This window comes from Polaromonas sp. P1_G1, assembly GCF_056405595.1.
Window position 1 is genome coordinate 1 of record NZ_JBFUBU010000024.1, and the last position, 56,081, is coordinate 56,081.

Genomic DNA, 56,081 nt, shown 5'->3' on the forward strand with positions numbered 1-56,081 from the left:
CGAGTTTAGCCAGACCCCGCTTGGCTCGAGCACCGCAGGTTGCCCGAAGCGAAGCGTAGGGACCCAGACTGCGGGTCGCCTTTCTTTTGCTTACTTTTCTTTGGCGAAGCAAAGAAAAGTGAGTCGCCGCCGGGCGACCCCGGCCAGCAACCCTCAGCAGCGAGCGCACCGCCGGAGCAAGACGGCTAAGAAACGATATAAGCCCCAGCCCCAGTCGAAAACAGCTTCCCGTCCGAACCCAGAAACTCCATCCGCGTACTCGCCACCCGCGAACCAAGCCTCATCACCTCAGCCCGAAGCTCAAAATAATCACTAATCCCCGGCCGCAGATAGTCGATCCGCAAATCTATAGTCCCCAGCTTGGCGAAACGTTGCAGCCGCTGCACCGGCGTCTCATCCATATGGCGCGCGCCTATCGCCGCCATCACCGCCAGCCCACCCATGGCGTCCAGCCCGGCGCTGATCACACCGCCGTGAATGCGGTTGTGCGCATAGTGGCCTATCAACTCATTGCGCATGTCGATACGCGCCGTGACCCTTTCAGCCGTCACCGAGGTGATCTTCAGCCCCAGCAGCTTGTTGAAGACGATTTTTTCCTCGAACAAGTTCTTGAGTGAGGCGACGAATTCCGGCTCGAATTGAATTGCGCCTTGAGAGATGAGCTGTGCTTTGGTCATAGGCCTAATTGTCGTGCAGCGAGGTCCTTCATGATTTCCTCGGCACCGCCGCCTATCATCATGACCTTGACCTCGCGGTAAATGCGTTCGCTCTTGGTGCCGCGCATATAGCCCATGCCGCCCAGTATCTGCACCGCCTGGTCGGCGCAGAACTGCATGGTTTGGGTGGCGTGGTTCTTCAGCAAACAGACCTCGGCCACCCAGCCGGCATTGCCTGATGCCTCCTCGCCGGCATCGGCGCGCGCGGCCAGCGCGTCCGCCCAGGCTCGCGTGGAGGCGATGCGCATCTGCATGTCGACCAGCTTGTGGCGCACCACCTGGCGCTCGACCAGCGCCGCGCCGAAAGTCTTTCGCTGGCGCGCCCAGTCCAGCGCCTCGTCGTAGCAGGCTTCGGCAAAACCCAGCGCGGCCACGGCCAGTGCCATGCGCTCGCCGTTGAAGTTTCCCATGACCATGCGAAAGCCCGTACCCTCCTCGCCGATCAGGTAACGGGCCGGCACGCGCACCTTGTCAAAGCGCAGATGCGCCGTGTCCGAACACCACCAGCCCATCTTCTGCAAAGGGCTGCGCGACAGGCCCACCACATCGCCCGGCACAACCAGCAAGGAGATGCCTGCGGGGCCCTTGGCCTCACCGGTGCGCACGGCTACGGTCAGGAAATCGGCGCGCATGCCCGAGGTGATAAACACCTTCTCGCCATCGATGACATAGTCGCCGCCGTCGCGCCGCGCGGTGCTGCGCAGCGCGGCCACGTCGGAACCGCCGCCGGGTTCGGTGACGGCCAGCGCCGCGTTTTTTTCGCCGCGCAGCACGGGTGTGATGACCTCTTGCTGCAGGTCAGGGCTGCCGTGGTGCAGCACGGGCGGTAGCGCGATGTTGTGGGAAAAGAGGCTGGCCATCACGCCGCCGCTGCCGCCGTAACGGCACAGGGCCAGCGTGACCGCGTTGCGCAGCCGCCAGGAAGCCGGTGTGCCGCCCAGCGCCTCGGGATAGCCCAGGCCCAGCAAACCCAGTTCGGCCGCCTGCGTATAAAGCGCACGAGGAAACTCGCCGGCATCGTCCCACGCCGTGGCATGGGGCGCGATCTCGCGCTCGGCAAAACGTTGAACAGTTTCGGCCATCGCGGCGATGGCCTCCTGGTCCTCGCCATGGGCCGGGTGTGGCGCCTTCATGCCTCAAACCTCAGCAGCWCCTGGCCGGGCGCGGCCTGCTGGCCAGGCTCCACCATCACGGCCGCCAGCACCGCATCGTGCGGGGCATTGACCGCGTGTTCGAGCTTCATGGACTCGATCACCAGCAGGGTATCGCCGCGCCGCACGGCCTGGCCGGGGACTGCATGCACCGCGATGACCTTGCCGTTAAACGCTGCGCGCAACTCGCGCGATGCGGCTGCAGCGCCGGCAGCCGCGGCGTCAAAGCTCGCGTCTTCGATGAAAAGGTCGACGCCGTCCGCCTGCACATGCCAGCGCGAGGCGGCCTGTCCCACAGCGTCCTGAAGGCGCATGGCCACCACGCGCCGCTGCGTGCCACCGATCTGCACCGTGGTGGCGCCCTCTCCCGCAGCCATCGCCGCCGGCGAGGTCCGACCGCCGGCCTCGATCTCCAGGCGTCCCCGGCCCGCTTCGCGCACGCGCAGGTCCAGCACCTGGTCGCCGTGCCGCAACCTCAGTGGCTTGGGGAAGGGGCACGGCAGGTCGGTTCCGGCCCCGGGGAAAAGCGCCGCAAGTCCCAGAGGAGCAAACGCATCTTCCTGCGCTTTCCGCAGTCCTGTTCTCAAAGCAGCGCCGTGCTTCGCCAGGAAAGGAATCAGCGCATCACCGGCACGAAACACCGGATGGCCCAGGCAGGCGGCCAGAAATGCCCGGTTGGTCGGCAGGCCCAGCACCTCGGTACGGCCCAGCGCCGCGAGGAGGCTGTCGACCGCCTTCTCGCGCGTAGCCGCATGCACCACCAGCTTGCCCAGCATGGAGTCGTAATGCGGCGGCACCACCAGGCCTTCGAACAGCGCATGGTCGAAGCGAACGCCGCCCGGCTCGCGAAAGCGCCGGACCGTGCCGGCGTGCGGCCTGAAGTCTTCGTCTTCCGCACACAGTCGCACTTCGATGGCATGGCCCGTAAACACCACGTCCTCCTGGGCCAGCGGCAAGGCCTCGCCCTGGGCGATGCGCAGCTGCCATTCGACCAAGTCCAGTCCGGTGACCGCTTCGGTCACAGGGTGCTCGACCTGCAGGCGCGTGTTCATCTCCATCAAAAAGAAACTAGCCCCCACGCTTGCCACTTCGTGTGCTGCGCGAGGCCTTGCAGGCCGCGGCTCGCGAGACGCTTCGCCTCTCTCGCCTGTCCAAACCTGCTCAAGCAGGTTTGGAGCCGCAGGCTCCAGCCCCTCGGGGGCCCTCGCGCCTTGGGGCGGCCCGGCGGCGCTCAAGTCACCACCTTCCACGAGGAACTCCACCGTGCCCGCGCCCACATAACCCGCCGCCTGCGCGAGCGCCACGGCGGCGGCGCACATGCGCGCGCGCAATGCTGCATCGACGGCGGGACTCGGCGTTTCTTCAATGAGCTTCTGGTGGCGCCGCTGCACCGAGCAGTCGCGCTCGCCAAGATGGATGCAAGCGCCATGGCCATCGGCAAACACCTGCACCTCGACATGGCGTGGGTTCATCAAGGCTTTTTCGATCAGCAGTTCTTCACTGCCGAAGGCCGACGCAGCCTCAGAGCGTGCGCTGCGCAGGGCCGACGGCAAATCCTCGGCTGACAACACCAGCCGCATGCCACGCCCGCCGCCGCCCGCCACGGCCTTGACCATCAGCGGGTAGCCGATGCGGCCGGCCTCGGTTTCAAAGCTTGCGTCCGACTGCTCATCACCCTGGTAGCCCGGCAGACAGGGCACGCCTCGCACCTGCGCCAGCTGTTTGGCGGCGGCTTTGCTGCCCAGCTGCCGCATCGCGGCCGGCGGCGGCCCCACCCACACCAGCCCCGCCGCGATCACCGCCTCGGCAAAGGCCGCGTTCTCGCTGAGGAAGCCGTAGCCGGGATGCACCGCGTCGGCACCGCTGTCCTGCGCCGCGGCGATCAGCTTGTCGATCCGCAAATAGGAATCGGCCGAGGCATCGCCGCCCAGGGCACACGCCATGCCGGCCTCGCGCACGTGCAGCGCACCGGCATCGGCGTCTGAATACACCGCCACCGTCTGCATGCCCATGGCGTGGGCGGTGCGCAGAATGCGGCGGGCGATCTCGCCGCGATTCGCCACCAGCAGGCGACGGATTTTTGTCATGCGGCCCATTCCGGCTCGGCTTTGCGCGCAAAAGCCCGCAGCCCTTCGGCCGCCTCGGCGCCGCGCAGGCCGCCGGCAAACAGGGCGGCCGCCTGGTCCAGCACGTCCGGCTGGCCCTGCGATGCCGACAGCAATTCCTTGGTGGCGGCCAGCGCGCGCGGCCCGGCCTGGCCGAGGCGCGCCAGCAAGGCCTGCAAGGCAGCCGGCAATTCATCGCCGGCATGCACTTCATCCACCAGGCCCAGTTGCAGGGCTTCCCATGCCGTCCACCGGCGGCCTGTCAGCAGGCATTGCCGCGCGGCGCGGTCGCCCAGGCGCTTGAGCACAAAGGGCGCGATCTGCGCGGGGGCAATGCCCAGCGTCACCTCGGGCGCCGCCAGCACCGCGCGATAGCCGGCCAGCACAAAGTCGGCGCAGCACACCAGGCCCAGGCCGCCGCCCATGGCCGGGCCGTTGACCACGGCCACCAGCACTTGCGGCAGCTTGCTCAAGGATTGCAGCAGCGTGCCGAAGCGGCGGTTCATCGCGACCAGCGGGTCCGCCGCGCCCGGTGGCAGGGCCTGGCCTATGGCCTCGGAAAAACCACCCAGGCTGCCGCCCGTGCAAAAAGCGCCGCCGGCTCCGGCCAGCACCACAAAGCGCAGCGAAAGGTCTTTTGCCGCGCGCTCGCAGGCGGCCTGCAGGGCTTCCACCATCGCATCGCTCAAGGCGTTACGCGTGGCCGGGTCGTTCAATATCCAGGTCTCGGTTGCGCCTTCGCGCACCACATCCAGCAGCTTGTTCATGGCGGTCACGCAGGCTTCCTGGAGGACTTGGCCACGCCCATCATCTTGGCGATGATGCCCATCATGACTTCGTCGGCGCCGCCGCCTATGGAGGCCAGCCGGCCGTCGCGGAACATGCGCGCGACCTTGTTCTCCCAGGTGTAGCCCATGCCGCCCCAGAACTGCAGGCAGGTGTCGGGCACCAGGCGGTTGAGCCGCCCGGCCTTGAGCTTGGCCATGGAAGCGAGTTCGGTCACGTCCTGGCCCTGCACATAAAGCTCGCAAGCGCGGTAAGTCATGGCGCGCAGGCTTTCGACCTCGGTTTTCATCTCGGCCAGCTTGAACTGCACCCATTGCTGGTCGGCCAGCGCGGCGCCGAAGAGCTTGCGTTCATGCGCCCATTCGACCGTCCATTCGATGCAGTTGGAGAGCGACTGTATGCAGCTGGCCGCGCACCAGAGGCGCTCCTCCTGGAACTGCATCATCTGGTAGGCAAAACCCGAGCCCTCGCTGCCGATGAGGTAGCGCTGCGGCACACGCACTTCGTCAAAATAAATCAGGCCGGTGTCTGATGAGTTCATGCCGATTTTTTTGATTTTCTTCGCCGCTTCAATGCCTTTGCGAAGCTTGCCGCCTTCACGCATGGGCACCATCACCAGGCTTTTGTTTTTGTGCGCCGGCCCTTCGCCGGTGTTGACCAGCATGCACATCCAGTCGGCCTGCAGGCTGTTGGTGATCCACATCTTCTGGCCGCTGATGACGTAGTCGCCGCCGTCCTTGCGCGCGTGGCTTTTGATGGAGGCCACGTCGCTGCCCGCGCCGGGCTCGCTTACGCCTATGCAGCCCACAGTGTCGCCGGCAATCGCGGGCGCCAGGAACTCGCGCTTGAGCTCGTCGCTGCCGAAGCGCGCCAGCGCCGGTGTGCACATATCGGTCTGCACGCCGATGGCCATGGGTACGCCACCGCAGTCAATGTGGCCCAGCGCTTCGGCCATGGCTACGCCATAGGAATAATCAAGGCCGGCGCCGCCGTACGCTTCGGGTTTGGTCAGGCCCAGCAGGCCCAGCTTGCCGAGTTTCTTGAAGACCTCGTGCGCCGGGAATATTTCGGCCGCCTCCCAGTCGTCGACATGCGGGTTGATCTCGGCGTCTATGAAACGTTTGAGGGTTTTCTGGATTTCCAGATGTTCGTGGCTGTATTGCATATTTGTCTCCGTTTCTTTTTTATTGCGGGGTGGCCTACATGCGCGCCACGCCGAACTGCAAGGGCCTGAGCCGCCGCGCCTCGGCCTGGGCACAGATGTCCAGACATAAGGCCAGCACGGCGCGTGTGTCGCGCGGGTCTATCACGCCGTCGTCCAGCACCAGGCCCGAGGTGTAGAACACATCGGCCTGGGCCTCGAACATCGCGACGATCTTGTCGTACTGGGCCTGCGACTGGACCGGGTCAGGCGCTATGCCTTTGCGCGCCAACGCCGCCTCGCCGACGATTTGCATGGTGCGCGCGGCCTGCTCGCCGYCCATGACGGCCGTTCTGGCGCTGGGCCAGCTGAAGAGAAAACGCGGCGCATAAGCGCGGCCGCACATGCCGTAGTTGCCGGCGCCGAAGGACGCGCCGCACTGGATGGTGATCTGCGGCACCGTGGCGTTGGTGACGGCCTGGATCATCTTGGAGCCGTGCTTGATCATGCCGGCCTGCTCGCTCTCCTTGCCCACCATATAACCGGTGGTGTTCTGCAGGTAGATGATGGGATGGCCCAGCTGGCACATCAGCTGGATGAAATGGGTGGCCTTGTTGGCCCCGGCCACATCGATGGGGCCGTTGTTGCCGAGAATGCCGACAGCATGGCCGCCCAGGGACGCCTGAACGCAGACAGTGGCCGCGCCATACAAGGCCTTGAAGGGCAGGAAGTCCGAGCCATCCACCAGCCGCGCGATCAGTTCCTGCATATCCAGCGGCTGGCGCAGGTCGTCCGGCACCAAGCCCAACAGCTCTTGCGCCGGGTACAGCGGTTCACGCGCCAGGCTTGCGGAGGCTGCCTGCGCCCACGCCGTGCGCGCCACCACCTCACGCGCCAGGCCCAGCGCCTCGCGGTCGTCTTCAGCCAGTTGCTCGCCCAGGCCGGATACGGTGGTGTGCATGAGCGCGCCGCCCAGTTCCTCTTCGGTCGCCACTTCGCCGGTGGCGGCCATCAGCAGCGGCGGCCCGGCCAGGAAGGCGCGCGAGCGGTCGCGCACCATGATGACGACGTCGCTCAGGCCCGGCATGTAGGCTCCGCCCGCCGTGCCCGAGCCGTGCTGCACGGTGATCACGGGAATGCCGGCCGCCGACAGGCGCGCCAGGTTGCGGAACAGCGCGCCGCCCTGCACAAAACCCTCGACCCGGTAGCGCATGAGGTTGGCGCCCGCGCTTTCCACCAGGTGGATGAAGGGCAGCTTGCCCTGCAGCGCGATCTCCTGCACGCGCAGGATTTTTTCCAGTCCCATGGCTTGCACGGCACCGGCTTCTATGCCCGAATCGCTGGCCACCACCATGCAGCGCACCCCGCTGACAAAACCGATGCCGGCCACTACGCCGCCGCCTGGCACCGAGTTGGCAGCCTCCTTGCTGTCCTGCAGGTAGCCCGCCAGCGAACACAGCGGCAGCCAGGGCGCACCGGCGTCCAGCAGCAGCGCCACACGTTCGCGCGGCAGCAGCTGGCCGCGCTTGTCAAAGGCGGGTCGCGACTTCGCCGAAGCGGCGGCGCTGCGTTCTTCTAGCGCGCGCAGCGCCGCGATGCGCGCGAGCATGGCGTCCCGCCGCTGCACGGCCTGCGGCGACTGCGCATTCCACGCGGACTGGAACAGTGTCATGACTGGAAGACTTTCGGTGTTTCGGCGAGGTGGAAACCGTCGAAGGGCTTGACGGCCTCACGCTGCAGCACTTGGTCATCGGGCCGCTGCTGGGGCCAGCCCATGCGCACCTGGGGCCKGGCGCCGTCCAYRCGCAGCGTGCTGCCGCTGATGAAATTGGCCGCCTTGCTGAGCAGGAACACCACGGCTGCCGAGGTCTCGCTTTCGGTGCCGAAACGGCCCAGCGGCACGGTGTGGCGCATCTCGCGCAGCATGGGGCCGGCCTCGGGCGGGTAATGGTCCATGCCGCTGGAGGCGATGTAGCCGGGCGCCACCGCGTTCACGCGCACGCCGCTTCTGGCCCATTCGGCCGCCGCGGTTTCGGTGAAGCTCACCATGCCGGCGCGCGCCGCGCCGCTGTGGCCCATGCTGGGCATGGAGCCCCACATGTCGGCCACGATGTTGACGATGCTGCCGCCCTTGTCCCGCATGGCCTGCAGGTAGCACTCGCGCGACATCAGGAAGCCTCCGGTCAGGTTGGTGTTGATGACGGCCTCCCAGCCCTTGGCGCTGATGGCCTCCAGCGGCGTGATGTACTGGCCGCCGGCGTTGTTGACCAGTCCGTCGATGCGGCCCTGGGCCACCACGATGGCGGTGATGGTGGTCCTGACGGCTTCCTCCTGGCGTATGTCGCAGGGGTGGAAGCTGACACGGCCGCCTTGCGCCGCGATCTCGCCGGTCACGTCGTGAAGCTTGACGACCTGCCGGCCTATCAGCACCACGTGGGCGCCGAGCGCGGCGAGCTCGTGCGCGATGCAACGGCCTATGCCGGAACCGCCGCCGGTGACGACGATGACCTGGCCGGCAAACAGGCCGGGCTGGAAAACCGATTGGTAGCTCATGGCAAAGCCTTTGATGAGGCGGTTTTGCCCGGCGCCGGGGCGTGAATGAAAAGCGCCATGGCCGCGTCGGTCAGGTCGTCCAGTGTGGCGGCCTGCCTGGCGTCAAACCACTGCACCGACCAGTTGAGCGCGCCGAACATCAGCAGACGCGCCAGCTTCACGGGCCCCTTGAGCTGCCCTGCCCCGGCCAGGGCCTGCAGCACGGGCTCCCAGACGGCTTCGTAGTCGCTTTGCAGCTTGGTCAACAGCGCGCGCTGCCGGGTGGTGATGGAGCGCGACTCGTAGAGCATGACCGGGATGAAATCGCTGCCGGGACCCAGCAGCACACCGAAGTGGCTGCGTATCAACAGCCGCAGCAAAGCCGGTGCGTCATCGGCGGGCAAGCCGGCCGCTTCCAGGGCCGCGGCCTGTCGCTGCAGGGCCGAGCGCATGCCCTCCTCCATCACCGCGTAGAGCAGCGCGCCCTTGCTTTTGAAGTGGTAGAAGGGCGAGCCGCTGTGCATGCCGACCGCCGCCGCGATGTCGCGCGTGCTGGTGGCGTTGAAGCCTTTCTTCCGGAACAACCGGGCGGCGGCGTTGACGAGTTCGATGCGGCGGTTGCCGTCGTCGCGCTCGTCCAGGGTTTTGCGCGGGCGGCCGCGCGGGCGTTTTTCAGCGCCTGCGGCCGCGGTTTTCGGGGGTGAATGGGCACGTTTGGCGAGGCGCGAACGCGCGGCGGGTTTTTCCATAAGGACGGACCATAGCAAAACCCGGTATTTTTAGCAAGCAAGCGCTTTGTAAAAATACCGCGCCCCGGGTCGGGTCACTTGGGCACTCGGCCCGCCTTGCCGGCGGCGGGCCCGGCGCCGCCTTCTTTGCCGGGCGCGCCCACCTGCGGGTGCGCGCCGTGGATGTGCGCCGCATGGCCGCGCTCCACAACAGGTGTACGGTTCTGGCTTTGCCGCAAGGCGGCTTTTTCCAGGCCGCTGAGGATGCCGCAGTCATCGGCGCCCTGGTCGCTGGCGCACTGCTCACGCAGCATCTTGAGGTCTTTTTCCAGCGCCTTGAGCTCGCGTATGCGCGTGGCGACATGGCTGATGTGTTCGTCCAGCAAGGTGTTGACGTCGGCGCAGCTGCCGGCGGGCGCGTCCTTGAAGTTCAGCAGGGTGCGGATCTCGGCCAGCGTCATGTCCAGCGAGCGGCAGTGGCGTATGAAGGCCAGGCGCTGCACATGGCTTTCGTCGTAGATGCGGTAATTGGCCTCGGTGCGCGCCGCTTCAGGCAGCAAGCCCTCGCGCTCGTAGTAACGTATGGTTTCCGTCTGGGTCTGGGCGGTTTTGGCCAGCTCTCCGATTTTCATGGCGACCTCCTTGAACATCGTCCCGACATCGCGGCAGGGTCACTCGCCAATCGCGCTTGACTCTAAGGCCGCTACAGGGTTTCCAATTAAGCCATGAAACCTGAAAAAACCCCAGTTTCCGGCCTCAAAGGCCCTACCGGCGACTGCTGCGGCAGCGCCCATGCCGCGCACGCAAGCCTGCCCGCGGCAGCCGTCCCGGCCGGCGCCGCGGGGCGCTTGTTCCGCATCGCGACCATGGACTGCAGCGCCGAGGAATCCGACATACGCCGCGCCCTGGAACCCGTTACCGGCATACGCTCGCTGGGCTTCCAGCTGGGGGCGCGCACGCTCAGGATAGACGCCAGCGAAGAAGCCTATGCGCCGGCCCTGGATGCGATACGCCGGGCCGGGTTTGACCCGCAGCCGGCCCAGGCCACCAGCCCGAAAGCGGAAGGCCATGAAGGGCACGGACACGATCACAGCCATGACAGCGGCTTTGGCGGCGGCGCCGCACGCCTCGTCGCCGCGCTGGTGCTGGCGGTTGGCGCGGAAACTGTTTCATTTTTTGCACCCGAACTGATGGCCTGGAAAATCGCCGGCATGGCGGTCGCGGCCGCGGCGATTGCCCTGGCCGGCCTCGATACCTATAAAAAAGGCTTGGCCGCCCTGCTGCGCGGCAGGCTCAACATCAACGCGCTGATGTCGGTGGCCGTCACCGGCGCCTTCCTGATCGGCCAATGGCCGGAAGCCGCCATGGTGATGGCGCTGTATGCAATTGCCGAGTTGATCGAAGCCCGCGCCGTGGATCGCGCCCGCAATGCGATCAAAGGCCTGCTGGACATGGCGCCCGAACAGGCGCTGATGCAAGGTGAAGACGGCGCCTGGACCATCACGCCGGTGACCGCCGTGCCGCTGCAAGCTCTGGTGCGCATACGCCCCGGCGAGCGCGTGCCGCTGGACGGCCTCGTCACCCGGGGCAGCAGCGCCGTCAACCAGGCACCCATCACCGGCGAAAGCATTCCCGTCGACAAAGAGGCCGGCGACGCCGTCTTCGCCGGCACCATCAATGAAACCGGCGAGATCGAAATGCGCGTCACCGCGGCGGCCGGCAACACCACGCTGGCCCGCATCATCCATGCGGTGGAGCAGGCCCAGGGCAGCCGCGCACCCACGCAGCGTTTTGTCGACCGCTTTGCCGCGGTCTATACACCGGCCGTGTTCGTGATCGCCGTCGCAGTGGCGCTGCTGATGCCGCTGCTCGCCGGAATCACCTGGCAGGATTCGCTCTACAAAGCACTGGTACTGCTGGTGATCGCCTGCCCCTGCGCGCTGGTGATTTCCACGCCGGTCACCGTCGTCAGCGGCCTGTCGGCCGCCGCGCGGCGCGGCATCCTCATCAAGGGCGGCACTTATCTTGAGCAGGCACGCCTGCTCAAGGCCGTCGCGCTCGACAAGACCGGCACCATCACCGAAGGCAAACCGCAGCTCGTGGACTGGCGCGCCTGGGGCGATGCCGGAGAAGCATCCCTCACGCAGCTGGCTGCCGACATGGCCGCGCGCTCCGACCATCCGGTGTCCAAAGCCATCGCCGTGGGCTTGAACACCGAGCCTGCCGAAGTACAGAACTTCAAGGCCCTGCCTGGGCGCGGCACGGAAGGCGCCATCGCGGGCCGGCACCTGGTACTGGGCAACCACCGCCTCGTGCATGAGCTGGGGCTGTGCAGCACAGAGCTTGAGGCCGAGTTGTCACGGCATGAACAACAGGGCCGCACCGTGACCCTGCTCGCCGATGACTCCCGCGTACTGGCGCTGTTCGCCGTGGCCGACACCATCAAGGAAAGCTCGCGCCAAGCCATCACCGACCTCAAGGCGCTGGGTGTCACGCCCGTGATGCTGACCGGCGACAACAACGCCACGGCGTGCGCCATCGCGGCCCAGGCCGGCATAGAAGACGCTCGCGGCGACCTGCTGCCCGAGGCCAAGCTGGATGCGATCCGCGAGATGCAGCAACGCTACGGCGCCACCGGCATGACGGGCGACGGCATCAACGACGCGCCCGCGCTGGCCCAGGCCGACATCGGCTTCGCCATGGGCGCGGCGGGTTCCGACACTGCCATGGAAGCGGCCGACGTGGTCATCATGAACGACAACCTGGAGCGCGTCGCCGAGACCGTGCGCCTGTCACAACGCACGCACGCCATCCTGTGGCAGAACATCAGCCTGGCCCTGGGCATCAAAAGCGTCTTCCTGGTCCTCGCCGTGTTCGGCACGGCCACCATGTGGATGGCGGTGTTCGCCGACATGGGCGCCAGCCTGTTGGTGGTGGGCAACGGCTTGCGCCTGCTGCGCCAGCGGCGTTAAAAGGCGGCGCCAAAGAAAAACCCGAAGCGGGCAAGCCGGCTTCGGGTTCTGGGGCCTCCGCGCAGATGCGCAGATCCGCGGAAAAAATCAGCGCTCGACCGTCTTGTTCCAGCGCGCGTTCCAGGCCGGGCGGTTTTCGTTGATCACGTCCCAATCCACGGCGATGGCGGTTTTCATGTATTCGTTCATCTGGGTCACCAGCGCGGCGGCCTTGCCGCTGGCCTTGGTCTTCGGGTTGGACGGAATCTGGTCGCCGAACTCCAGCGCCGCGGCCTGGGCTTCGGGCGACAGCAGGTACTGGGCCAGCTTGTGGGCCAGCGCGGGTTCGCTGTTTTTGGCAATCACGCATTCACCGACGGTCAGCACAGCCGAGCCTTCCTTGGGCTGCACGTATTCCACGGGCAGGCCCTTGTCTTTGAGCACGCCGACAGCGGTGGGCGTGAGCGGGAACATCGCGGCCTCGCCGGTCTGCACCATTTCAGCGAGCTTGGCGGAGCTCGGGATGTACTCGAGCACATTGGGGCCTATGGTCGTGGGCCAGGCCTTGAAACCGGGCTCCACGTTCTTGTCGTTGCCGCCCTGGATGCGGTTGAACAGCAGGAAGCCGTGCAGGCCGAAGGTCGACGAAGACAGCGACTGGAACACCACCTTGCCCTTGTACTTGGGGTTGGCCATGTCCATCCACGAGGTGGGCGGCGTCCAGCCTTTTTCGGTGAACATCTTCTTGTTGTAGGCGATGCCGGTCATGCCGATGTTGACGCCGGCGGCCATGTCGCCCTTGAAGCGCGCGGTCGGGAACAAATCGTTCAGAGCCGGGCCGGCCTGCATTTTTTCGCACAAGCCCATGCCGATGGCGCGGTACATGATGCCGTCGTCCAGGAACATCACGTGCATCTGCGGGTTGTCCTTGTTGGCCTGCGCCTTGGCAAGGATGTCCGAGGAGGTGCCGGGCACGACCACGACCTTGACGTTGTTGGCTTTCTCGAAGGCGCCGAAGACGTGTTCGGTGTAGGTTTTTTCCATGGTGCCGCCGTTCATGCCGATGTACAGCGTCTTGGTTTGGGCCATGGCGTTGCCGCCGGCGAAGCTCGCTGCAAGAACGGCAAGCGATACCGCGGTAGCGCGTGCGGTCAGGAATCGTGGGGAGGTGTTCATGGAAAGCTCCTGGTGGCGTGGGTGAAAGAAATGGCAGTGAAAGGAAGATGGCTAGACAACGGCGGAAGAGGCAGGCCCGGTGGTTGCCGCACTCGGGCTTGGAGGAAAACGTTGAATCGAAAAAGCTTCAATCGGCGTGGCGCTGCGGCCTTCGCAGACCAGGTCGGCCAGCACCGCGCCGACACCCGGCCCCAGCTGGAAGCCGCCGCCGGCAAAACCGAATGCATGAATCAGGCCCGGTGTGGTGGCGCTGGGGCCCAGCACCGGCAGTCGGTCCGGCAGGTAGCCCTCGGTGCCGCTCCAGGTGCGGATGATGTGGGCGTTTTTCAGCGCAGGCAGCAGCTCGACGGTCTGCTGCATCAGGCCGGACAGGCCGCTGCGCTGCGCACGGGCGCGCTGCTCGTCCAGCGCATAACCCCGGCCGCCGCCTATGACGCAGTTGCCGCGCGCCACTTGCCGGGCGTAGACGCCGCCGCCCTCCACGCCCAGGCTCAGGTCCATGAACACAGGCAGCGGCTCGGTCACCGCCATCTCGGGGTGGCCGGCCTCCATGGGCACGGTCTCGCCGAATTGCGCGGCAATGCGGTCGGCCCAGGCGCCGGCGCAGTTGAGCAAATGTTTGGCGCGCACTTCCAGCACCTCGCCCGAGCGCAGCACAAACAGCTCGCCGTCGTGCGCGACCTCGTCCACACGGGTCTGCTCGCGGATGTGGGCGCCCAGGTTGCGCGCGGCCAATGCGAAGGCCGGCGACACCAGGCGCGGATTGGCCTGGCCGTCGCCGGGGCACAGCGAGGCGCCGACGGCGGCCCGGCCCAGCCAGGGGCAGCGCTCGCGCAGGGCGCGCGTAGACAACATCTGCAAGTCCATGCCCCAGCCCTGCGTGCGCTCGCGGTAGCTTTCAAGCGAAGCCAGGTCGGCCTCGCTGCGCGCGATCTTGAGATGGCCGGACTGGACGTATTCGCCATCTATGCCTATGAGTTCGGGCAGGCGCGCCCACAGGCCCTGCGCGCGCTGCGACAGCGGCAGCTGGCTCAGCGGCCGGCCTTGGCGGCGCACGCCGCCGTAGTTCACGCCGCTGGAGCGCGAACCGCAAAGGTCGCGCTCCAGCAGCACGACCGAAAAGCCCATGCGGCGCAAAAACAGCGCGGCCGACGCGCCCATGATGCCGCCGCCCACAATCGCCACGTCGGCGGTGATGCGCTCCATCATGCGGCCTCCTGCTGCGGCGCCGGTGCGGCCGTGGCCGAAAACGGCAGCGGCTTGATGGGTGACTGCCCGCGCAGCCGGCCCACGGCATCGGGCTGCAAGGTGCAAGCCTGCGCGAGGATCTCGGCCGCCGCCACGCCGCAGGTCCGCCCCTGGCATCGGCCCATGCCGACCCGCGTCAAGGCCTTGAGGCGGTTCATCTCGCGCGCGCCGGTGTCGGCCACGCAGCGGCGCAACTCGCCCGCCGTGATTTCCTCGCAGCGGCAGACCACAAGCTCGTCGGGTGCGCTGGCGGCCCAATGCACCGGAAACGGAAAGGCGCGCTCCAGCCCCTGGCGAAAAGCCGCGGTGCGCGCCAGCTGCCGCTCCAGCCAGGCCGCGCGTGTGAGGTCGATGCGGTGCCCGGTATCCGCGAGCAGCGCCAGGGCAGCGCGTTCGCCGGCCCACTCGGCGGCGTCCGCGCCCATGATGCCTGCGCCGTCGCCGGCCAGGTAGACGCCCGCCACGCTGGAGCGCCCCACGGCGTCGCGCTCGGGCAGCGCGCCGCGCTGCAGGCCGTCATAACGAAAGCTGCAGCCCAGCAGGTCGGCCAACTGCGTCTCGGACCGCAGCGCGTAGCCAAAGCCGACACTATCGCAAGCAATCTGGTGTTCACGGCCGGCCTTGCGCCAGTGCATGGACTGCACTCGATCGCCGCCTTCGGCGCGGACCAACTCCACGCCCTGGTGCACCGCGATCCCATGCGCGCGCAGCCAGCCCAGGTAATACATGCCTTTGGCCAGCAGCGCCGGCTGGCGCAGCATGGCGGGCACGGCGGCGAGCTTGCCCGCGAAACCTGCCGTATCGAGCACTGCAACAACGTTGGCGCCCGCCTTCGCATACTGGTAGGCGATCAAATACAGCAGCGGCCCGGTGCCGGCAAAGATCACACGCGAGCCGATCGCGCAGCCCTGGAATTTGAGCGCCACCTGCGCGGCGCCCAATGTGTAGACGCCGGGCAAGGTCCAGCCGGGGAAAGGCAGAACGCGGTCCGTCGCGCCGGTGGCGACGATGAGGTGGCTGTAGGGCAAGGTGCTCATGGCGCCGTGGCGCAGCAAATCGAGCTTGCCGCCTTCGGCGCTCCAGACCAGGGTGTCGGGTCGGTAATCGACTTTGTCCAGGATGCCGGCCATGGCGCCGTGCAGCGCATCGGCGCGCGCGGCTTCAAAACCATAGAGCGCCTCTTTGGGCCGCGTGAAACCCGCGGGCGGCTGGCGATAGATCTGCCCGCCCCAGCGCGGCGCTTCGTCCACCACCACCGGACGCAGGCCGTGCGCCACCAGCGCCTGGGCCGCGCGCACGCCGGCCGGGCCGGCGCCCACAATTACGGGCTGCACGCTCATGCCAGGCCCTCCGCGCCGGTCACCAGCCGCATGCCTTCTTCGATAAAAGTACCGCAGGCGCGCAGGCGCTTGCCCGATTCGGTGGCTACCCAGCAATCCTGGCAGGCGCCCATCAGGCAAAAGCCGGCGCGCGGCTCACCGCTGAATTCGCTGAAGCGCAGGCGCGCGCTGTGCGTGAGCACCGCCGTCAGCACGGTGTCGCCGGCCAGCGCCGTCAGCGGCTGCCCGTTGAGCACAAAACCCACGGGCTTGCGGCCGCCTTCGGCCAGTCTCTGGAGCAATGGCCCGCGTGGTTCGGCAAGGCCGGGGTCTTCGGCGGATGGCTTCATTTGTGTCCCACGAGAATCTTGTCAAGGCCGTAGATGCGGTCCAGCACCAGCATGGCCACCGCCGTCAGCGCCACCATGAGCGCCGAGACCGCGGCCATCAGCGGGTCTATGGACTCGGTCGCGTACATATACATGCGCACCGGCAGGGTCACGGTCGAGGGCGCGGTGACGAAGATGGACATGGTCACTTCGTCAAAGCTGTTGATGAAGGCCAGCAGCCAGCCGCCGGTGACGCCGGGCAAAATCATGGGTAGCGTGACGCGGGTGAACACCGTCGCCTGGCTTGCGCCCAGCGACAGGGCCGCCTGCTCGGCGCTGCGGTCGCTTCCCTCCACCGAGGCCAGCACCAGGCGCAGCACGTATGGCGTGATGATGACCACGTGCGCCAGCGCCAGCCAGAAGAAGCTGCCGGTCGCGCCTATCAGCGAAAAGGTGCGCAGCAGCGCGACACCCAGCACCAGGTGAGGAATGATCAACGGCGACAGGAACAGGCCATTGAGGAAATCGCGGCCCGGAAAGCTGTGGCGCGCGATCGCCAGTCCGGCCGGGACGGCCAGCACGGTTGCCAGCGTGGCCGAAATCGCGGCCAACCAGAGGCTGTTCTTGAAGGACTGCACGAAGTCCGAATGCGCGAACACCGCGCGGAACCAGCGCAGCGAAAACTCCGTGGTCGGAATGGCCAGCGTGTTGCCGGGGGTGAAGGCCACCACACAGACGATGACCAGCGGCGCCAGCATGAAGGTGATGACCAGCGCATTGAAAAGCAGCGCGAGGGGGCCGTTTTTGGACATGGTGCGCTCCTTATCCCAAGGACTTTTTATAAGAGCGTTCGAGCACGCGGTTGTAGCTCAGCATGATGGCCAGGTTGGCCAGCAGCAAAGTCAGCGCGATGGCCGCGCCCAGCGGCCAGTTGAGCTCGTGCAGGTATTCGTCATAGACCACGGTGGCCACCATCTTCAGGCGGCGCCCGCCCAGCAGGCCCGGGATCGCGAAGGCGCTGGCGCTCAGGCCGAAGACGATCAGGCTGCCCGACAAAATGCCCGGCAGCACCTGCGGAAAGATGATGCGGCGCAAGGTGGTGAAGTGCGAGGCCTGCAGCGACAGCGCCGCGTCTTCCACGCCCGGGTCCAGCTTTTGCAGCGAGGTCCACACCGGGATCACCATGAATGGCAGCATCACGTGCACCAGCGCGATGACCACGGCCGCTTCGGTATAGAGAATGCGCATGGACGGCAGGCCCACGGCGCGCATGGCCTGGTTGACCACGCCCTCGGGGCCCAGCAGCATGCTCCAGCCGAAAGCGCGCACCACCACCGACACCAGCAGCGGCGCCAGCACCACCAGCAACAAAATGGAACGCCAGGGGCTGCGCATGCGGCTCAGCACATAGGCTTCGGGCGCGCCCACGAGCACGCAGATCAACGTGGTCAGCGCCGAAATCCACAGCGTGCGCCAGAAGATGCCGTGGTAGTAGTCGTCCGTCAGCACGGCGGCGTAATGCGCCAGCGTGAAACTGTTCTTGACGCCGGTGGCATGGTCGAAAACCTGGAAGGACAGCACGGCGGTGAGCGCCAGCGGCACCAGCAGCAGGCAGGCGAACAACGTGAAGGCCGGCGCCGACAGCAGCCAGGGCGCGCGCGAAGCGCTGGCCCGGGCCGGCGCAACTGCCGGCACCAAAGCGGCGCTGTTCATGCCGGCGCCCCTTGCGCGCCGGGCAGCAGGCGCACCTGCTGCGCGGTCCAGTCCAGGCCCACGTTGGCGCCCTCCTCCGCAGGCGTACTACCGTCGTTGGGGCAGACCACCGCGAGTTCACCGGCGGCGGTAGACACCTGGTACAGCCACTGGCTACCCAGGAAAAAACGCTCATTGACCGTGCCGCCTATGCGGCCTTGGGCCTCGGGCACCAGGCGGATTTTTTCGGGGCGCAGGCTCAGCACCACGGCGTCGCCTTCGGACACGCCGGGCGCCTCGACCTCCAGCGGCACATTGCCACCGACCTTCACCGTGGCCCAGGGGCCGGCAGCCGTCACACGGCCTTCCAGCAGATTGGCCTTGCCGACAAAATTCGAGATGAAGCGGGTCTGCGGATATTCATAGAGCCGGTGCGGCTGGTCGATCTGCGTCACGCGGCCGGCCTCCATGACGACCACGCGGTCGCTGATGGACATGGCCTCGGTCTGGTCGTGCGTGACCATCACCGTGGTGGTGCCGACCTTGCGCTGGATCTGCCGCAGCTCGAACTGCATTTCCTCGCGTAGCTTGGCGTCAAGGTTGGACAGCGGCTCATCCAGCAGCAGCACGGGCGGCTCTATGACCAGGGCTCGGGCCAGGGCCACGCGCTGGCGCTGCCCGCCCGAAAGCTCGCGCGGGTAGCGGCCGGCATGCGCCTCCAGATGCACCAGCGCGAGCGCGGCTTTCACGCGTTCGGCGCGCTCCTGCTTGTCGACACGCCGCATCTCCAGGCCGAAGCTCACGTTGTCGTAAACGCTCATGTGCGGAAACAGCGCATAGCTCTGGAACACGATGCCCAGGCCGCGCGAATTGGGTTTGGCATGCGTGATGTCGCGGCCGTCCAGCGTGACCTGCCCGGAAGTCACCTCACAAAAGCCCGCGATCATCTGCAGGGTCGTGGTCTTGCCGCAGCCCGACGGGCCCAGCAGCGAGACGAATTCGCCCTTGTCCACCGACAGGTTCATGTCGGCCACGGCGCGGGTCGCGCCATAGGACTTGTTCACGTTCGCCAGGGTCAAAAAGGACATGGGGAGCACCTCTGCAACAAGGGGGTGGCCAGCGCCGCACATACCAAACGACGTACAAAACGGTGACACCTTGATGACTTCATGCTATGGCATGTAGGAAAAAATCGTCAATAGGTTATTCCGTATAGAGATATCTTTATTTGATTTATTCCGTTTAACGGAATTTATATACACTTATTATCAAATCGATTCCGCCAAAGGAGAGGCCGTGAAAGACGAAGACAATAGCTCCAGCAGCGTGCAGCGCGCCTTTTCCATCATCCGGGCGCTGGCCGCGACCCAGGCCAAGGGCGGGCGCATCACCCACGTCGCCAAAGCCACGGGCCTGACCCAGGCAACCACCCACCGCATCCTGAAAAGCCTGGTGGCCGAGCGCGTGGTGGAGCAGGACGCGGCCTCCAAGCTGTACCGGCTGAGCATCGAATTTTTCGCATTGGCCGCGCAAGCCGGCAATTCCATGGACCTGCGCGGCCTGTGCCGGCCGTCCATGCTGCGCCTGTGCGCCAGCCTCGGCGACACCATCTTTTTGCTGGTGCGCAGCGGCTTTGACGCGGTCTGCCTGGACCGCAGCGAGGGCCCCTTCCCGATACGTTCCTTCACCGGCGACATCGGCGGGCGCGTGGCGCTGGGCATGGGCCAGGGCAGCCTGGCCATCCTGGCCTTCCTGCCCGAGACCGAGCGCGAGGAAGTAATCCGCTACAACCTGCCGCGCGTGCGCGAGTTCGGCGTCTACGACGAGGTCTACCTGCGCACCGAAATCGAGCGTGTACGCGAACTCGGCTACGCCGGGCGCAACACCAACCTGCTCGATGGCATGGCCGGTGTCGGCGTGCCGGTGCTGGACCGCGACGGCCGCGCCGTCGCCGCCCTCAGCGTCGGCACAATTTCCTCACGCCTGAGCCCGGACCGCCTGCCCACGGTGGTCGAATTGCTCAAACGCGAGGCCGCGGCCATAGGCGCGCAGATCAATCCGTTTGACAGCACTTTGAGAAGGCCGGCGCAGAGTTTGGCCCCCGCCGACAAGGCCTGAGGCCTCAGGAATTAGGAGTTGGTGCGGCGGCTTGGTCGCGTAACCATTCGCGCAGCTGCACCAATGGCCGCCAGCTGGTTTTCTGCGAGGGCCAGACCAGGTAGTAGGCGAAGTCTGAACTCAGCGCGAGATCAAAGGGCACGGCCAGCGTGCCGTCGGCGATGTCATCGGCCACCAGGAAACGCGGCAGCACGGCGAGGCCCAGGCCGGCCTTGACGGCCTGGGCGATCATGGAAAAGAGTTCGTATTTGGGGCCGGTGGCTGCGCTTTGCGTGTCGGCGATGCCGGCCAGCTGGAACCAGTCGCGCCAGGCGTTCGGGCGCGTGCTCTGGTGGATCAAGGTGAACTTCAGCACGTCGGCCGGCTTGCGGAGTTGGCGCTTCTTGATGAGCGCCGGGCTGCAGACCACCACGCTGTCTTCGCCCATCAGGTATTCGGACTCGGTGCCCGGCCAGTCGGGCCGGCCGTAATGGATGGCGGCATCCAGCCCCGTCAGCGAGAAATCAAAAGGCTGCAGGCGCGTCGCCAGGTTCAAGGTCACATGCGGGTGTGCCTTCAGGAAAGACGGCATGCGCGGGATCAGCCACTTGGTGGCAAACGTCGGCACCACGCCGAGCTCCAGCGTGCCACCCTCGCCTTTGGACGAGACCAGGTCCAGCATCGCGGCCTCCAGCGAATCCAGCGCCGGACTGACGCGCGCCAGCAGCGAGCGGCCGGCGTCGGTCAGCTCGAGCTGGCGCGGCAGGCGGCGAAACAGGCTCACGTCCAGCTCCTGCTCCAGCCCCAGGATCTGGTGGCTGACCGCACTCTGGCTCACCGACAAGTCTTGCGCCGCCAAGGTAAAGCTGCCGCGGTGGGCGGCCGCTTCAAAAGCCAGCAGGGCCTGGGTGGAAGGAATTTTTCGGCGCATCACATGAATATATCTCATGCATGCATCGAAATTCATCCTTTGCCCCGGATACCGTAATTGCCGAAAATCCGGCCTTCATCTGCACAAAATACGCCTCAAATGACCCACCTCCATAAACTGCTCTCTGCTGTCCTGCCATCCGAAGCTGTTCAAGAAATCCATGAGCAGATGTACGTTCATCCCGGACTGCAGCAAGCCGCTTCCGGCACCGTGACACGCGCGGAACTGGCCCAGGCGCTCAATATGGCTCTGTTCCACGGCCTGGTGCAGCGCGTGCCGGCCGGGCAGGACTACATCGCAAGCGACGTGGTGGGCCAGCAGCGCAAGGTGGTGTTCGACCACGGCGCCCTGCGCACTGTGCGCTGGCCCAGCGGCGCGCTGCCGGCCGGCGAGGCAGCCTTCACGCGTGTGCTGCGCCCGCTGGGTTTTGAATTGCAGGGCACCTACCCGCTGCCGCGCCTCAAGATGACGGGCCGGGCTTACAGCCACCGCGATTTCCCCGAAGAGATCGCGCAGTTTTTTGTCTCCGAACTGCACCCCGAGCAGTTCTCCGCGCCCTTCCAGTCGGCCGTCACGCGCGTGCTGGCCAGTTCGCGCGACCCGTTGGGGCCGCAGGACATCGCCGACCTCGAGCAGCTCACGCGCGACGGCGTTTTGCCGCTGGCGCAAGCGCTGCGCCTGCTGCCGCAATTGCTGCAGTGCTTTGATCGCCAGCACGGTGTGTTCGCGATGGACGACTACGAACTGCTGCTGGCCGAATCGGCCGAGATGGCCTGGATTTCCACCGAAGGCAATGCCTTCAACCATGCGACCGACCGGGTGGACGACGTGGACGCGGTGGCTGAACGCCAGCGCGCACTGGGCCGGCCCATCAAGGACAAGGTCGAGGTCTCGGCCAGCGGCCGCGTGCGACAAACGGCCTTTCGCGCCGCCGGCGTGCAGCGCGACTTCATCACGACCGAGGGCCGCGTCTCGCGTGAAGTGCCCGGCTCGTTTTACGAATTCATTACGCGCGACGAACTGCACACCGCCGGCGCGGCCAACGACCCGGTGCAGCCGCGCCTGGACCTGGCCTTTGACGCCGGCAATGCCACCGGCATTTTCGGCATGACGGCCGCCCGCGCATGACAGACGTACGCGGGGCACTGCGCCCGCTGTACGCGCAGGCCAGCGGCTCGCCGATACGCGCCATGCTGGCGCTGGCCGGCCGCGAGGGCATGATTTCGCTGGCCGGCGGCCACCCCGACCCGGCACTGCTGCCGGCCGACTGGCTGCGCGAGTCGCTGCTGGAAGTGGCCGGCCGGCTGCAAGGCCGCAGCCTGCAATACGGCGCCACCGAAGGCCTGGCCGCGCTGCGCGAAGCCAGCGCGGCGCTGCTGCAACAGCGCGGCCTGGCGGCGCAAGCCGACGGCGTGCTCATCACCACCGGCTCGCAACAGGCCATTGACCTGCTCGCGCGCGTGCTGGTTGAACCCGGCGAAGGCGTGGCGGTGGAATCCTTCAACTACCCGGCGGCGCTGCAGGCCTTCCGTTTCGCGGGCGCGCGCCTCGTCGAAGTGCCGACCGACGCGCAAGGCATGGACATCGACAAACTCGAACCCATCCTGCAGGCCGACCGCCCGCGCGTGCTCTACGTCGTCCCCAATTTCGCCAACCCGACCGGTGCCGTGATGCCGCTGGCACGCCGGCTGCGCCTGCTGGAACTGGCTTCGCAGTACGGCGTGACACTCATCGAAGACGATCCCTATGGCGAACTCTGGTTTGAGGAAGCGCCGCCGCCTTCGCTCGCGCAACTGAACCAGCAGGCCGGCTCGCCCGCGCAGGTCGCCTATATGACCAGCTACTCCAAGGTCGTCGCGCCGGCCTTGCGCCTGGGCGTGCTGCTGGCGCCGGCCGAGATCGCACGCGGCGTGGTGCTGGCCAAGCAAGCAGCCGACGTGCACAGCGGTTCGCTGGAGCAGCTGACGCTGGCGGCCATGCTGGCCTCCGGGCGCCTGGCACTGCACCTGGCGGATCTGCGCCCGGCCTATGCCGCAAAAGGCGCAACGCTGGACCAGGCGCTGCGCACGCATTGCAACGGCCTTCTGGAGTTTGACAAGCCGCAGGGCGGCATGTTCATTTGGGCAAAACTCAACGCTGCCCTGCCCTTGCTGCCCACGCAGGCCTGGATGGACTTCGGCCTTCAGCACCAGGTGCTGGTGGTGCCGGGCGCCGCCTTCAGCATCGGCAACAGCGCACAGCCCTGGCTGCGCCTGAGTTTTGCCAACCCCACGCCGGACGCGCTGCGGCAAGGCGCTGAACGCCTGGGCCGCGGCCTGCGAGAACTCGCCACCCAACACTGATTTCAAGACACACCACGAAAGGACTTCATCATGAGTCACGCCAACGACGTTTCATCCCTCTTCAAGGCCCTGGGCCTGAGTGCCGAGCTGGCCAGCAAGGCGCCCTCGGCCATCACGGTGGCCACGCCCATCGACGGCAGCCAGCTGGCCCGTGTGGCCGTGCACAGCGCGGCCGAGGTGGACAGCGCGCTCAACGCCACGCACCAGCGTTTTCTCGAGTGGCGCAACGTGCCCGCGCCCAAGCGCGGCGAACTGGTGCGCGCCTTCGGTGAAACCGTACGCCGCCACAAGGCCGAACTGGGCCAGCTGATCTCGCTGGAGACCGGAAAAATTTTGCAGGAAGGCCTGGGCGAAGTACAGGAGGTCATCGACATCTGCGAATTCGCGGTCGGCCTGTCGCGCCAGCTCTACGGCCTGACGATTGCCAGCGAGCGCCCCGACCACAAGCTGCTGGAAACCTGGCACCCCGTGGGCGTGGTCGGCATTATCTCGGCCTTCAACTTCCCGATGGCGGTGTTCGCCTGGAACGCCGCGCTGGCGCTGGTCTGCGGCAACACCCTGGCCTGGAAGCCGTCGGAAAAAACACCGCTGTCGGCCATCGCGCTCAACGGCCTGCTGCTGCAGACCGCCAAAGAGCTGGGGCTGGCCACGCAAGGCCTCAGCGAATTGCTGATCGGTGAGCGCGCCACCGGTGAAGCACTGGTCAATCACCCGCACGTCAAGCTGGTCAGCGCCACCGGTTCCACCGCCATGGGCAAGAACGTGGCCATCGCCTGCGCTGGCCTGTTCAAACGCTCGCTGCTGGAGCTCGGCGGCAACAACGCGGCCATCGTCTGCCCTTCGGCCAACCTGGAACTCGTGGTGCGCGGTGCGGCCTTTGCGGCGGCGGGTACCGCCGGCCAGCGTTGCACCAGCCTGCGCCGCCTGGTCGTGCACCGCTCCATTTACCCGGAGCTCGTCAAACGCCTGGTCGCTGTTTTTGAACGCCTGCCCATCGGCAACCCGCTCAAAGATGGCACGCTGGTCGGCCCGCTGATCGACGGCCGCGCATTTGAAGCCATGCAGTCGGCGCTGGGTGAAGCGAAGAAGCTGGGCGCCACGGTGCATTTCGGCGACAAGCAGCCCGGCGAAGGCTCGGCCCACTATGTGCGCCCCGCCATCGTGGAATTGAAGGAACAAGCCGGCCCCATGCTGCACGAAACCTTCGCGCCCATCCTCTACGTCGTGCCCTATGACAACTTCGAGGACGCCATCGCGATGAACAACGCCGTGGTGCACGGCCTGTCGTCGGCCGTCTTCACGCAGGACCTGCGCGAGGCCGAAATCTTCACCTCGGCGCGCGGCTCCGATTGCGGCATCGCCAACGTCAACATCGGCACCAGCGGTGCCGAAATCGGCGGAGCCTTCGGCGGCGAGAAAGAAACCGGCGGCGGACGCGAGTCGGGCTCCGATTCGTGGAAGGCCTATATGCGCCGGGCCACCAACACCGTCAACTACGGCTCCAGCCTGCCGCTGGCGCAGGGTATCCGCTTCGAGATCTAGGGCCCGAGAAGGCCGGCGTCAGTAGGCCGCGCCGGGTGCTGCCGGCTGCGCGGCGCCGGAGGGCACAAGGTCTGCCGCCAGGCGCCTGGCGGCGTTGGCATAGACCAGGACGTCAACGCCGACGGCCACAAAAGTGCAGCCCAGCGCGAGGTAACGCCTGGCCAGCGCCGGGTCCGAGGTCAGCGTGCCGGCCGCCTTGCCCGAGGCGATGATGGTTTTCATGGCCTGCTCGATCGCGGCCTGAACCTCGGGATGGCCGGGTTTTCCGCGGTGGCCCATGGAGGCGGCCAGGTCGGCGGGGCCGATGAAAACACCGTCCACCCCCTCCACCGCACAAATGGCTTCCAGGTTGCCCAGGGCGGTCACGGTTTCCGCCTGCACCAGCAGGCAGACCTCGCTGTCGGCCGTGTCGAGGTAGTCGGTGCGCGCGCTCCAGCGCGAAGCACGCCCCACGGCGCTGCCGACCCCGCGAATACCCAGCGGCGGATAACGTGTGGCGCTGACCATGGCCTGCGCCTGTTCGGCCGTGTCGACCATGGGGATCAGCAGGTTTTGTGCGCCTATGTCCAGCAACTGCTTGATCAGCGGCACTTCGCCGGCCACTGCGCGCACCACGGGCTGCGCGCGGTAGGGCGCCACAGCCTGGAGCGAAGCCAGCGTGCTGCGCAAATCGTTGGGCGCATGCTCGCCGTCGATCAGCAGCCAATCGAAGCCGGCCGTGGCGCTGACCTCGGCAAGGTAGGGATCGGCCATGGAAAGCCACAGGCCGACTTGGGGCCGGCGGGCGGCGAGAGCGGTTTTGAAGGAATTATTGGCGGGCATGGCGCAAGTGTTGGGTCCAGGAGAGTCCAGAAAAAGCAAGTCGCCGGGCCGGCTCAGCCCGTCACCAGGTGATGGGCGGGCAAGCTGCCGGTGGCCAGGTAGTCCACGATGTTACGCGCGGTGATGTTGGCCACTTGCGCCGCCGCGTTGCGGGTGACGCCCGCGACATGCGGCGTGAGCAGCACATTGGGCAGCGCCAGCAGCGGGTGGCCGGCCGGCAGGGGCTCGGTATCGAAGGTGTCCAGCCCGGCACCCTCCAGGTGGCCGGATTGCAAGGCCTCCAGCAGCGCCGCTTCGTCCACGACGGGGCCGCGCGCCGTGTTGATGAGCAGGCTGCCGCGCCGCATGAGCGACAGCTCGCGCCGGCCTATCAGGCCGCGTGTGCGCTCGGTCAGCGGGCAATGCAGGCTCAGGATGTCGAGCTGCGCCAGAAAGCGGTCCAGGTCGGGCTCGGTCGCATGGCTGTCGGCCTGCCCGTGGGGGCGCAGTACCAGCACCCGGGCGCCCAGCGCGGCGGCAAGCCGCGCCGTGCTGCGGCCTATGCTGCCGTAACCCAGGATGCCGACCACGGCGCCGCGGAAATCACGCCCTTGCCAGGTGCTGTCGGCCCAGCGGCCGCCGCGCACCATGCCGTCGAGCAAGGGCAACTGCCGCGTGAGCGCGAGCATGAGCGCCAGCGCGTGCTCGGCCACAGCATCGGCATTGGCGGCGGGCGCCACGGCGACGGCCACGCAGTGCTGGCGGGCGGCGGCCAGGTCCACGCTGTCCACGCCCGCCCCGTTCTTGGCGACGATCTTCAACGCCGGGGCGGCGGCCAGAACGCGCGCCGAAATGGGCTTGGAGCCCCGTAACACCACGGCCTGCGCGCCTGTGGCCGCCAGCTGCGCGGCCAGCACGTCTTCGGTAACAGGGTCGGGTAAAAAGGTGATCTGCCCGCCCGCGCCGCGCACGATGTCTTGCGCGGACGGGGCCCAGTAGGCAGCGGTGACGAGAACCTGAAAAGTGGAGTCCATGCCTTCAGTCTATGCGGATGCCGTTGGCGGCAATGACCTTGCCATAGCGGCTCCATTCGTCCTGGGTAAAGCGGGCCAGGTCTTGCGGCGAGCCGGGCTGGGTCCGCACGCCCAGGTTGCCGAATTTCTCCAGGACGTCGGGCTGTTTGAGCACGGCTACCAGCGACGCATTGAGGCGGCCGACGACTTCTTTGCTGGTCCTGGCGGGCGCATACAGCGCATACCAGGCATTGACCTCAAAGCCGGGATAGCCCACCTCCGAAAAGGTGGGGACACCCGGCAACTCGGGCAGCCGGGAGGATGCCGCGACCGCCAGGGCCCGGACCTTGCCGCCCTTGATCAGCGGCGTGGCGCTGGTCAAGGTATCCAGGATCATGTCGAGCCGGCCGCCCATCAGGTCCATGGTGTGGGCATTGCCGCCTTTGTAGGGCACATGGTTGATCTGGATATTCGCGCTTTGCTTGAACAGCTCGGCCGCCAGATGCAGCGGGGACCCATTGCCCGCGGAACCATAGTTCAGCGCGTTCGGCTGGCGCCGTGCGGCTTCGACCAGCGAGCGCAGGTCGGCGTAGGGCGAGTCTTTGGCGACGATCAGCACCATGGGCACAATACCGATGGTTCCCACGGGGGTGAAGTCGGCGATGGCGTCATAGCCGGGCTTGGCATAGAGGTGAGGACTGACCGCGTGGCTGGCCAGCGAACCCAGCACCAGCGTGTAGCCGTCGGGAGCCGCCTTGGCCGCTGCCGACGTACCAATGGTGGTGCCGGCACCCGGGCGGTTGTCGATGATGACCGGCTGCTTGAGGTTCTCGCCCATCTTCTGCCCCACCAGGCGTGCCACGGCATCGTTGGCGCCGCCGGCAGGGTAAGGCACCAGCAGGGTCAGCGGCTTGTTGGGATAGTCGCTTTGCGCATTGGCCGCGGGGCTCAGCCCGCAAGCTGCCAGGGCGGCAAGCAGCAGTATCCGGCGGGCGGCCCGCCGCATGGTGGGAGGAAAAGTTGGCATGGTCGTTGTCTCCTTGTGTATTTTTCAAACGGTTCAAACGGTTCAAGCGGTCGAGAGCGTTGAGGGCCTTTCGGGCCGATCGCCCGGGCCGGCCCGGGCAGAGATACCTGGTGTGCGGGCCAAGCGCCAACAGCGTTTGTTTCAAGGCCCTAGCTGACGATGCCCAGGTGCCAGGGCACGAATTCGTGGTCGCCCAAGCCCAGCGCCTCGCTCTTGGTCGGCTCGCCGGAGGCATGGCGCAGGATCTCCTCAAAAATCCGCCGGCCCATCTGCGCTACATCCAGCTCGCCGTCCAGGATGGCGCCGCAATTGATGTCCATGTCTTCTTCCAGGCGCTTGAACATGGGTGTATTGCTGGCCAGCTTGATCGTGGGCGCCGGCTTGGAGCCGAACATGGAGCCCCGGCCCGTGGTGAAGCAGATCAGGTTGGCGCCGCTGGCGATCTGGCCGGTCGAAGCCACCGGGTCGTAGCCGGGCGAGTCCATGAAGACAAAACCGTTCTGGGTGATCGGCTCTGCATATTCATAGACCGCCTGCAGCGGCGTGGTGCCGCCCTTCATGGCCGATCCCAAAGACTTCTCGAAGATGTTGGCCAGCCCGCCCGCGTGGTTGCCGTGCCCGACCACGCCGTTGAACTGGGCGTTGTGGCCTGCCGTGTATTTTTCCCACCAGGCCAGCCGGTCCAGCAGCTTCTGCCCCACTTCGGGCGTGACGGCGCGGCGGGTCAGCATGTATTCGACGCCGTGGATTTCAGGGGTCTCCGACAAGATGGCGGTGCCGCCGTGGCGCACCAGGATGTCCATGGCCGCGCCCAGCGCCGGGTTGGCCGTGATGCCGGAAAAACCGTCCGAGCCACCGCACTCCAGGCCGATCTTCAAGTGGCTGGCAGGAACGACCTGACGCCGGGCGGCGTCCGCCTCTGGCAGCATTTCGTAAATAGCGGCGATACCAGCCTCTATCGTGGCGCGGGTACCGCCGACCTCCTGCATCACCATGGTGCGCATGAGTTTGCTGGTCTCCAGGCCTTGCGACTCCACCAGCGACGAGACCTGGTTGCGCTCGCAGCCCAAACCGACGATCAGCACGCCGGCCAGGTTGGGATGGCGTGCGTAGCCGGCCAGGGTGCGGCGCAGCACGTCGAAATGCTCGCTGGGGGACGACATGCCGCAGCCGCTGGTTTGCGCGAAAGCCGCCACCCCGTCCACATTGGGGAAGGCCGCCAGCCGCTCCGGCGTGAAGTGGGCCGCGATGTTCTTGATGACGGTGGCGGAGCAATTGACCGACGACAGGATGCCGATGAAATTGCGGGTGCCCACGCGGCCGTCCGGACGCACAAAACCCATGAAGGTAGCGCGCTCGGCTTCCGGCACATAGTCCACCGGCCGCACGTCCCGGCCGAAGGCCGGGTCGCGCTCAAAGTCCACCAGCGCCATATTGTGCGAATGCACGTAGTCGCCCGCCTCGATGTCGCGGGCGGCCATGCCGATCACCGTGTCGTACTTCAGGATGCGCTCGCCCTGCGCGATGCGGCAGGCCGCGACCTTGTGCCCCGCCGGCACCTGCGCGCGCGCGCGCGCGCCGGTCCCGGGCAGTTCCTGGCCCAGCGACAGCGCGGTTTTGGCGACCAGTACGTTGTCGTTGGCGTGCAGGCGTATCAGGGGGCTGGCGGCAGGGGATGCCGTGAAGGCGGTGGTGGCGGTGGTAATGGCGGTCATGGTTCCGTTCAGGTCAGGTCCTAGCTCTTCATCAGCTCCTTGAGCTTGAGCTTGTCGATCAGGGTGGTTTCTTTCTGGTACATGGCGGCGACGTATTTCTCGTAGTCGGGGCCGTCCAGGTAAAGCACCGGCGCATCGATCCTGTCGGCCACCTGCTTGAACTCGGGGCTGGCCACGGCCGCACGGAAGGCCTCGCGCAGCTTCATCGCGACGGCCGGGTCCAGGCCCTTGGGTGCGCCTATGCCGTTGGGCGCATCCACCACGACGTTGTAGCCCAGTTCCTTGAGCGTGGGCGCATCCTTGAACCGCGAGGCGCGGCGTTCACCCCAGGTGGCCAGCAACCTGAGCTTGCCCGCCTCGACATGCGGCGCCCAGGAGCTGGAATCGGCCAGCAGGTCCACATGCCCGCCGAGCACGGCCTGCAGCGCCTCGGCGCCGCCTTTGTAGGGGACATGGTTGAACTGGATGCCGGCGGCAAGCGCGAACTCTTCCATGCCCACGTGCGTGGCGCCGCCGACGCCCGCGTGCGCATAGGTCACCTTGCCGGGATTGGCCTTGGCAAAGGCCACAAGCTCCTGCAACGATTTGAAGCGCGAGTCCGCGGGGACGGCCATGCCGAAAGTCTGGCCCGAGGTGCGGGCCAGATAGGTCAGGTCCTTGAGCGGATCGAGTTGCAGGGTGCCCAGCTGCGAAAAGCGCGTGACGGAAATGGGAATCTGGCCGATGGTGTAGCCGTCGGGCTTGGCGGAAGCCAGGGCCCGGGTACCGATCATGCCGGAAGCACCCGCCTTGTTTTCCACCGCGATTGCCTGGCCCAGCACGCGCGAGGCGACCTGGCACAGGGCGCGCATGGACTGGTCGGCGGTGCCGCCCGCGGGCCAGGGGCAGATGAAGGTGATGGGCCGTTCGGGATAGCCCTGGGCCAGCGCGCGCAAAGGGTTTACCAATGCGCCGGCACCGGCCAGGGCGCCGCCGATGAGCAGGCTGCGGCGCCTGGCGTTGAAAGGAAAAGGGGGAACCTTGGGGGAAGTTGTCATGGGGTTTGTCTGCCTCTGGGTGGATGTCGTGCCGCGGCTTTGCCGCATTTCTTGTTCCCCGATTCTTGCCAGCTTCTTCATAACAACCTAATCGATTATTGGAATCACTTCATAGCCTTTGGGTTAACATGAAGCATGAGCCAGATCGACCGTGTCCTGCGTTCCAACATCAAGCTGCGCCACCTGCAACTGGTGGTGGCGCTGGACCAGTTCCGCCACCTGGGCCGAACCGCCGAATTCCTGTCGGTCAGCCAGCCCGCCGTGTCGAAAATGCTGACCGAAGTCGAGAGCATGCTGGGGCTGGCCCTGTTTGACCGCTCCACCCGCGGCACCGAGCCGACCTCCAGCGGCGAAGCCATCGTCCGGTTTGCCCGTTCGGTGCTGGCCGAGTACGAGCGCACCCGCGACGAAATTTCCGCCGTGGCCAGCGGTGCGGCGGGACGCACGCGTGTGGGTTCCATGGTGGTGGCCATGCCGGTGCTTCTGGCCGGCGCCGTCAAACTGCTCAAGCAGCGCTCAACCCTGGCGACGGTGCTGGTGGAAGAAGGCGACCTGACGCGGCTTTTGCCCCGGCTTCGCATGGGCGAACTGGACTTGTTCGTCGGCCGCCTGGAGCCCGGCTATGCCGCTCCCGACCTGGTGACGGAAGCGTTGTTCGACGAACCCATGGTGGTCGTGGTCAAGCACGGCCACGCGCTCATGCGCAAGAAAAATCCAGGCTGGAACGATCTGGCCGGCATACCCTGCGTGCTGCCCCCGCCCTGGGCATCGCTGCGCGTGAAGATAGAGCAGACCTTCTTCCGCCATGGCCTGAATCCGCCCACCGACATCATCGAGACATCGTCTTTCCTGGCGCTCAGCACCTTTGTGCAGCAACGCGACGCGGCCGGCTTCCTGGCGCGCTCGGTCGGCCTGCACTTCCAGCGGGAAGGCTTGCTGGATGTCCTGCCGATCGAGGTTCCGATTGAACTGCCGCCTATCGGACTCATCACCGTGCGGGGACGGCGGCTGACACCCAGCAGCGAGCAGTTGATGGCCTGCCTGCGCCTGACGGCGGAATCCACGCGGCAATCCGATCCGCAGGCCAAGGTTCGCAAGAACCGCAGGCCGGTGCAAGTGCGTGTGACGCCTTCCCCCTCTGGGGGAAGGTAGGGATGGGGGCTCGCGACGTACGAATCATCGCGGCTCAAAATAAAGCCGAGGCCCCCATCCCAGCCTTCCCCCAGCGGGGGAAGGGGCAAGAAGCAGCAAACTTCAGACTGCGCTGAAATCCGGTTTTCGCTTATCCAAGAACGCCGAAAACGCCTCTTTCGCAGCCGGCTCACCCAGCATGCGGCCAAAACTTGCGCCCTCTTCGGCCATGCGCTCGGCCACGAGAGTGGCATTGCCTTTTTTCATGAGGCGCTTGGTTTCCATCAGTGCGCTGAGCGGCTTGGCCACGAGTTTTTGCGCCTGCCTTTGTGCCAGCGCATTGGCTTCGGTGGGCGGCACGATGCGGTTGATCAGGCCTATCTCCAGTGCCGTTTCGGCCATGAAGGGCTCGCCCAGCAGCAGGGCCTCGGCCGCGCGCGGGTAGCCCATGAGCTGCGGCACCAGGAAGCTGGACGCCGCCTCGGGGCACAGGCCCAGGTTCACAAAGGGCATCGAGAACGCGGCGTTGTCGCCCGCATACACCAGGTCGCAGTGCAGCAGCAGCGTGGTGCCTATGCCGACGGCCGGGCCGCACACCGAGGCGACCAGCGGCTTGGGGAAGCTGCTGATGCCGCGCAGGAAGCGGAACACCGGCGAGTCCAGGGTGGCGGGCGGCTTGTTCAGGAAATCGGCAATGTCGTTGCCGGCCGAAAAAATTGTTTCATGGCCCTGTATGACCACCGCGCGCACGGCCGCGTCATGATTCGCCGATTCGAGCGCGTCGGCCAGGGCGCCGTACATGGCGGAGGTGATGGAGTTTTTCTTGTCCAGGCGGTTCAGCGTGATGGTCATCACGCCGGCGTCGATGTGACTCAGGATTTCGGGGATGCTGCCGGTGGAAATTGGAGTGGGAGTGTTCATGGTGTTTTCCGTTGAGACGCCAAGTGTAGGGGCCTTCATTCCTTGTAATAGACGATCTGCGTGCTGGTAGCCAGCAACACGCCGGCCTCGCTCCACAGCTGCGCGCTCTGGTCGAAAAAGCCGTTGCGAAAAGCCTGCGCCTTTGCTTGCCCCAGCAAAAATCCCTCGCCGCATTCCGCGAGCTGCCGGCTGTCCGCATGGAAGTAAGTCGTGATCGAGACCGTGCCGGCCGGCACACGCGTGGCGCGGCGCAGCCAGACGCGCGGGTAGAACACGTCGGCCATGGCGGCCAGCGCCGGGAAGTCCAGCGGGCGCGGCGGATCGTCGCGCACCCACAGCTGGGTCAGGCTGTCCACGCCGCTGCCGTCCCAGACCTGCGGGATCACGCCGCGCACCGGCCGCATGTCGTAGCGGTTCGTCCAGGCGGAGGTGGCAAAGCGCAGCCGGCCCGTCGCATCGGCCAGCGTCACCGCGGGCATGGGCGTGTCATTGAGGCTCCAGGTCTCGCGGCGCACGGCGGTCACGGCCGTGGCCGTCATCACGGCGCCGCCGGCGTCACCGTCCTGTGACAGCTCCACCGTCCAGTGCTGGGTCGAGCGGTTGGTGCGCACCGGTTTGGCCGTGACGCTGAACGGCCCTTCGGCCATGGCCGCGGCATAGTTGACGGTCAGCGCGACCGGCTCGCCGAGCAGCGCCGGGTGCAGCAGGATGGCGCGCAATGCCGTGGCTGCGGTGGTGCCGCCGAAGGGCCCCACCATGTTCCAGTAATCGGGACTGCTGTGGCCCAGCCAGGTGTCGGGCCTGCCGGCGCCGGCGGTTTCGAGCCGCAGCGCCTGGTCAAAGAAGTGGGGATTGCTCATGTCGGCAAGTGTGCAGCAGCTTCGCGGTTCAGGCGGTCTTCCTGGCGACGCCGGCCATGCCTTCGATGATCTGCTGGGCGCGCGGCCACAGGGTGTTGTTGAACTGCTCGCGGAAGAAACCGAAATGGCCGATGCGCCTGACTTGCAGGTCGGCCGGCGCGATGCGCTCAAAGCTGCGCGGCGCATTGGTATAGAGGTTGATCAGGTTTTGCGTGCCGCGCCAGGTCATGAGTTCGTCATCGGTGATGGACAGCGCCGTGACCGGGAAGCTGACCTTGCCGTAGCTAAGACGCGCGCTTTCGCCTTCGGCGCCCACGCTGTACTGCGGGTGCAAACACCACTTGCGCCACTGCATCATCACGCCGGCCGGCAGGTCGCCGACCTTGCGCAGGGTACGCCCCGGGAAGTAACCGAAGAGCCGCGTCGCCAGCGGCACCAGCACGTACCAGAAATACAAAATCATGCGCCTGAGCTGCGGCGCGTTGTCACGCCAGTAGCCACTGCCCGCCGCGATGCTGACCAAGCCGTTGATCTTGTCCTGGTTCTTCAGAAAGCCCGGCAGCTGCGCACCCAGGCTGTGGCCCAGCAGATAGAGCGGAGCAGCCGGCAAAGCCGCCTTAGCCGAATCGACCACGGCTTCATAGTCGCCGGCCCAATCCAGCAAGTCGGCCTTGAAGCCGCGCAGGCCGCCCTTGGCCGAGTCCGGCAGCGAATCCCCCGAGCCGCGGTAGTCAAAAGTGGTGACCCGAAAGCCCTGGCTCGACAGCCACTGCGCAAAAGGCGCGTAGTAATGCTGCCGCACGCCCATGGCCCCGCCTATCACCACACTGGTGTGGGCAGCCAGGGTTGCGTCATAAACCCGCAGCGAGAGCTGCGCCGTGCCGGTATCGAGAGTCTGGATCTGCATGGATGTCTCCTGAAAAGATCAGCAATAACCGTTCACACAATCAACCAATCACGACGGCCTCAACCACAACGGTCTCAAGGGCGTAGCGAGCGGGATGAGATGCAAGGCGGACGGAGCGGACCCACCGGAACGTACTTCAGGTACGTGAGGATGGGGAGCACCGGACCAACGCCGCAGATCGCCCGCGCAGTAGCCCCTCACACGCGCTCGAAGATGCCGGCTGCGCCTTGCCCCATCCCTACACACATCGTGACCATGCCGTACTTCAACTGGTGCCGATGCAATGCATGAATCACCGTCGCCGCCCGGATCGCACCGGTGGCTCCCAACGGATGGCCCAGCGCAATCGCGCCGCCCATGCGGTTGACCTTGGAGGCATCCAGCTTGAGCGTGTTGATGACAGCCAGCGACTGCGCGGCAAAGGCTTCGTTCAATTCAAACCAGTCGATGTCTTCCTGCTTGAGGCCGGCGTAACGCAGGGCGGCGGGAATCGCTTCGATGGGGCCTATGCCCATGATTTCAGGCGGCACGCCCTTGGCGGCGTAGCTCACAAAACGCGCGAGCGGCTTGAGGCCGAACTGCTTGACGGCTTTTTCGCTGGCCAGCACCAGCGCGCCCGCGCCATCGGAGGTCTGCGAGCTGTTGCCGGCGGTGACTGAGCCGCGCGCGGCGAACACCGTCTTGAGCTTGGCCAGGCCTTCGAGCGAGGTGTCGGGGCGTGGGCCCTCGTCCAGGCTCACGGTGCGGGTCTTGGCAACCACTTCACCGGTTTCCAGGTTGGCCGTGCGATCCGTCACTTCGACCGGCGTGATCTCGTTGCTGAATTCGCCGGCCTGCTGGGCCTTGATGGCCTTGAGATGCGACTCCAGCGCGAACTGGTCTTGCGCCTCGCGCGAGACCTTCCACTGCTGGGCCACCTTCTCGGCCGTCAGGCCCATACCGTAGGCGATGCCGACGTTCTCGTCGTTCATGAACATGCTGGGCGACAGCGAAGGCGAGTTGCCCGACATGGGCACCATGCTCATGCTCTCGGTGCCGGCGGCGACCATCACGTCGGCCTCACCCACACGGATGCGGTCGGCCGCCATCTGGATGGCCGACAGGCCCGAAGCGCAAAAACGGTTGACGGTGATACCGCCCACGCTGGTCGGCAGGCCGGCCAGCACCGCGCCTATGCGCGCCACGTTCAGGCCCTGCGGGCCCTCGGGAATCGCGCAGCCGCAAATAATGTCTTCAATCGCCTTCGGGTCCAGCGAAGGCACTTGCGCCAGCGCGGCCTGCAGCGCCTTGACCAGCAGGTCGTCGGGCCGCGTGTTGCGGAAATAGCCCCTGTGCGAGCGCCCTATGGGCGTGCGCGTGGCGGCGACGATGTAGGCTTCCTGGACTTGTTTGGCCATGATGGTTTCCTTCAATTTCTCGGTTAACTTTTCCGCGGGCCGGAGGGAATCCAGGCCCAGACAAATTCGCATTCCACCGGGTTCACGCCGGCTTCATCGGTCACGGTGACCGGTACGGTGACTTCACCCTTGTCGCTGGCCCGCATGGCCGCGCGCTGTTCGTCGCTCAGCGTGGCCACGGCGCGCAGGGCACCGGTGGCGCGCTTCTTGAACGCCATCTTCAATTCCTTGGCCAGCGGGATGCAGTCGTCGCGCACGTTCATGCCCACCACCATGCCGGTGGCGGTTTCCGCCAGCAGGTTCATGGCCGAGGCATGCACGCCGCCTATGTGGTTTTGCACCTTCTTCTCGTTCCTGATGCCGATCTCGACCCGGCCCGTCGTCATCTCGATGAACTCCAGGCCTGCGGTGCCGGTGAAAGGAACGGCGCGGCGCAGCACCACGTTGCGGAACCAGGGGCGCGCAAAGGCCGGCACTTCAGTGAGCCGTTCCAGCTGCCGCTCCAGGCGGTTGGGCTTGTGGTCAGACATCAGTTACGAACGGGCTTGCCCGTGCTCATCATTCCCATGATCCGCTCCTGGGTCTTGGGGTGTTCGAGCAATGAGCAGAAGGCCTTGCGCTCCAGCGTCATCAAATACTCTTCCGTCACCAAGGTGCCGGCATCCACGTCGCCGCCGCAGACCACACCCGCGATCAGGCCGGCGATGTGGAAGTCGTGCGCGCTGATAAAGCCGCCGTCGCGCATATTGACCAGCTGGCCCTTGATGGTGGCCCAACCGTTGCGGCCGACCACCGGGAACTGGCGCTTGTGCGGCGCGCGGTAGCCCGAGTTGAACAGCGCGCGCGCCTCGTTGAGCGCGACGAAGAGCAGTTCGTCTTTGTTCGGCACGATCACGTCGCTGTCGAGCAGGTAGCCGATCTTGCGGCTTTCAATGGCGCTGGTGCCGACCTTGGCCATGGCGGCGGCGGTGAAGCCTTCGGTCAGGAAGGGCAGGATGTCCTTGTTGGTGGAGGTACCGGCGTTCTCCGCGGCGCGGCGCGCGATGTAGGTCAGGCCGCCGGCACCGGGCACCAGGCCCACGCCAACTTCAACCAGGCCGATGTAGCTTTCCATCGCGGCGACACGTTTGGCCGAATACACCGCCATTTCGCAGCCACCGCCCAGCGCGATACCGCGGATGGCCGACACCACGGGCACGGCCGCGTAGCGCAGCTTGAGCATCACGTTCTGCAGTTCGGCTTCCGCGCCTTCAATCGCCTTGGCGCCGCCCATCATGAAGGCGGGCAGCATGGCTTGCAAATCCGCGCCGGCCGAGAACATCTCGTCGTTGGACCAGATGACCATGCCCTTGTAGCTTTTCTCGGCCAGGTCGACACCCATGGCGAGGCCTTCGGCCACGTCGGGGCTGATGGCGTGCATCTTGGTCTTGATGCTGGCGATCAGCACGTCGTCGTTCGTACCGCCCAGCGTCCAGAGGCGTATCGCGTCGTCTTCATGCAAGGTGGTGCCCGCCGTTTCAAAGGCCGGCGCTTTCGAGCCCAGCACGTCTTCGGGGAAGAACTGGCGCTCATAGACCGGCAGCTTGCGGCGCGGGATGAATTTCTTCGCGGAAGCGCTCCACGAGCCTTGCTCGGTGTGCACGCCGCCGGCCTCTGCCACCGGGCCCTTGAACACCCACTCGGGCAGCGGCGCCTTGGACAGCGCCTTGCCGGCATCAATGTCTTCCTGGATCCAGGTGGCGACCTGTTTCCAGCCAGCCTGTTGCCAGAGTTCGAAGGGGCCCTGCTTGGAGCCAAAGCCCCAGCGCATCGCGAAATCGATGTCGCGCGCGGTTTCGGCAATGCTTTCCAGGTGCACGGCGGCGTAGTGGAACTGGTCGCGCAGGATGGCCCAGAGGAAACGCGCTTCGGCGCCCTCGGCCTCGCGCAAGAGCTTCAGGCGTTCGCCCGCGGGCTTCTTGAGCATGCGGCCCACGACCTCATTGGCCTTGGCGCCGGCCGGCACGTATTCCATGCTTTCCGGGTCCAGGCGCAGGATGTCGCGGCCCTGCTTTTTGTAAAAACCGGCGCCGGTCTTCTGGCCCAGGCTTTTGGATTCGAGCAGCTTTGCCAGCACGGGCGGCGTGCCGTAGATGTCGGAGAACGGGTCTTCAACCTTGCCGGGGCCGAGGTTGTCCTGCAGCGTCTTGATGACGTGGGCCATGGTGTCCAGGCCCACCACGTCGGCGGTGCGGAAGGTGCCCGAACTCGCGCGGCCCAGCTTCTTGCCGGTCAGGTCGTCGACCACGTCGTAGCTGAGCTTGAAGGCTTCGGCTTCCTTGATGGTGGCCAGCATGCTGGCGATGCCGACGCGGTTGGCGATGAAGTTGGGCGTGTCGTGGGCGCGTATCACGCCCTTGCCCAGCGCGCTGGTGACGAATGCCTCGAGGTCGTCCAGCACCTTGGGTTCGGTGGTCGGCGTGTTGATCAGCTCGACCAGCGTCATGTAGCGCGGCGGGTTGAAGAAGTGGATGCCACAGAAGCACGGCTTGATGGATTCAGGCAGCGCCTCGCTGAGCTTGGTGATGGACAGGCCCGAAGTGTTGCTGGCGACGATGGCGCCTTCGGCGATGAAGGGCGCGATCTTGTGGTACAGGTCGGTCTTCCAGTCCATGCGCTCGGCGATGGCCTCGATGACGAGGTCGCATTCGCGCAGCAGCTCCATGTTTTCTTCATAGTTGGCCTGCTGGATCAGTGCCGCGTCTTCGGGCACGCCCAGCGGGGCAGGCTTGAGCTTCTTGAGGCCTTCGACCGCCTTGATGACGATGCCGTTCTTCGGGCCTTCCTTGGCGGGAAGATCAAACAGGATGACCGGAACCTTGACGTTGGCCAGGTGGGCGGCGATCTGCGCGCCCATGACGCCGGCGCCGAGCACGGCGACTTTTTTGACTTGGAATCGTGACATGGTTAGGACCTTGTGGGAGATGACTGGTTGAAAAATTCGAGCACCGCGTTCCAGTAGCGCTGCGGCTCGTCGCGCATGCCGTGGGTATGGTCGGCCTTGTCGAGGATCACGCGCTGGATGCGCTCGGGCCTCGAGGCGGCCTGCTGCAGCGCATCGCCGAAATGCACCGGCGTCCAGCGGTCGGCCCGGCTGTGGATCAGCAGCACGTCCACGTCGCGCATATTGGCAAGGTGGTGGACGGGCCGCAGGTGCAGCTCGCCTTGTGGGCTGATGCGCCGGCTGATATTGAGCACCGCATGGGCAAAAGGGTAAGCTTTCCAGAAATCGGGCAGCGTGGGCGGGCAGCCTTCGGCCACCACTTTGTCGTAAGGGAAATCCGCCTCGGCGATGGCGCTCAAAGTGTTGATGGCGCCGAAAGACGCCGTCAGCGCATGCACCGGCAGGCCCGCGAACGCGGCGCGCGCCCAGAGACCCACCGACATCGCGTCACCGGGAAAATCGAAATTGGTCGACGGGCTTTCACCGAAGCCGTTGAAGTCGAAAGCCACCACATGAAAGCCCGCATCGAGCAGCGCCTGGGCGTGGCCGTGGCGCAACCAGAAACCCTTGCAGGCAAAACCCATGGGGTGGGCGCACACCACGACACCGCGCGGGGCCAGCGGCGTGCGCGCCACGATGGCTTCGAGCCGGCTGCTGCTGCGGCTGTCGATACGCACCCGTTCCCAGCCTTCTTGCGGCACGTCCGCCGGCCAGCGCCAGGGTTTCATGAAACGGCCGAAAAACGGCTTCTTGAGCAGATGGTGGCCGTACCAGCGGCGTGCGGCCGGCGGGGTGCTGCCACCGGCGCCAAAGGGCCGGGACCACAAACGGGAAATCGCTTCACCCATGACTGGCCCTCATGTGCGTTGCGTTCATTGCAGACGCGTCCAGGTCTGGGTGCGGCCGAAAGGACCAAAAGAGCCGCGCACGTCCATCTTCTTGCCGCCCTCAACCGGGGTCATCTTGAGGTTGTAGCTCTTGCCGTTTTCCGGATCCAGGATCTTGCCGCCTTCCCAGACGTCGGCGTCGGGCGACTTCTTCGCGCCGCGGATGATCTCCAGGCCCAGCCGCGGCTTGTCCTTGCGGTCGTCGGTGCATTCGGTGCAGACATCGTCCGGCTTGACGCCGGGAGACAGCCGCTTTTCGACCTTGCCGTTCAACACGCCGCCGCTCTCAACGATGCGGACCTCGAATTTGGGCTCGCCGGTTTTTTCGTCAAAGCCGCGCCACAGGCCGACCGGCGTGTTCTGGGCCAGCGCCGGAATGGCCATCAGGCCCAGGGTCAATGCGAGCAATGGGTGTTTCATGGTGTCTCCCCTTGTCCTGATCAAAAAAATCAAGCCAGCGCTTCGTCGGTTTCCATCAGCGCCTTGCTGCCCGAGCGTGCCGTGCGCATCAGCGTCGCGGTTTCGGGGAACAGTTTGGCGAAGTAAAAGCGCGCGGTCTGCAGCTTGGCCACATAGAACTTGTCGGTATTGCCCGCAGCGATCTCGCGCAGCGCAGTTTGTGCCATGAGCGCCCAGAAGTAGCCGAACACCAGGTGGCCGGCCACGCGCAGGTAGTCGACGGCGGCGGCGCCCACTTCGTCGGGGTTCTGGAAGCCCTTGAAGCCCAGCTCGGTGGTGAACTTGGTCATCTGGTCGGCCAGGTAGGCCAGCGGGTTAATGAACTCGGCCATCTTCTCGTTGACGCCTTCCTCGGCGATCAGCGCGCCAATCACCTTGCCGAATTTTTTCAGCGTGGCGCCGTTGTTGCCCAGCACCTTGCGGCCCAGCAGGTCCAGCGACTGGATGGTGTTGGTGCCTTCGTAAATCATGTTGATGCGGTTGTCGCGCACGAACTGCTCCATGCCCCATTCCTTGATGAAGCCGTGGCCGCCGAAGACCTGCATGCAGGCGTTGGTGGCGATGTGGCCGTTGTCGGTCAGGAAGGCCTTCACGATGGGCGTGAGCAGGGCGACGATTTCGCCGGAGTCCTTGCGCACTTTTTCGTCAGGGTGGTTCAGCTCCTTGTCGAGCAGCAGCGTGCAGTAGATCGCCAGCGCGCGGCCGCCTTCGGCGTAGGCCTTGGCCGTCAGCAGCATCTTGCGCACGTCGGGGTGCACGATGATGGGGTCGGCAGGCTTGTCCTTGGCCTTGACGCCGGACAGCGAGCGCATCTGGATCCGGTCCTTGGCGTAGGCCAACGCGTTCTGGAAAGCCACTTCGGTCAGGCCCAGCGACTGGTTGCCCACGCCCAGGCGGGCGGCATTCATCATCACGAACATCGCGGCCAGGCCCTTGTTGGACGCGCCCACCATGGTGCCGACGGCGTCTTCGAGCACCATCTGCGCTGTGGCGTTGCCATGGATGCCCATCTTGTGCTCCAGGCCGCCACAGTAGATGCCGTTGCGCGAACCGAGGGCGCCGTCCTTGCCGATGTTGAACTTGGGCACGGCGAACAGGCTGATGCCCTTGCTGCCCTGGGGCGCGTCCGGCAGGCGGGCCAGCACCAGGTGCACGATGTTGGCGGCCATGTCGTGCTCACCGGCGCTGATGAAAATCTTGTTGCCGGTCAGGCGGTAAGTGCCGTCAGGCTGCGGTTCGGCCTTGGTGCGCAGCAGGCCCAGGTCGGTGCCGCAATGCGGCTCGGTCAGGCACATGGTGCCGGTCCATTCACCGCTGGTGAGCTTGGGCAGGTAGAGCTTTTTCTGCTCGTCGGTGCCGTGGGCATGCAGGGCCTCATAAGCGCCGTGCGAGAGGCCCGGGTACATGGTCCAGGCCTGGTTGGCCGAGTTCAGCATTTCATACAGGCACTGGTTCAGCACAAAGGGCAGGCCCTGGCCGCCGTATTCTGGGTCGCAGCTCAACGCGGCCCAGCCGCCTTCGACGTACTGCGCATAGGCTTCCTTGAAGCCCTTGGGTGGCGTGACTTCGTGCGTGGTCTTGTCGAGCTTGCAGCCTTCTTCGTCGCCGCTGATGTTCAGCGGAAAGGTCACTTCGGCGGCGAACTTGCCGGCTTCTTCGAGCACCGCGTTGATGGTGTCGACGTCGACGTCCGCGTGCTTGGGAATGGCCTTGAATTCGTCGGTGACCTTGAGCACTTCGTGCATGACGAATTGCATGTCGCGCAGGGGCGGGCTGTACTGTGGCATGTGGGTGGGTCCTTTAGCGTTAAACCAGTTTGGAAGGGGAAGCTTTGCCCGAAACTTTTTTGGGCGAAGCGGAAGAGGTGGACGGAATGGAAGGCGCGGCGGCGTCAGCGCCGTAACGCCCCAGGATGTTGGCGAAACCCGTGTTGGCGCGGTCCATGGAGCCCGGCGTCTTCAGGAAGCGGGCTTCGTAATGCAGCGCCAAGATCAGGCCGTGGATCTCAAAAGCCATCTGGTGCTCGTCGGCGTCGGGCCGCAGGTGGCCGGCCTCCTTGGCCTGCACCACGGCACGGTACATGGCGGCCAGCCAGGTGCGCACCGAACCCGCGAGTGCGTCGCGCACCGGGCCCGGCCTGTCGTCGAACTCGACGGCGCCGCTGATGTACAGGCAGCCCGAATCGATTTCGAGCGAGGTGCGTTTCATCCAGTTGTGGAACAGGGCTGCCAGGCGCGGCAGGCCGCGCGGCTGCTGCAGCGCCGGGAAGAAGACTTCTTCCTCGAAACGCACGTGGTATTCACGGATCACCGAGATCTGCAGTTCCTCGCGTGAGCCGAAATGGGCAAACACGCCGGATTTGCTCATGCGCATGACCTCGGCCAGCGCGCCTATGCTCAGGCCTTCGAGGCCGATCTGCGTCGCCAGGCCCAGGGCCGCATCCACAATGGCCGCCTTGGTCTGCTGGCCTTTTTGCTGGCTTTTGGCCATGGCGCTGCCCGCAACAGCTGTGCGGGAGGCTTTGGCGGGGAGTTCTGTGACGGGCATGGGCTACAAAATAAAACGAACGGTCGTTCTATTTTGCAACACTTTGATGACCATGGGCAAGCCGGGGTTGTTGGGTGCCCGCTTATAGGGACCCAGTTCTAACCGTGGATAGGGTAAACCCAGCCCCCTTCCACGGTGATTGGTACCCATTGGTTGTTGCTACCCCGAACTCTTCAAACAAGCAGGGGCCGCGGAACTGGCTTTGCCAGGCCGCAGGCGCAGCGGCCCCCTCGGGGGGCAGCGACCCACACGCAGTGGGGGAGCGTGGGGGCTCTATTTAAGCTTGAACGGCACCACGGTCTGGTGCTGCTCACCCAGCCCCTCAATCCCTAGCGACATGGTGTCGCCCTTCTTCAGGAAGACCGGCGGTTTCATGCCCAGGCCGACGCCGGGCGGCGTGCCGGTGGTGATGACGTCGCCGGGTTCCAGCGTCATGAACTGGCTCACGTAGCTGACGATTTTCGCGACGCTGAAGATCATGGTCTTGGTGCTGCCGTTCTGCACGCGCTTGCCGTTGACTTCCAGCCACATCGACAGCTTCTGCGGATTCGGCACTTCATCGCGCGTGACCAGCCAGGGGCCCAGGGGGCCGAAGGTGTCGCAACCCTTGCCCTTGTCCCAGGTGCCGCCGCGTTCGATCTGGAATTCGCGTTCGCTGACGTCGTTGATGGTGCAGTAGCCGGCCACGTGGTTGAGCGCTTCTTTTTGCGAAACGTAGCGGGCCTGCTTGCCGATGATCACGCCGAGCTCGACTTCCCAGTCGGTCTTGACCGAATTCTTGGGCAGCATGATGGGGTCGTTGGGGCCCTGGATGCAGCTGGTGGCCTTCATGAAGACGACGGGCTCGGCCGGAATCGGCAAGCCCGATTCGGCGGCATGGTCGGCATAGTTCAGGCCGATGGCGATGAACTTGCGCGTGCCGGTGACTGGACTGCCGTAGCGCGGCGAGCCCTTGACCAGCGGCAGCTTGTCGGTCTTGAGCTTGGCCAGCTTGGCCAGCGCGGCGTCGCCGAGTTGCTCAGGGCCGATGTCCTTGATGACGCCGCTGAGGTCGCGCAGCTTGCCATTGGCATCGATGAGGCCGGGCTTTTCCTTGCCGGGGTTGCCATAACGAACGAGTTTCATGGTTTTTCCTTTTGATGAGATAACAAGTGAAGCGATGTAGTGTTCAGAAATTCGATGCTTGGGATGCAGGGCAAGGCGCACGGAGCGCAGGAACCGGAATGCACTTGGGTGCATGAGGATTCCGAGCACCGCGCAACGCCGCCATGCGCCCAATCATCGGATTTATGGACATTACATCAATAGGTGGAGCGGCCGCCGGATAGGTCAAACACGGCGCCTGTTGAGAAAGAACAATCTTCGGTGCAAAGCCAGCTGACCATGGCGGCCACCTCATCGGGCGTGCCGAAGCGGCCCATGGGGATTTTAGAAAGCATGAACTGTATGAACTCCGGCGTCATCTGCTCAAAAATCGGCGTCTTGACGGCGGCCGGCGTGACGCAGTTGACGCGCACGCCAGTGTCGGCGAGTTCCTTGCCCAGGGATTTTGTCAGGGCGATCACCGCGGCCTTGCTGGCGCTGTAGGCGCTGGCATTCGGGTTGCCCTCCTTACCGGCGACCGAGGCGATGTTGACGATGCGCCCGTAGTTGCGCGCGCGCATGTGCGGCACGACTTCGCGGCAGCAGAAGAACAACCCGTTGAGGTTGACCTGCTGCACCTGCATCCACTGCTCGGGCGGATAGTCCCAGAGCTTGACGTTGGGGCCGGTGATGCCGGCCGAGTTGACCAGGGCATCAATGGCCGGGTTGTGGGCAACCGTCTGTTTGACCGCTTCCACCACGCTGGCATGGCTGCTGACATCGACGGCCACGGTGTGCACACCCGCACCCAGCGCCTCTTTGGCCTTGGCCAGCGCTTCGGGATTGATGTCCCACAAGGTGACCGTGCCGCCCGAGGCCAGCATGCGCTGCGCAACCGCAAAGCCGAGGCCGACCGCACCACCTGTCACGACGGCATGCCGCCCCTTCAGGTCGAGCTGGTTCATATGGTGATGCCGCCGTCGATGTTGTAGGCCTGGCCGGTCACAAAGGCGGCTTCATCGCTGGCCAGGAACACCACCAGCGGCGCGATTTCATGCGCCTGGGCCAAACGCCCCAGCGGCTGGCGCGCGACAAAGGCCTTGCGCGCCTCCACCGGGTCGGCATTGGCGTTGATGCGGTCCTGCAGCGAGGGCGTGTCGACGGTGCCGGGGCAGATCGCATTGCAGCGCACGCCGTCGGCCACAAAGTCGGCCGCGACGCTTTTGGTGAGGCCTATCACCGCGGCCTTGGTCGTGCCATAGATAAAACGGTTGGGCAGGCCCTTGATGCTGCTGCAGACGCTGGCCATGTTGATGATGCTGCCGCCTTTTTTAGCCTGCATTTTCGGCAGCACGGCCTGGATCATCCAGAACTGCGCGCGCACATTGAGCTGGAAGGCGAACTCGAGGTCTTCGTCGGTGGCCTGAAGCGCCGTGCCGCCGTGCACAAAACCCGCGCAATTGAACAGCACGTCCAGCGCCGGCAGGCCGCCCACCAGCTTGTGGATGGCGGCCTTGTCGAGCACATTCAGCGGCAGCGCGGTGACGTTGGCCACGCCCTGGTAGCTTTCCAGCAGTTGGGGGTTCAGGTCGGTGGCCCAGACCTGCGCGCCTTCGGCCGCCAGCGCCAGCGCGCTGGCGCGCCCAATGCCCTGGCCCGCCGCGGTGACCAGTGCTTTTTTTCCTTCAAGTCTCATCAGTGCTCCTACAGGGTTTTGCCGGATGTTGGCCCGGGGGTTTCATGGGATTATCAATTGGTCTGACCACTTGTCCAATTCTGGCTAACCCTTAAGCCGCCCCTCCCCTCCGCTTTTTCCACCCATGCCCCTGCAGACCGTCGAACCGCAACGCCTGTACCGCCAGATCGCCGAGCAGTTGCGCACGCTGATCTCCGCCGGCGAATGGGCCGTGGGCGCGCGCCTGCCGGCCGAGCGCGACCTGGCGCGGCAGCTGGGCGTGAGCCGGCCTTCGGTGCGCGAGGCGCTGATCGCAATGGAAGTCGAGGGCTGGGTCGAGGTACGCACCGGCTCCGGCGTCTACGTGCTGGACCGCAGCAAGGCGCCCAGCCCCGGCAACAGCCGGGCCGAGCAGATCCCGCCCGATGAATGGGGCCCGCTGGAATTGATACGCGCCCGCCGCGTGGTCGAAGGCGAGGTCGCCGCCATGGCCGCCACCCAGGCCAAACGCAAACATATCGATGCCATGGACAAGGCCATTGCCAGCATGAAGCTTGATGCCGACCGCGGCGTGCTGCCGCTGAATGGCGACCGCGCCTTTCACAGCGCCATCGTCGAGTCCTGCGGCAACGTGGTGCTGATTGAAACCATACAGCGCTTCTGGGACTCGCGGCGCGGCCCGCTGTTCGAGCGCCTGGGCGGCCATTTTGAGACCGTGGATTCCTGGCGTTCGGCGATCGCGGAGCACGAGGCGATTTTTGAGGCGGTGCGCAACCACAATCCCGACGCCGCGCGCGCGGCCATGCACGAACACATGGACCAGTCGCACAAGCGCTTCAGCGTGAGCTGGCGCCGGACCACCAAGCAAGCAAAAGCGCCCAAGAAATAAGAAGAAGCATCCCGCACCCGGAGATTTCCCCTCAACAGCAACTTGATCGATAAGAAAGAAAGCGAGACAAAGCATGAACTTCCTGACCCGCACCCAACGGCTGGCCGCGGCCCTGCTGCTTACCGGCCTCTGCGGCGGCGCCTGGGCCCAGCCTTACCCCAACAAACCGATTGAAGTGATGGTGGCCTTCCAGCCGGGCGGCGGCACCGACTCGCTGGCACGCGCCTACGCCGAGGCGGCCAAAAAATACACCACACAATCGCTGGTGGTCTATAACAAGCCGGGCGCCAGCGGCGCCATCGGCCTGGCCGACGTGGTGAACGCCAAGCCCGACGGCTACAAGATTGCCATGCTCTTCGTCGAGGTGACCATACTGCCGCACATGGGCATCACCAAGATCACGCAGGACGACTTCATCCCGATCGCCCGCCTCAACGCCGACCCGGCCGCCATCACGGTGCGCGCGGATTCGCCCTACAACACGATTGAAGACTTCCTGGCCGCCGCCAAAAAGACCGGCAGCGACGTGAAAGTCGGCAACGCCGGCAACGGCTCGATCTGGCACCTGGCCGCCGCCTCGCTGGAAGAAAAAACCGGCGCGAAGTTCAACCACATCCCCTTCCAGGGCGCGGGCCCTGCCGTGCTGGCCCTGCTGGGCGGCCATGTGGACGCCGTGGGCGTGAGCCCGGCCGAAGTCGCGGTGCACGTGGCCGCCGGCAAGCTGAAGATCCTCGGCGTGATGGCCGACCAGCGCGTCAAGGGTTTCGAGAACGTGCCGACGATGAAAGAACGCAAGATAGACCTGTCCATTGGCACCTGGCGCGGCCTGGGCGTGGTCAAGGGCACGCCGCCGGAAGTCGTGGAAACCATCCGGGCCTTCAGCAAGAAAGCCGCCGACGAACCCATCATGCGCGAGGTCATGGACAAGCTCAACCTGGGCTACGCCTATGCCGACGGCCCCGCCTTCAAGGCGCAGATGGTGCGCGACAACGACACCTTCAAGCAACTCGTGACCAAGCTCAACCTGAAGAACTGAGGCAACAGACCCCGGCTTCACGGCGTGCGCGCTGGCGCGCACGGCCGCTTTCCCTGTTCATGCCAGCAACACCCTTTGAGGAGACAACCATGAATGCATTCCACAACAAACGATTCGCCGTCAAAGCCATCGCCGCCTGCGCGCTGATGGCGGGGGCCCTGGGCTTTTCCGGCATTGCCTCGGCGCAGACCAAGCTCAAATGGGCGCACGTCTATGAAACCTCCGAGCCCTTCCACAAGTGGTCGGTCTGGGCCGGCGACGAGATCAAGAAGCGCACCAACGGCAAGTATGAGATCCAGGTGTTCCCGGCCTCCACGCTGGGCAAGGAGGCCGACATCAACCAGGGCCTGACCCTGGGCACGGTGGACATCATCCTTACGGGCGCGAGTTTTGCCGGCCGCACCTACCAGCCGCTGGCGATTGGCTACTTCCCCWTCATCTTCCGCGACGCCGAGCACCAGCTCAAGTTCGCCAACAGTGATGTGTTCAAGGAACTCGCCGCCGGCTATGACCAGAAGAGCGGCAACCACATCACCGCGCTCAATTACTACGGCGCGCGCCACGTGACATCCAGCGCCGCGCGCCCCATCACCAAGCCCGAAGACATGAAGGGCCTGAAGATCCGCGTGCCCGACGCGCCGGCCTATATGGCTTTCCCCAAGGCGCTGGGCGCCAACCCGACCCCGATTGCCTTCGCCGAGGTCTACCTGGCGCTGCAAAACGGCACGGTGGACGCGCAGGAGAACCCGCTGCCCACCATCGAGGCGAAAAAATTCTATGAGGTGCAGAAGAACATTTCACTGACCGGCCACATCGTCGACTCGCTGCTGACCGTGGTCTCGGGCCAGCTCTGGGGCAAGCTCAGCGCCGACGAGAAAAAGATCTTCAGCGACGTGATGCTGGAAGCCGCCGAAAAAACCGGCCGCGAGATCATCGCCTCGGAAGCCCGGCTGGTCGAGGAGTTCAAGAAAAAAGGCAACAACGTGATCACGGTCGACAAGAACGCCTTCCGCGCAGCGGTGTTGAAGAGCACCTCGCCTGCGGATCAAGGCTACCGTCAAGCCGATTACGACCGCATTATTAATTTGAAGTAGGTAGCCACCCGTAAAGCTACTGCGCGGCCCGATCTCGCACTTGCGATGCTCGCCGTACCGGAGTACGGCTGCGCTTCTCAGTGCGACCTCGGACCGCTCGCTACGCTTTTCGGGCGACTACCGGACTCTGCTGGTAAAGACAAATGAAGGAAATACGATGACTGAAAAAATCATCAGCGACGACGGTTCATTCCACACCGAAGACGAGGCGGTGGACCTGTCGGCCACCACCGTCGAGGGCTGGCTGGCCCTGGCTTTTTTCTGGGTGCTGGGCGCCACCGTGCTGTATCAGTTCGTCACGCGTTACGTCTTCAACGACTCGGCCGCGTGGACCGAGGAGATCGCGCGGTATGAGCTGATCGCCGTGGTGTTCATAGGCGCGGCCATCGGCGTGGCCAAGAACAACCACATCCAGGTGGATTTTTTCTACCGCCACATGCCGGCGAAGATGGGCCGCGTCATGTCGACGGTGACGGACGTGCTGCGCATCGCCTTTTACGGCGCGGCCGTGTTCATGACCATCCAGATGATGGAAAAAATCGGCAACCAGACCCGCATGACCATCGTCGACCTGCCCATGAACATCGTGTACGGCCTGTGCCTGCTCGGTTTTGCCGCCATGCTGGTGCGCTCGTTGCAGGTCGCCCTGATTCATTACCGCCGCGGCTACAGCGTGCTGGAACGCCCCGAATCCACCATGGAAGACCGCTGAGCGCGAAGCTCACTGCACCATCATGCTCAAAATATTTTTCCTGATCTTCATGGGCGCCGGCATTCCGGTCGCCATCGCCATGGCGGGCGCCTCGCTGGTCTACATCCTGGTCACCGGCAACCTGCCGCCTTTTGTGGTGATCCACCGCATGGTGTCGGGCATAGACAGCTTCCCGCTGCTGGCCGTGCCTTTCTTCATCCTGGCCGGCAACCTGATGAACAATGCCGGCATCACCACCCGCATCTACAACTTCGCGCTGGCGCTGGTGGGCTGGCTCAAGGGCGGCCTGGGCCACGTCAACGTGCTGGGCTCGGTCATTTTTGCCGGCATGAGCGGCACAGCGATCGCCGACGCAGCCGGCCTGGGCACCATCGAGATCAAGGCCATGAAGGAGCACGGCTATTCGTCGGAATTCGCGGTCGGCGTGACGGCCGCCTCGGCCACGCTCGGCCCCATCATCCCGCCCAGCCTGCCTTTTGTGATCTACGGCATGATGGCCAACGTGTCGATTGGCGCGCTGTTCCTGGCCGGCCTGTTGCCAGGCCTGCTGATGGCCGTGCTGATGATGCTGACCGTGGCTTACTTCGCGCATAAGAACAAATGGGGCGCCGATATCAAGTTCTCGGCCAGCAAGCTGGGCAAAGCCCTGATAGAGCTCGGCGTGGTCGCGGCCTGGCCGCTGGTGCTGTGGCTGCTGATCAGCAAGGCCGGCGCACCGGCGCAGGTCACGGTGATTGCCGGGCTCATCGCCTTGTTCGTGCTCGACAAGATTTTTAAATTCGAGGCCGTGCTGCCCATCATGACGCCGGTGCTGCTGATAGGCGGCATGACGACAGGCCTTTTCACGCCCACCGAGGGCGCGATCGCGGCCTGCGTCTGGGCCATGGTGCTGGGCTTCTTCTGGTACAAGGCGCTCAAATTCAAGATGTTCGTCAAGGTCTGCCTGGACACCGTGGAGACCACCTCCACCGTGCTCTTCATCGTGGCGGCCGCGTCCATATTCGGCTGGATGCTGACGGCCACCGGTGTGACCACGGCGATCGCCGCCTGGGTGCTGGGCTTTACCCAGAGCCCCTGGGTGTTTTTGCTGCTGGCCAACCTGCTGATGCTGTTCGTCGGCTGCTTCCTGGAGCCCACCGCCGCCATCACCATCCTGGTGCCCATCCTGCTGCCCATCACCGCGCAACTGGGCATAGACCCGGTGCATTTCGGCCTGGTCATGGTGCTCAACCTGATGATCGGCCTCTTGCACCCGCCCATGGGCATGGTGCTGTTTGTGCTGGCGCGCGTGGCGAACCTGTCGGTGGAACGCACCACCATCGCCATCCTGCCCTGGCTGGTGCCGCTGCTGCTAAGCCTGGGCATCATCACCTACTTCCCGAAAGCAGTACTCTGGCTACCGAAGATGTTTTATTGAATGGTGAACAATCACCCCCAAAGCGCCTTCGGCGCCTCCCCCTCGAGGGGGCGCCACCTGCGGCCCGGCAAAACCGGTTCCGCGATGGCACTTGATTGAAAATGCAGAGATCCACCATGACACCCTTTATCCGCCTCCATCCCGCCGATGACGTCCTGATTGCCCGCGCCCAGCTGGTGGGCGGCACCCAGGTAGAAAGCATCACCGTGCGCGGCCTGATCCCCGCCGGCCACAAGATCGCCACGCGGGCGCTGGCCGCCGGCGAGCCGATACGGCGCTACAACCAGATCATCGGTTTCGCGAGCAAGCCCATCGCGCCCGGCGAGCATGTGCACACGCACAACCTGGACATGGGCCCCGACAAGGGCGACTTCGCGCGCGATTACGCCTTCGGCGCCGACGTGAAGCCGGCGCCGGCCAAACGGGAGGCGACCTTCATGGGCATCAAGCGGCCCGACGGCCGCGTGGCCACGCGCAACTACATCGGCATCCTCTCCAGCGTGAACTGCTCGGCCACGGCCGCGCGCGCGATTTCCGACCATTTTTCGCGGCAGAACAACCCGTCGGCGCTGAAAGACTTTCCCAACGTCGACGGCGTGGTGGCGCTCACGCACGGCACGGGCTGCGGCATGGACAGCGACGGCCTGGGCCTGCAGATCCTGCAGCGCACGCTGACGGGCTATGCCACGCACCCCAACTTCGCCGGCGTGCTGGTGGTGGGCCTGGGCTGCGAATCCAACCAGATCAACGCCTGGCTGGCCCACGGCAGCCTGCGCGAGGGCGAAACCCTGCGCGTCTTCAGCATCCAGGACACCGGCGGCACGGCCAAGACCGTGGCCAAGGGCATCGCCATGATCAAGGAAATGCTGCCGCAGGCCAATGCCGTCAAGCGCGAGCCCTGCAGCGCCGCCCACATCACCATAGGCCTGCAGTGCGGCGGCTCCGACGGTTATTCGGGCATCAGCGCCAACCCGGCGCTGGGCGCGGCGGTGGACTTGCTGGTGGCTCACGGCGGCACCGCCATCCTCAGCGAAACACCCGAGATTTACGGCGCCGAGCACCTGCTCACGCGGCGCGCCGTGCGCCCCGAGATCGCCGAGAAACTGATCTCGCGCATCAAATGGTGGGAGCACTACACCCAGATCAACGATGGCGAAATGAACAACAACCCTTCGCCGGGCAACAAGGCCGGCGGTTTGACCACCATCCTCGAAAAATCGCTGGGCGCAGTCGCCAAGGGCGGCACCTCCAACCTCGAGGCGGTGTACGAATACGCAGAGCCCGTGGGTGCGCACGGTTTTGTCTACATGGACACCCCCGGCTACGACCCGGTCAGCGCCACGGGCCAGGTGGCCGGCGGCGCCAACATCATCTGCTTTACCACCGGCCGCGGCTCAGCCTACGGCTGCGCGCCCTCACCTTCGCTCAAACTCGCCACCAACTCGGCGCTGTGGAAGCGGCAGGAAGAGGACATGGACATCAACTGCGGCGAGATCATCGACGGCGGTGTGTCGGTGCAGGAGATGGGGCAACGCATTTTTGACATGGTGCTGGCCACTGCCTCGGGCGAACCCAGCAAGAGCGAAAAACACGGCTACGGCCAGAACGAGTTCGTGCCCTGGCAAGTCGGCGCCGTGATGTAAACCTCCTTCCCATCCCCGCAGCCCCATGCAAAAAAACATCCAAGCCTCAGACCTGCGGGCCCATTGCGCCCGCATCCTCGTCGCTGCCGGCAGCTCGGCGCAAGAAGCCGAAAAAGTCGCCTCCAACCTGGTGATGGCCAACCTCAGCGGCCATGACTCGCACGGCGTTGGCATGCTGCCGCGCTATGTAGATGCGGTGCTCGAGGGCGGCCTGACGCCCAACGCGCAGGTCAAGACGGTACTTGATGCCGGCGCGCTGCTGAGCCTCAACGGCCAGCGCGGCTACGGCCAGGTGGTCGGCGAGCAGGCCATGCTGCTGGGCATGGCCCGCGCGAAGGAACAAGGCAGCTGCATCCTGGCGCTGGCCGAATCGCACCACCTGGGGCGCATAGGCCATTTCGCGGAGATGGCCGTGACCCAGGGCCTGGTGTCGCTGCACTTCGTCAACGTCATGACGCGGCCGGTGGTCGCGCCCTGGGGCGGTGCCGACGGCCGCTACGGCACCAACCCCTGCTGCATCGGCATACCGCTGAAAGACAGCCCGCCCTTTGTGTTGGACTTCGCCACCAGCCGCGTGGCCCAGGGCAAGATGCGCGTCGCGCACAACCAGGGCAAGTCAGTACAGCCCGGCCTGCTGATCGACGAGCACGGCCAGCCGACCACCGACCCGGGCGTCGTGGTGGTGCCGCAGGCCAATGGTTTTTTTGGCGCGCTGATGCCTTTCGGCGAGCACAAGGGTTACGGCCTGGCTGTGGCCTGCGAGCTGCTGGGTGGCGCGCTGACCGGCGGCGGCACCTGGCACCACCCGACAGTGGGCACACGCGCCGTCTACAACAGCATGCTGACCATCCTGATTGACCCCGGCAAGCTGGGCACACAATCGGCGATGGAAACCGAGGCCCTGGCCTTTGTCGAATGGCTGCGCAAAAGCCCGCCGGCCGACGGCATACAAGCCGTGCAGATCGCCGGAGAACCCGAACGCCGCGCGCGCGTGGAGCGCGAACGGGATGGCATCGAGATCGACGCCAGCACCTGGGAAGAAATCGTCGGCGCCGCCGCCAAGGTCGGCCTGGCGAACTGAAGCCTCAGTCGAACTGCAGGCCGCCGTTCAAGTCCAGTACTTCGCCGGTGATGAAGCCACTCAGTGGATGGGCCAGGAACAGCACGCTGTGCGCCAGTTCTTCAAGCTCGCAGAAGCGGCCCACCGGAATCTTTTGCCGCAGCTCGGCCTGCCGCTCGGCGCTGACCTGTTCGGTCAGCATCTGGGTTTTCACAAAGGTGGGGGCCAGCGCATTGCAGGTTACGCCGAAGGGCGCGTATTCACGCGCGAAGCTGAAGGTCAGGGACGTGACGCCCCCCTTGCTGGCCGCATAAGCGGGCAGCGGCGACAGGCCACCGGTCTTCGCGCCGAAAGACGAGATGTTGACGATGCGGCCGAAGCCGCGCGCCTTCATGCCCGGGGCCACGCGCTGGCTCACGTAGAACACGCCGTCCAGGTTGATCCTCAGCGTTTTGTGCCAGAGCTCGGGTGTGGTCTGCTCGCAGTTGGCGTACTGCAAAAAACCCGCGTTGTTGACGCAAACGTCGATGCGTCCGAAATGCTTTTCGATCTGATCGCAGGCCGAATGCACCTGGGCATAGTCGCTCACGTCCATGACAAAGCAGGCCAGCCGGTCGCCGTGGTGGGCCAGTTCGCTGGCCACAGCTTCCGTGCGCAGGTCGGTTGCCGCAACGCGGTAACCCGCGTCGAGCAGCGCGCGCACGGTCGCCAGGCCCATGCCGGCATTGGCGCCGGTGACGAGGGCGACCTGATCTCGGATGGGAGGATGTTGGGGGATCATGGTTGAAATGTTTCCGTGTTCAGGGTTGAGGTTTGGGCGCGTGCCCGGATTTGAATTGCGCGAGCGCCTCGCCGACGCCCAGGGCCTGGATGCGTTCCAGCCAGAAGCCCACGCGTGAAGTCCAGCGCGGGTCGGCGTGGAGCACTTCGCCCCAGATGGCCGGCTGCCCAAGCAAGGCCGCCACCGTGCCGGCGACATCGCCGCGGTGCTGTTGCGGGCGCGCGGCCAGCGGCTCGACGTCGGCGCCGGCGGCCAGCCGGGCCTGCAGCGTGGGCAGCCAGCGCAAGGGAATCTTCAGCGAGCTGTCCGAGGCGATCTGGTGCACCTTGTGGTGCAGGTCCGGGTTGGCGAAACGCGCAAGCAGCGCATCGCGGTAGGCCGGCAGGCCGGGGCGCTGCAGCTGCGGCATCACGATGTCGGTCATCAGGTGATGGATGAACCAGCGGATGTCGGCGTTGGCCACGCAATCGGCCACCGTGGGCAGGCCCATGACAGCGCCCATCAGCGCAATGGCGGTGTGGCTGCCGTTGAGCATGCGCAGCTTGGCCTCTTCAAACGGCCTGACGTCCTCGACCACCTGCACGCCCGCGGCCGCCAGCGCGGCACCGTCGGCCGGGTCCACGAAGTGGCGTTCTATCACCCATTCCCAGAAGGCCTCGGTGCCCAGGGCGCAGGCGTCGTCCAGGCCGGCCACGCGGGCGGCGTCGCCACGGTGCTGCGCGGTGGCCGCGGGGACGATGCGGTCCACCATGCTGTTGGGAAAGGCGCAGTTGTTCTCTATCCACTGCGCCAGCACGGTGTCCTGCGCCGCCGCGGCATCCAGGCACAGCTGGCGCAGCTTGCCGCCGTTGCCGCTCAGGTTGTCGCAGGAGGCGATGGTCAGGCCGCCCAGGCCCGCCGCATGGCGCGCGGCCAGGCCGGCCACGAGTTGCGCCGCGAGCTCGGCGCCGTAGGCTTTTTCGGTCACGGTCAGCGTGACCCAGCGGGTGGCCGGCGCGGCGAGGGCGGCGGTGACACGGTCCGGCTCGCGCGCCGCGACACAGGTGTCCAGCACCGAGCCGACCAGCTGCCAGCGCCGCCCTTCCGCGCTCGCGATTTGCAGGGTGTAAAGCCCGTCCTGGCGGGCCAGCGCATCGGCCAGCCCGGTGCTGCGCATGGCCACGCCCAGCACCCCCCAGCGCGGGTCGCCGGCCTGCAGCAAGGCGTCGAAGACCACCGCCTGGTGGGCGCGGKGAAACGCGCCCAGGCCGAGGTGCAGCACGCCGGGTGCCAGGGCGCTTCGCGGGTAATCGGGGAGATGCAGGGAGGGTGGAACCGCCCGGTTATCCAGCACGGTTTGAGAGAGTGAGCGCATGCCTAGTGTCAGCCGATGAAAGGACTTTATTGAACAATTGGACCGACCAGTTAGCCATAGTGGTAAACCACTATTGGCCTTTATTGCCCTGAAATCCCATAATTGGTCCAACCACTTTGGAGCCACCATGGCACTTCAACTCATCCAGCCGGCCTCCCCGGACGACGCGTCCAACCCACCCCGGGCACTGTCCGACCGCTCTTACCAGCGCCTGGCCACGCAGCTGTTGGCGCTGATCGCCCAGGGCGAGTTCAAGCTCGGCGAACGGCTCCCCTCGGAGCGCGCGCTGGCCGAGCGGTTTGACGTGAGCCGCACCTCGGTGCGCGAAGCCATGATCGCGCTCGAGCTGCAGGGCGTGGTCGAGGTGCGCGGCGGCTCGGGCATTTATGTGACGCAGGTGCGCGGCAACCCTGCCTCCTCGCCTTTCATGTCGGAAACCGGCCCCGGCCCGTTTGAACTGCTGCGCGCACGCTGCCTGATCGAATCGGAAATCGCCTCGGTCGCGGCGGAAACCCGCAAGGACGGCGACCTGGACCGCATCTTCACGGCGCTCAGCGACATGCGCGAGCACATCGACAACAAGGAAGAAAACGAGGCGGCCGACCAGTTGTTCCACCTGCGCATCGCCGAGTCCACCGGCAACAGCGTGCTGCTGCAGATGGTGAGCGCCATGTGGGCCCAGGCCAAGGGCCCGGTCTGGACCAAGATCGAACACCACTTCCACACACCCGAACTGCGCCTGGCTTCGCACGCCGACCACCAGCGCATCTTCAAGGCCTTGCTGGCGCGCGACCCCATCGCCGCGCGAGCAGCGATGCGCGCCCACCTGGAGCGTGTGATCAGCGAGTTCGCGCAGGCTTGGCGAT

General features: G+C 65.7%; 51 protein-coding genes (1 of these 51 running past the window's edge). 14 read left to right on the top strand and 37 right to left on the bottom strand.

Going from position 1 to position 56,081, the window contains the following annotated elements:
* Positions 1–185: 185 nt before the first annotated feature.
* The 9 genes from AC1D1Y_RS13360 to cadR form a co-directional block, all read right to left on the bottom strand.
* The gene (locus AC1D1Y_RS13360) at positions 186–677 is read right to left on the bottom strand and encodes a thioesterase family protein (RefSeq protein WP_477682748.1); all 492 of its coding nucleotides are present in this window, start codon (positions 675–677) and stop codon (positions 186–188) included.
* Positions 674–1,849, bottom strand: coding sequence for an acyl-CoA dehydrogenase family protein (locus AC1D1Y_RS13365; RefSeq protein WP_477682749.1), 1,176 nt, complete (start codon positions 1,847–1,849; stop codon positions 674–676). The genes AC1D1Y_RS13360 and AC1D1Y_RS13365 overlap by 4 nt, the downstream gene beginning before the upstream one ends.
* On the bottom strand, positions 1,846–3,954 hold the full coding sequence (locus tag AC1D1Y_RS13370) for an acetyl/propionyl/methylcrotonyl-CoA carboxylase subunit alpha (RefSeq protein WP_477682750.1): 2,109 nt from the start codon (positions 3,952–3,954) through the stop codon (positions 1,846–1,848). Before AC1D1Y_RS13370 ends, AC1D1Y_RS13365 begins: the two co-directional genes overlap by 4 nt.
* Positions 3,951–4,739, bottom strand: a complete 789-nt coding sequence (locus AC1D1Y_RS13375) for an enoyl-CoA hydratase/isomerase family protein (protein ID WP_477682840.1) — start codon at positions 4,737–4,739, stop codon at positions 3,951–3,953. The genes AC1D1Y_RS13370 and AC1D1Y_RS13375 overlap by 4 nt, the downstream gene beginning before the upstream one ends.
* A 5-nt stretch (positions 4,740–4,744) precedes the next feature.
* Positions 4,745–5,923: an acyl-CoA dehydrogenase family protein gene (locus AC1D1Y_RS13380; protein WP_477682751.1), complete on the bottom strand. Its 1,179-nt coding sequence runs from the start codon at positions 5,921–5,923 to the stop codon at positions 4,745–4,747.
* Positions 5,924–5,957: 34 nt separating this feature from the next.
* Positions 5,958–7,571 carry an acyl-CoA carboxylase subunit beta gene (locus tag AC1D1Y_RS13385; protein ID WP_477682752.1) on the bottom strand — a complete coding sequence of 538 codons (1,614 nt, stop codon included), beginning with the start codon at positions 7,569–7,571 and terminating at the stop codon, positions 5,958–5,960.
* Positions 7,568–8,452 (bottom strand): SDR family oxidoreductase, encoded by an 885-nt coding sequence (locus AC1D1Y_RS13390; protein WP_477682753.1) that lies wholly within the window; start codon positions 8,450–8,452, stop codon positions 7,568–7,570. Before AC1D1Y_RS13390 ends, AC1D1Y_RS13385 begins: the two co-directional genes overlap by 4 nt.
* Positions 8,449–9,180: a TetR/AcrR family transcriptional regulator gene (locus AC1D1Y_RS13395; protein WP_477682754.1), complete on the bottom strand. Its 732-nt coding sequence runs from the start codon at positions 9,178–9,180 to the stop codon at positions 8,449–8,451. Before AC1D1Y_RS13395 ends, AC1D1Y_RS13390 begins: the two co-directional genes overlap by 4 nt.
* Before the next feature lie 74 nt (positions 9,181–9,254).
* A complete protein-coding gene (cadR, locus tag AC1D1Y_RS13400) occupies positions 9,255–9,791 on the bottom strand; it encodes a Cd(II)/Pb(II)-responsive transcriptional regulator (RefSeq protein WP_477682755.1) in 537 nt (178 codons plus the stop codon).
* A 93-nt stretch (positions 9,792–9,884) separates the two neighbouring features.
* On the opposite strand from cadR, the gene AC1D1Y_RS13405 reads away from it, so the two are divergent.
* A complete protein-coding gene (locus tag AC1D1Y_RS13405; protein WP_477682756.1) occupies positions 9,885–12,131 on the top strand; it encodes a heavy metal translocating P-type ATPase in 2,247 nt (748 codons plus the stop codon).
* An 87-nt stretch (positions 12,132–12,218) separates the two neighbouring features.
* Here AC1D1Y_RS13405 and AC1D1Y_RS13410 read toward each other — a convergent pair whose 3' ends face one another.
* Genes AC1D1Y_RS13410 through AC1D1Y_RS13440 form a run of 7 tightly spaced genes read right to left on the bottom strand, consistent with a single transcriptional unit; the run spans position 12,219 to position 18,962 of the window.
* Complete coding sequence (locus tag AC1D1Y_RS13410; RefSeq protein WP_477682757.1) at positions 12,219–13,286, bottom strand: ABC transporter substrate-binding protein; 1,068 nt, start codon at positions 13,284–13,286, stop codon at positions 12,219–12,221.
* Positions 13,287–13,337: 51 nt separating this feature from the next.
* Entirely contained in the window at positions 13,338–14,495 is a 1,158-nt protein-coding gene (locus AC1D1Y_RS13415; RefSeq protein WP_477682758.1) for an NAD(P)/FAD-dependent oxidoreductase, read from the bottom strand.
* Positions 14,492–15,874 carry an FAD/NAD(P)-dependent oxidoreductase gene (locus AC1D1Y_RS13420; RefSeq protein WP_477682759.1) on the bottom strand — a complete coding sequence of 461 codons (1,383 nt, stop codon included), beginning with the start codon at positions 15,872–15,874 and terminating at the stop codon, positions 14,492–14,494. Before AC1D1Y_RS13420 ends, AC1D1Y_RS13415 begins: the two co-directional genes overlap by 4 nt.
* Positions 15,871–16,203, bottom strand: a complete 333-nt coding sequence (locus AC1D1Y_RS13425) for a (2Fe-2S)-binding protein (RefSeq protein ID WP_477682760.1) — start codon at positions 16,201–16,203, stop codon at positions 15,871–15,873. The genes AC1D1Y_RS13420 and AC1D1Y_RS13425 overlap by 4 nt, the downstream gene beginning before the upstream one ends.
* A complete protein-coding gene (locus AC1D1Y_RS13430) occupies positions 16,200–16,994 on the bottom strand; it encodes an ABC transporter permease (RefSeq protein WP_413329086.1) in 795 nt (264 codons plus the stop codon). Before AC1D1Y_RS13430 ends, AC1D1Y_RS13425 begins: the two co-directional genes overlap by 4 nt.
* Positions 16,995–17,004: 10 nt before the next feature.
* Entirely contained in the window at positions 17,005–17,895 is an 891-nt protein-coding gene (locus AC1D1Y_RS13435) for an ABC transporter permease (protein WP_477682761.1), read from the bottom strand.
* A complete protein-coding gene (locus AC1D1Y_RS13440) occupies positions 17,892–18,962 on the bottom strand; it encodes an ABC transporter ATP-binding protein (RefSeq protein ID WP_477682762.1) in 1,071 nt (356 codons plus the stop codon). The genes AC1D1Y_RS13435 and AC1D1Y_RS13440 overlap by 4 nt, the downstream gene beginning before the upstream one ends.
* A 208-nt stretch (positions 18,963–19,170) precedes the next feature.
* On the opposite strand from AC1D1Y_RS13440, the gene AC1D1Y_RS13445 reads away from it, so the two are divergent.
* Positions 19,171–19,992: an IclR family transcriptional regulator gene (locus tag AC1D1Y_RS13445; protein WP_477682763.1), complete on the top strand. Its 822-nt coding sequence runs from the start codon at positions 19,171–19,173 to the stop codon at positions 19,990–19,992.
* 4 nt (positions 19,993–19,996) lie between these two features.
* On the opposite strand, the gene AC1D1Y_RS13450 is transcribed toward AC1D1Y_RS13445, so the two are convergent.
* Positions 19,997–20,902, bottom strand: a complete 906-nt coding sequence (locus AC1D1Y_RS13450) for a LysR family transcriptional regulator (RefSeq protein WP_477682764.1) — start codon at positions 20,900–20,902, stop codon at positions 19,997–19,999.
* A gap of 99 nt (positions 20,903–21,001) precedes the next feature.
* On the opposite strand from AC1D1Y_RS13450, the gene AC1D1Y_RS13455 reads away from it, so the two are divergent.
* Genes AC1D1Y_RS13455 through amaB form a run of 3 tightly spaced genes read left to right on the top strand, consistent with a single transcriptional unit; the run spans position 21,002 to position 24,786 of the window.
* Positions 21,002–22,030 carry a 2-oxoadipate dioxygenase/decarboxylase family protein gene (locus AC1D1Y_RS13455; RefSeq protein WP_477682765.1) on the top strand — a complete coding sequence of 343 codons (1,029 nt, stop codon included), beginning with the start codon at positions 21,002–21,004 and terminating at the stop codon, positions 22,028–22,030.
* Positions 22,027–23,244, top strand: coding sequence for an aminotransferase-like domain-containing protein (locus AC1D1Y_RS13460; protein ID WP_477682766.1), 1,218 nt, complete (start codon positions 22,027–22,029; stop codon positions 23,242–23,244). The genes AC1D1Y_RS13455 and AC1D1Y_RS13460 overlap by 4 nt, the downstream gene beginning before the upstream one ends.
* Before the next feature lie 30 nt (positions 23,245–23,274).
* Positions 23,275–24,786 carry an L-piperidine-6-carboxylate dehydrogenase gene (gene amaB / locus AC1D1Y_RS13465; protein WP_477682767.1) on the top strand — a complete coding sequence of 504 codons (1,512 nt, stop codon included), beginning with the start codon at positions 23,275–23,277 and terminating at the stop codon, positions 24,784–24,786.
* A gap of 18 nt (positions 24,787–24,804) precedes the next feature.
* Here the strand turns inward: amaB and hpaI are convergent, their stop codons facing one another.
* The 5 genes from hpaI to AC1D1Y_RS13490 all read right to left on the bottom strand — a co-directional run bounded on the left by hpaI (position 24,805) and on the right by AC1D1Y_RS13490 (position 30,379).
* A complete protein-coding gene (hpaI, locus tag AC1D1Y_RS13470) occupies positions 24,805–25,608 on the bottom strand; it encodes a 4-hydroxy-2-oxoheptanedioate aldolase (RefSeq protein WP_477682768.1) in 804 nt (267 codons plus the stop codon).
* 53 nt (positions 25,609–25,661) lie between these two features.
* Positions 25,662–26,621, bottom strand: coding sequence for an NAD(P)-dependent oxidoreductase (locus tag AC1D1Y_RS13475; RefSeq protein WP_477682769.1), 960 nt, complete (start codon positions 26,619–26,621; stop codon positions 25,662–25,664).
* Between the two features lie 4 nt (positions 26,622–26,625).
* Positions 26,626–27,627: a Bug family tripartite tricarboxylate transporter substrate binding protein gene (locus AC1D1Y_RS13480; RefSeq protein ID WP_477682770.1), complete on the bottom strand. Its 1,002-nt coding sequence runs from the start codon at positions 27,625–27,627 to the stop codon at positions 26,626–26,628.
* Between the two features lie 149 nt (positions 27,628–27,776).
* Positions 27,777–29,342: a UxaA family hydrolase gene (locus AC1D1Y_RS13485; RefSeq protein ID WP_477682771.1), complete on the bottom strand. Its 1,566-nt coding sequence runs from the start codon at positions 29,340–29,342 to the stop codon at positions 27,777–27,779.
* Positions 29,343–29,362: 20 nt separating this feature from the next.
* Entirely contained in the window at positions 29,363–30,379 is a 1,017-nt protein-coding gene (locus tag AC1D1Y_RS13490) for a tripartite tricarboxylate transporter substrate binding protein (RefSeq protein WP_477682772.1), read from the bottom strand.
* A gap of 135 nt (positions 30,380–30,514) precedes the next feature.
* Between AC1D1Y_RS13490 and AC1D1Y_RS13495 the strand changes: the two genes are divergently transcribed.
* Positions 30,515–31,531: a LysR substrate-binding domain-containing protein gene (locus tag AC1D1Y_RS13495; RefSeq protein ID WP_477682773.1), complete on the top strand. Its 1,017-nt coding sequence runs from the start codon at positions 30,515–30,517 to the stop codon at positions 31,529–31,531.
* 102 nt (positions 31,532–31,633) lie between these two features.
* On the opposite strand, the gene AC1D1Y_RS13500 is transcribed toward AC1D1Y_RS13495, so the two are convergent.
* The 13 genes from AC1D1Y_RS13500 to AC1D1Y_RS13560 form a co-directional block, all read right to left on the bottom strand.
* On the bottom strand, positions 31,634–32,431 hold the full coding sequence (locus AC1D1Y_RS13500; RefSeq protein ID WP_477682774.1) for an enoyl-CoA hydratase: 798 nt from the start codon (positions 32,429–32,431) through the stop codon (positions 31,634–31,636).
* Positions 32,432–32,466: 35 nt separating this feature from the next.
* On the bottom strand, positions 32,467–33,291 hold the full coding sequence (locus AC1D1Y_RS13505; RefSeq protein ID WP_477682775.1) for an acyl-CoA thioesterase: 825 nt from the start codon (positions 33,289–33,291) through the stop codon (positions 32,467–32,469).
* 28 nt (positions 33,292–33,319) lie between these two features.
* The gene (locus AC1D1Y_RS13510) at positions 33,320–34,198 is read right to left on the bottom strand and encodes an alpha/beta hydrolase family protein (protein WP_477682776.1); all 879 of its coding nucleotides are present in this window, start codon (positions 34,196–34,198) and stop codon (positions 33,320–33,322) included.
* 197 nt (positions 34,199–34,395) lie between these two features.
* Positions 34,396–35,595 carry an acetyl-CoA C-acyltransferase gene (locus AC1D1Y_RS13515; protein WP_477682777.1) on the bottom strand — a complete coding sequence of 400 codons (1,200 nt, stop codon included), beginning with the start codon at positions 35,593–35,595 and terminating at the stop codon, positions 34,396–34,398.
* A 23-nt stretch (positions 35,596–35,618) separates the two neighbouring features.
* A complete protein-coding gene (locus AC1D1Y_RS13520; RefSeq protein ID WP_477682778.1) occupies positions 35,619–36,125 on the bottom strand; it encodes a DUF4442 domain-containing protein in 507 nt (168 codons plus the stop codon).
* Entirely contained in the window at positions 36,125–38,539 is a 2,415-nt protein-coding gene (locus tag AC1D1Y_RS13525) for a 3-hydroxyacyl-CoA dehydrogenase/enoyl-CoA hydratase family protein (protein WP_477682779.1), read from the bottom strand. Before AC1D1Y_RS13525 ends, AC1D1Y_RS13520 begins: the two co-directional genes overlap by 1 nt.
* A gap of 2 nt (positions 38,540–38,541) precedes the next feature.
* Positions 38,542–39,426, bottom strand: coding sequence for an alpha/beta hydrolase (locus AC1D1Y_RS13530; RefSeq protein ID WP_477682780.1), 885 nt, complete (start codon positions 39,424–39,426; stop codon positions 38,542–38,544).
* 24 nt (positions 39,427–39,450) lie between these two features.
* Positions 39,451–39,885, bottom strand: a complete 435-nt coding sequence (locus AC1D1Y_RS13535; RefSeq protein WP_477682781.1) for a DUF2147 domain-containing protein — start codon at positions 39,883–39,885, stop codon at positions 39,451–39,453.
* 29 nt (positions 39,886–39,914) lie between these two features.
* A complete protein-coding gene (locus AC1D1Y_RS13540; RefSeq protein ID WP_477682782.1) occupies positions 39,915–41,711 on the bottom strand; it encodes an acyl-CoA dehydrogenase C-terminal domain-containing protein in 1,797 nt (598 codons plus the stop codon).
* Positions 41,712–41,730: 19 nt separating this feature from the next.
* Positions 41,731–42,471: a TetR/AcrR family transcriptional regulator gene (locus AC1D1Y_RS13545; RefSeq protein WP_477682783.1), complete on the bottom strand. Its 741-nt coding sequence runs from the start codon at positions 42,469–42,471 to the stop codon at positions 41,731–41,733.
* A 273-nt stretch (positions 42,472–42,744) separates the two neighbouring features.
* Positions 42,745–43,596: a fumarylacetoacetate hydrolase family protein gene (locus tag AC1D1Y_RS13550; RefSeq protein WP_477682784.1), complete on the bottom strand. Its 852-nt coding sequence runs from the start codon at positions 43,594–43,596 to the stop codon at positions 42,745–42,747.
* A gap of 176 nt (positions 43,597–43,772) precedes the next feature.
* Complete coding sequence (locus AC1D1Y_RS13555; protein ID WP_477682785.1) at positions 43,773–44,519, bottom strand: SDR family NAD(P)-dependent oxidoreductase; 747 nt, start codon at positions 44,517–44,519, stop codon at positions 43,773–43,775.
* A complete protein-coding gene (locus AC1D1Y_RS13560) occupies positions 44,516–45,250 on the bottom strand; it encodes an SDR family oxidoreductase (RefSeq protein WP_477682786.1) in 735 nt (244 codons plus the stop codon). Before AC1D1Y_RS13560 ends, AC1D1Y_RS13555 begins: the two co-directional genes overlap by 4 nt.
* A gap of 124 nt (positions 45,251–45,374) precedes the next feature.
* Here AC1D1Y_RS13560 and AC1D1Y_RS13565 point away from each other — a divergent pair, with 124 nt between their 5' ends.
* The 7 genes from AC1D1Y_RS13565 (at position 45,375) to AC1D1Y_RS13595 (ending at position 53,101) form a co-directional block, all read left to right on the top strand.
* Complete coding sequence (locus AC1D1Y_RS13565; protein ID WP_477682787.1) at positions 45,375–46,118, top strand: FadR/GntR family transcriptional regulator; 744 nt, start codon at positions 45,375–45,377, stop codon at positions 46,116–46,118.
* 73 nt (positions 46,119–46,191) lie between these two features.
* Positions 46,192–47,154, top strand: a complete 963-nt coding sequence (locus AC1D1Y_RS13570) for a tripartite tricarboxylate transporter substrate binding protein (RefSeq protein ID WP_477682788.1) — start codon at positions 46,192–46,194, stop codon at positions 47,152–47,154.
* A gap of 89 nt (positions 47,155–47,243) precedes the next feature.
* Complete coding sequence (locus AC1D1Y_RS13575) at positions 47,244–48,248, top strand: sialic acid TRAP transporter substrate-binding protein SiaP (RefSeq protein WP_477682789.1); 1,005 nt, start codon at positions 47,244–47,246, stop codon at positions 48,246–48,248.
* 157 nt (positions 48,249–48,405) lie between these two features.
* On the top strand, positions 48,406–48,960 hold the full coding sequence (locus AC1D1Y_RS13580) for a TRAP transporter small permease (RefSeq protein WP_477682790.1): 555 nt from the start codon (positions 48,406–48,408) through the stop codon (positions 48,958–48,960).
* A gap of 22 nt (positions 48,961–48,982) precedes the next feature.
* Positions 48,983–50,377: a TRAP transporter large permease gene (locus AC1D1Y_RS13585; protein ID WP_477652882.1), complete on the top strand. Its 1,395-nt coding sequence runs from the start codon at positions 48,983–48,985 to the stop codon at positions 50,375–50,377.
* Positions 50,378–50,493: 116 nt separating this feature from the next.
* Complete coding sequence (locus AC1D1Y_RS13590; RefSeq protein WP_477682791.1) at positions 50,494–52,020, top strand: UxaA family hydrolase; 1,527 nt, start codon at positions 50,494–50,496, stop codon at positions 52,018–52,020.
* Between the two features lie 25 nt (positions 52,021–52,045).
* The gene (locus tag AC1D1Y_RS13595; RefSeq protein ID WP_477682792.1) at positions 52,046–53,101 is read left to right on the top strand and encodes a malate/lactate/ureidoglycolate dehydrogenase; all 1,056 of its coding nucleotides are present in this window, start codon (positions 52,046–52,048) and stop codon (positions 53,099–53,101) included.
* Between the two features lie 4 nt (positions 53,102–53,105).
* On the opposite strand, the gene AC1D1Y_RS13600 is transcribed toward AC1D1Y_RS13595, so the two are convergent.
* Together AC1D1Y_RS13600 and AC1D1Y_RS13605 are read right to left on the bottom strand one after the other, a co-directional pair.
* Complete coding sequence (locus AC1D1Y_RS13600) at positions 53,106–53,861, bottom strand: SDR family NAD(P)-dependent oxidoreductase (RefSeq protein WP_477678334.1); 756 nt, start codon at positions 53,859–53,861, stop codon at positions 53,106–53,108.
* Between the two features lie 19 nt (positions 53,862–53,880).
* Positions 53,881–55,215 carry a mannitol dehydrogenase family protein gene (locus tag AC1D1Y_RS13605; protein WP_477682793.1) on the bottom strand — a complete coding sequence of 445 codons (1,335 nt, stop codon included), beginning with the start codon at positions 55,213–55,215 and terminating at the stop codon, positions 53,881–53,883.
* 127 nt (positions 55,216–55,342) lie between these two features.
* Between AC1D1Y_RS13605 and AC1D1Y_RS13610 the strand changes: the two genes are divergently transcribed.
* A protein-coding gene (locus AC1D1Y_RS13610) for a FadR/GntR family transcriptional regulator (protein WP_477652877.1) crosses the window boundary here: on the top strand, positions 55,343–56,081 show its 5' portion. Its footprint extends 2 nt past the window's final position; only the first 739 of its 741 coding nucleotides appear in the window; the start codon lies at positions 55,343–55,345; the stop codon is cut by the window's right edge — 1 of its three bases falls inside, at position 56,081.

Bases quoted from the DNA above. Each gene is read 5' to 3' on its own strand.
- AC1D1Y_RS13525 (WP_477682779.1), bottom strand. From the start codon at position 38,539: ATGTCACGATTCCAAGTCAAAAAAGTCGCCGTGCTCGGCGCCGGCGTC.
- AC1D1Y_RS13515 (WP_477682777.1), bottom strand. From the start codon at position 35,595: ATGGCCAAACAAGTCCAGGAAGCCTACATCGTCGCCGCCACGCGCACG.
- AC1D1Y_RS13545 (WP_477682783.1), bottom strand. From the start codon at position 42,471: ATGCCCGTCACAGAACTCCCCGCCAAAGCCTCCCGCACAGCTGTTGCG.
- AC1D1Y_RS13405 (WP_477682756.1), top strand. From the start codon at position 9,885: ATGAAACCTGAAAAAACCCCAGTTTCCGGCCTCAAAGGCCCTACCGGC.
- amaB (WP_477682767.1), top strand. From the start codon at position 23,275: ATGAGTCACGCCAACGACGTTTCATCCCTCTTCAAGGCCCTGGGCCTG.
- AC1D1Y_RS13520 (WP_477682778.1), bottom strand. From the start codon at position 36,125: ATGTCTGACCACAAGCCCAACCGCCTGGAGCGGCAGCTGGAACGGCTC.
- AC1D1Y_RS13475 (WP_477682769.1), bottom strand. From the start codon at position 26,621: ATGGACTCCACTTTTCAGGTTCTCGTCACCGCTGCCTACTGGGCCCCG.
- AC1D1Y_RS13500 (WP_477682774.1), bottom strand. From the start codon at position 32,431: ATGAACACTCCCACTCCAATTTCCACCGGCAGCATCCCCGAAATCCTG.
- AC1D1Y_RS13490 (WP_477682772.1), bottom strand. From the start codon at position 30,379: ATGACAACTTCCCCCAAGGTTCCCCCTTTTCCTTTCAACGCCAGGCGC.
- AC1D1Y_RS13395 (WP_477682754.1), bottom strand. From the start codon at position 9,180: ATGGAAAAACCCGCCGCGCGTTCGCGCCTCGCCAAACGTGCCCATTCA.
- AC1D1Y_RS13380 (WP_477682751.1), bottom strand. From the start codon at position 5,923: ATGCAATACAGCCACGAACATCTGGAAATCCAGAAAACCCTCAAACGT.
- AC1D1Y_RS13530 (WP_477682780.1), bottom strand. From the start codon at position 39,426: ATGGGTGAAGCGATTTCCCGTTTGTGGTCCCGGCCCTTTGGCGCCGGT.
- AC1D1Y_RS13555 (WP_477682785.1), bottom strand. From the start codon at position 44,519: ATGAACCAGCTCGACCTGAAGGGGCGGCATGCCGTCGTGACAGGTGGT.
- AC1D1Y_RS13595 (WP_477682792.1), top strand. From the start codon at position 52,046: ATGCAAAAAAACATCCAAGCCTCAGACCTGCGGGCCCATTGCGCCCGC.
- AC1D1Y_RS13425 (WP_477682760.1), bottom strand. From the start codon at position 16,203: ATGAAGCCATCCGCCGAAGACCCCGGCCTTGCCGAACCACGCGGGCCA.
- AC1D1Y_RS13435 (WP_477682761.1), bottom strand. From the start codon at position 17,895: ATGAACAGCGCCGCTTTGGTGCCGGCAGTTGCGCCGGCCCGGGCCAGC.
- AC1D1Y_RS13600 (WP_477678334.1), bottom strand. From the start codon at position 53,861: ATGATCCCCCAACATCCTCCCATCCGAGATCAGGTCGCCCTCGTCACC.
- AC1D1Y_RS13560 (WP_477682786.1), bottom strand. From the start codon at position 45,250: ATGAGACTTGAAGGAAAAAAAGCACTGGTCACCGCGGCGGGCCAGGGC.
- AC1D1Y_RS13485 (WP_477682771.1), bottom strand. From the start codon at position 29,342: ATGACCGCCATTACCACCGCCACCACCGCCTTCACGGCATCCCCTGCC.
- hpaI (WP_477682768.1), bottom strand. From the start codon at position 25,608: ATGCCCGCCAATAATTCCTTCAAAACCGCTCTCGCCGCCCGCCGGCCC.
- AC1D1Y_RS13585 (WP_477652882.1), top strand. From the start codon at position 48,983: ATGCTCAAAATATTTTTCCTGATCTTCATGGGCGCCGGCATTCCGGTC.
- AC1D1Y_RS13415 (WP_477682758.1), bottom strand. From the start codon at position 14,495: ATGATGGAGCGCATCACCGCCGACGTGGCGATTGTGGGCGGCGGCATC.
- AC1D1Y_RS13360 (WP_477682748.1), bottom strand. From the start codon at position 677: ATGACCAAAGCACAGCTCATCTCTCAAGGCGCAATTCAATTCGAGCCG.
- AC1D1Y_RS13570 (WP_477682788.1), top strand. From the start codon at position 46,192: ATGAACTTCCTGACCCGCACCCAACGGCTGGCCGCGGCCCTGCTGCTT.
- AC1D1Y_RS13580 (WP_477682790.1), top strand. From the start codon at position 48,406: ATGACTGAAAAAATCATCAGCGACGACGGTTCATTCCACACCGAAGAC.
- AC1D1Y_RS13550 (WP_477682784.1), bottom strand. From the start codon at position 43,596: ATGAAACTCGTTCGTTATGGCAACCCCGGCAAGGAAAAGCCCGGCCTC.
- AC1D1Y_RS13505 (WP_477682775.1), bottom strand. From the start codon at position 33,291: ATGAGCAATCCCCACTTCTTTGACCAGGCGCTGCGGCTCGAAACCGCC.
- AC1D1Y_RS13420 (WP_477682759.1), bottom strand. From the start codon at position 15,874: ATGAGCGTGCAGCCCGTAATTGTGGGCGCCGGCCCGGCCGGCGTGCGC.
- AC1D1Y_RS13375 (WP_477682840.1), bottom strand. From the start codon at position 4,739: ATGAACAAGCTGCTGGATGTGGTGCGCGAAGGCGCAACCGAGACCTGG.
- AC1D1Y_RS13535 (WP_477682781.1), bottom strand. From the start codon at position 39,885: ATGAAACACCCATTGCTCGCATTGACCCTGGGCCTGATGGCCATTCCG.
- AC1D1Y_RS13510 (WP_477682776.1), bottom strand. From the start codon at position 34,198: ATGCAGATCCAGACTCTCGATACCGGCACGGCGCAGCTCTCGCTGCGG.
- AC1D1Y_RS13540 (WP_477682782.1), bottom strand. From the start codon at position 41,711: ATGCCACAGTACAGCCCGCCCCTGCGCGACATGCAATTCGTCATGCAC.
- AC1D1Y_RS13495 (WP_477682773.1), top strand. From the start codon at position 30,515: ATGAGCCAGATCGACCGTGTCCTGCGTTCCAACATCAAGCTGCGCCAC.
- AC1D1Y_RS13410 (WP_477682757.1), bottom strand. From the start codon at position 13,286: ATGAACACCTCCCCACGATTCCTGACCGCACGCGCTACCGCGGTATCG.
- AC1D1Y_RS13460 (WP_477682766.1), top strand. From the start codon at position 22,027: ATGACAGACGTACGCGGGGCACTGCGCCCGCTGTACGCGCAGGCCAGC.
- AC1D1Y_RS13455 (WP_477682765.1), top strand. From the start codon at position 21,002: ATGACCCACCTCCATAAACTGCTCTCTGCTGTCCTGCCATCCGAAGCT.
- AC1D1Y_RS13450 (WP_477682764.1), bottom strand. From the start codon at position 20,902: ATGCGCCGAAAAATTCCTTCCACCCAGGCCCTGCTGGCTTTTGAAGCG.
- cadR (WP_477682755.1), bottom strand. From the start codon at position 9,791: ATGAAAATCGGAGAGCTGGCCAAAACCGCCCAGACCCAGACGGAAACC.
- AC1D1Y_RS13480 (WP_477682770.1), bottom strand. From the start codon at position 27,627: ATGCCAACTTTTCCTCCCACCATGCGGCGGGCCGCCCGCCGGATACTG.
- AC1D1Y_RS13430 (WP_413329086.1), bottom strand. From the start codon at position 16,994: ATGTCCAAAAACGGCCCCCTCGCGCTGCTTTTCAATGCGCTGGTCATC.
- AC1D1Y_RS13590 (WP_477682791.1), top strand. From the start codon at position 50,494: ATGACACCCTTTATCCGCCTCCATCCCGCCGATGACGTCCTGATTGCC.
- AC1D1Y_RS13565 (WP_477682787.1), top strand. From the start codon at position 45,375: ATGCCCCTGCAGACCGTCGAACCGCAACGCCTGTACCGCCAGATCGCC.
- AC1D1Y_RS13440 (WP_477682762.1), bottom strand. From the start codon at position 18,962: ATGTCCTTTTTGACCCTGGCGAACGTGAACAAGTCCTATGGCGCGACC.
- AC1D1Y_RS13365 (WP_477682749.1), bottom strand. From the start codon at position 1,849: ATGAAGGCGCCACACCCGGCCCATGGCGAGGACCAGGAGGCCATCGCC.